Raw genomic sequence first — 53,536 nt, 5'->3', positions numbered from 1 at the left:
GTCGAACTCATCGGCGGCGTGCGATTCCCGGCCATCGGAGAACTCCCCTACTTGCTCACCCTCGCCGGACACGGCTTCTACTGGTTCCGGCTCCGCAAGGACGCCCTCTAGGACCCGGGCGGCGGGGCGGTTTCCCCCGCCCCGCCCTGGGCACGCATCAGTAACACCCCGACTCCGGGGAAAGGACGCGACGCCATGTCGGAAGCCGCAACCCACTCTGCAACGGCCCCCGTCGCACGCCCCGAGCTTCTCGCGTCCCTCGATCCACTGCTGCGGGAGTGGCTGCCGCGGCAGCGCTGGTTCGCGGGCAAGGGGCGTCCGGTGACCGGATTCTCGCTGGTCTCGGCGGTGGACCTGCTGCCGCCCGGGGCGAAGGCGGGCCTGCTCCACCTCCTCTTACGAGCACATCAGCCACTCACTCCGGCGCAGGGTGCCGCTCCGCAGCCGGGCGACTGCTATCAACTGCTCATCGGTGTGCGGGAGGCGCTGCCGCCACGGCTCGCGCCCGCGCTGATCGGGCATCCGGACGAGGGGCCACTGGCCGGGCGCACCGTGTACGAGGCGCTGTACGACCCGCGCCCCGCCGGGCTGCTGCTGGAAGCGCTGCGCAGCCGGGCCCGGGTCGGCGAGCTGCGCTTCGAGCGGGACACACGCCAGGAGATCCGCAGGGACCTGGTGCCGCGCCTGATGACGGCGGAGCAGTCCAACTCGTCGATCGTCTACGGAGATACGTTTATTCTCAAGCTGTTGCGCCGGATCGTGCCGGGCACCAATCCCGATCTGGAACTGCCGCTGGCGCTGTCCCGGGCGGGCTGTGCGCGCGTACCGGCCCCCGCGGCGTGGATGCTCGCGGACCTGGGCGGGCAGACGTCCGTCCTCGGTGTGCTCCAGCCGTTCGTCCAGGGCGCGTCGGACGGTTGGGAGCTGGCGCTGCGCGAACTGGCCAAGGGCGAGGACTTCGCCGGTGAGGCGCGGGCGCTGGGCCGGGCCACCGCCGAGGTGCACACGGCGCTCGCCGGTGCGCTGCCCACGGTGACGCTGGGCCGCGCGCAGATGGAGCTGCTCGTCGACGGCATGACCGAGCGTCTGGCGGCGGCGACGCAGGCGGTGCCCGCCCTGCGTCCTTACGCGCCCGGCCTGCTCACCGCGTTCGAGGCGCTGGCCGATCTGGCCGCCGAGGGACACACCTGGACCGCGCAGCGCATCCACGGCGATCTGCACCTGGGGCAGTGTCTGCGCTCCCCCACCGGACAGTGGTCGCTCATCGACTTCGAGGGCGAGCCGTCGAAGCCGCTCGCCGAGCGCCGGATGCCGCAGCCCGTGGCGCGTGACATCGCGGGCATGCTCCGTTCGTTCGACTACGCCGCCCACTCGGTCCCCGGCGCCCCGGGCGCCGCCGGTGCGCCCGCCCCCCTGATACCCGGCTGGGCCGACGCCTGCCGCGCCGCGTACTGCACCGGCTACGCGGAGGCCGCCGGCCTCGACCCGCGCACCGACCCCGTCCTGCTGCGGGCCTACGAGACGGAGAAGGCGGTCTACGAAGTGCTGTACGAGGCCCGGCACCGGCCCGACTGGCTGCCGGTGCCGATGACGGCGGTGCGCCGGCTGGCCGCGTCGCCCTGAACCCCTCTCCCCTGGTCCCTCCGATTCACCTGCTCCCTCCGATTCACCTGGTCCCGCGATGTCACCCGATCCTGCCGAGGAGGCCCTGCCCGTGACGCCCCGCCCTCCGTCCGACGACAGTCCGAAGAAGACCGGCGCGAAGAAGTCCGGCGCGAAGAAGTCGGCTGCCGCCAAGAAGGCGGCGGCCGGCCCGACGGCGGCCGGGAAGACCCCCAAGGCTTCCGGGACGGCGAAGGGGGCGGCGGGGGCTGCCGAGCCGGCCGCGGCCAAGGACGCGAACGGGAAGACCGCGGCCGGGAAGTCCCCGGCCGGGGCGGCGGCCGGGAAGTCCGCCGCGAGCAAGGCGCCGAAGGCCGCGAAGACGCGGAAGTCCACGAGTTCAGCGAAGGTCCCGAGGCAGCTTCCCTGCCCGGAGGGGACCGCGGACCCGGCACCGGTCCCGGAGCAGGCCCGCATCCCGGAGCAGGCGCCGGGACCCGTCGCCGACCCCGCGCCCTACTTCCCGGGCGTCGGCCCCGGCGACCGGGAACGGCTCCTCGCCGGCACCCACCACGATCCGCACGGCGTGCTCGGAGCCCATCCGGTGCCGGACGGTGTGGCCTTCCGCGTCTTCCGCCCGTACGCGCTCGGGGTCACCGTCGTGACGGACCAGCTGCGCGCCGAACTGCACGACGACGGGGACGGGTTCTTCTCGGGACTGCTGCCGCTGCGTGACGTCCCCGCGTCGTACCGGCTGCTCGTGGCGTACGAGGACGCGGTCCAGGAGACCGAGGACGCGTACCGCTTCCTGCCCGCGCTGGGCGAACTCGACCTGCATCTGATCGGCGAGGGCCGGCACGAGGAACTGTGGCGGGCCCTCGGCGCGCAGCCGATGGTCCACCAGGGCGTGACCGGCACCCGGTTCACCGTGTGGGCGCCCAACGCGCGCGGTGTGCGTCTCGCCGCCGGCTTCAACTTCTGGGACGGCACGGGTCATCCGATGCGGTCGCTCGGCTCCTCCGGGGTGTGGGAGCTGTTCGTGCCCGCGATCGGCGAGGGCGAGCTCTACAAGTTCGAGATCACCCGCCCGGACGGGACGCTCACGCTGCGCGCGGACCCGATGGCCCGGCGCACCGAGACCCCGCCCCGCACCTCGTCGATCGTCCACGCCTCCCACCACGAGTGGCGGGACGCGGAGTGGATGTCGCGCAGGGGGCTGCGGGCGACGCACGAGGCGCCGTTCTCCGTGTACGAGGTGCACCTGCCGTCCTGGCGCCCCGGTCTCACCTACCGCCAGCTCGCCGAGCAGCTCCCCGCCTACGTGTCGGACCTGGGTTTCACGCATGTGGAACTGATGCCGGTGGCGGAGCATCCCTTCGGCGGGTCGTGGGGCTATCAGGTGACCGGTTTCTACGCCCCCACCGCACGACTGGGCACCCCCGACGACTTCAAGTACCTCGTCGACGCCCTGCACCGGGCCGGCATCGGCGTCCTGATGGACTGGGTGCCCGCGCACTTCCCCCGCGACGACTGGGCCCTCGCCGAATTCGACGGACGTCCGCTGTACGAGCACGCCGACCCGCTGCGTGCCGCCCATCCGGACTGGGGCACCCTCGAGTTCGACTACGGACGGCACGAGGTCCGCAACTTCCTCGTCGCCAACGCCGTCTACTGGTGCGAGGAGTTCCACATCGACGGCCTGCGCGTCGACGCGGTCGCCTCCATGCTCTACCTCGACTACTCGCGCGAACCCGGACAGTGGGTCCCCAACGAGCACGGCGGACGCGAGAACCTGGACGCGGTCGCCTTCCTCCAGGAGATGAACGCCACCGTCTACCGCCGCAACCCCGGCGTCGTCACCATCGCCGAGGAGTCCACGGCCTGGGACGGCGTCACCCGCGCCACCCACCACAACGGTCCGGGCGGATTCGGCGGACTGGGCTTCGGGCTGAAGTGGAACATGGGCTGGATGCACGACTCGCTGGGCTATGTGGCCCACGATCCGGTGCACCGCAGGTACCACCACAACGAGATGACCTTCTCGATGGTGTACGCCTACAGCGAGAACTACGTCCTGCCCATCTCCCACGACGAGGTCGTCCACGGCAAGGGCTCACTGGTCTCCAAGATGCCCGGAGACTGGTGGCAGCAGCGTGCCACCGTGCGCGCCTACCTCGGCTTCATGTGGGCCCACCCCGGCAAGCAACTCCTCTTCATGGGGCAGGAGTTCGCCCAGGGCGCCGAATGGTCCGAGGCGCACGGCCCCGACTGGTGGCTCCTCGACCCCGCCTACCCCGCCGAACCCGACCACCGCGGCGTCCGCGACCTCGTGCGCGATCTCAACGCGGTCTATCGCCGCGAGCCCGCGCTGTGGCAGCGCGACACCGAGTCCTCCGGGTTCAGCTGGATCGCCGGTGACGCCGCCGAGGACAATGTGCTCGCCTTCCTGCGGTACGACGCCGACGGCACCCCACTGCTCGCCGTCTCGCACTTCTCCCCCGTCGTGCGGCACGGCTACCGCATCGGCGTCCCCGAGGACGTGCCGGCCTGGCACGAGGTCCTCAACACCGACGCCGGCCGCTACGGCGGCAGCGACGTCCTGAACCCCGACCCGGTCAAACCCGAACCCCACCCGGCGCACGGCCGCCCGGCCGGCATCCGGCTGACCCTGCCCCCGCTCGCCACGATCTGGCTCCGGCCCGCGTAGCCGCATCGAGCGCCGGACGGCCTGATCCAGGGCGTCCGGCGCTCGACGACGCCGCCACTCAGGCCGGTTCGGGTGCGCTCAGGGCCGGGGGCAGCGTCCCGGTGTGGAGCACGCCCAGCGACTGGGTGGCGCGGGTCAGCGCCACGTACAGGTCGCTCGTGCCGTACGACGCCGGGTCGACCACGAGTACGGAGTCGAACTCCAGCCCCTTGGCCTGCCGCGGATCGAGCAGCACCACGTCCTGTGTCAGGTCGGGCTCGGCCCCCGCCGTGACCCCGTCCAGCCGCTCGGCCAGTGCGCCGTGCAACGGGCGCGGCGCGATCACCGCGAGCCGCCCCTCGGCCGGGGTCAGTTCGGCCACCGCCTTGGCGACGGCTCCGGGCAGATCGGCGCCGGCGTCCCGCACCCAGGGCCGTTCCCCGGTCGACCGCACGGACCGCGGCGGCTCGAAGCCGGGCTGCTCGGCCCGGACCACGGCCGCGGCGAGGTCCATGATCTCCGACGGGGTCCGGTAGTTGACGGCGAGCCGCGTGTGCTCCCAGCGGTCCTCGACGTAGGGGGCCAGGATCTCCTCCCAGGAGCCCACCCCGGCCGACTCCGCGGTCTGTGCCGGGTCGCCGACGAGGGTCATCGACCGGGTGGGGCTGCGGCGCATCAGCAACCGCCAGGCCATCGGGCTCAGTTCCTGCGCCTCGTCGACGATGATGTGGCCGAAGGCCCAGGTCCGGTCGGCGGCGGCCCGCTCGGCGGCGCTGCGGAGGTCGTCCTCCTCGTGCCGTTCCGCCATTCGTTCGGCGTCGATGATGTCGTGCGCGGAGAGGATCTCGGAGTCCTCCTCGTCCTTGTCCTCGAACTCGTACGTCCGCGAGGCGTACGACACGTCGAGCACGCCCTGCGCGTAGGCGACCTGGGTCCGGCGCTCCTGGTCGGCGAGGGCGCGGGCGACGCGGTCGTCCTCGCCGAGCAGTTCGGCGGCCTCGTCGAGGAGGGGGACGTCCGCGGTGGTCCATTCCCGGGTGACGGGGCGGCGCACGGCGGCGGCGTCCTGTTCGCCGAGGTGGGTCTCGGGGGCGGCGAGGAAGTCCGCGACGACGCGCTGCGGTGTCAGCCGCGGCCACAGCTGGTCGACCGCGGACCAGACCTCGGGGTTCTCGGCCAGCTCGTCGCGGATCTGCGTGATGTCGCTGGGGTCGAGGAGGTTGGACCCGTCGAACGGGTCCGTGCCGATGCGTTCGGCGAGCATGTCGGTGAGGGTGTTGAGGATGTGGCCCTCGAAGTGCTCGCGCGCCACGTTGTGCGGCAGCCCGGCCTCCCGGGTGCGTTCGCGGGCGACCTGCACGAGGCCGGCGTCGAGCATCAGGACGTCCCTGTCGTGCTCGATCGCGATGACCGGATCGGGCAGCGCCTGACGGTCGCGGACGACCGCGGCGAGGACGTCGGCCATGTCGGCGCGGCCCTTCACCGCGGCGGCCTCGGGGGTGTCGCCGGCCGTGGCGTGCACACCGGGGAACAGTTCGCCGACGGTCGCGAGCAGGACGCCCGTCTCGCCGAGCGAGGGCAGCACCTCGCCGATGTAGCCGAGGAAGGCCGGGTTGGGGCCGACGATGAGGACGGCGCGCTTGGCCAGCAGCTCGCGGTGCTCGTAGAGCAGGTAGGCGGCGCGGTGCAGAGCCACGGCGGTCTTGCCGGTGCCGGGCCCGCCCTCGACGACGAGCACGCCCCGGTGCGGTGCGCGGATGATCCGGTCCTGCTCGGCCTGGATGGTCTGCACGATGTCGCTCATACGGCCGGTACGGGCCGCGTTGAGCGCGGCGAGCAGTACGGCGTCGCCGGTGGGGTCCTCGTGTCCGGTGCGTTCGCGGTCGCCGAGGTCGAGGATCTCGTCGTGCAGACCGGTGACGCGCCGGCCCTCGGTCGTGATGTGCCGGCGGCGGCGCAGGCCCATGGGGGTGTGGCCGGTGGCCAGGTAGAAGGGTCGGGCGACCGGGGCCCGCCAGTCGATGAGGACCGGGGTGTGTTCGGTGTCGTCGGCGCGGATGCCGATGCGGCCGATGTGGTGGCTGACCCCTGACGGGGACTCCCCCTGCCCGGACGAGGAGGGGTCGGGGGCGAGGTCGATGCGGCCGAAGCAGAGCGATCCGTCGACGGCGTTCAGCGCGGCGAGCAGGCCGGAGCGCTCGGCGACCAGCACGTCCCGTTCGAGCCGCGCCTGCATGGGCGTGTTGCCCTGGGCGAGCGCGTCCTCGACGGACGCCTCGGTGACCCCGCGCAGGGCGTCCACGCGCGCGTACAGCCCGTCGATGAATTCCTGCTCTCTCCGCAATTCATCGTCGGGAAATTCTGTGTGTGAGCCCCTGTTTGACAATTCCGCTCCCGCCCGGATATACTGTGGCCAGTGAACTTCTTCGCGACTCAATTCTCTTGAAGTCGCGAACCATCGAATATACGCAAAGAAATCCCCCGAGCGCAATCGCCAGGGGGATTTCTCGTATATCGGCCCGGATGCGGGCTCGTTCGCCGGGTGCGGTCAGAGCACGTCGGCGAGCTCTTCCAGCAGCCGTCGCTTGGGCCGGGCGCCCACCATCGACCTCACCGGCTCCCCACCGCGGAACACCATGAGCGTGGGCGTCGAGAGCACGCCGTACGCGATGGTCGTCTCGGGGTTCCTGTCCACGTCCAGCTGGACGATCTTGATCCGGTCGCCCTCCTCGAAGGCGATGTCGCCGAGCACCGGGGCGAGCTGCCTGCACGGTCCGCACCAGTCGGCCGTGAACTGCACGAGCACGGGCAGGTCCGCCCCGATCACCTCCGTCTCGAAGTCCGCGTCCGTCACCTCGGCCACACCCGCCGCTTTGATCACCACGTCTGCCCTCCCAGTTCGCATACCGGTTCCGGGCCGCCCGGAACCCCCGACTCGGCCGCCAGCTCGTCTCGCGCGTGCTCCGCCCGCACCAGTTGCCCGGCGACCTGCGCGCGCACCGACCGCAGCTCCTCGATCAGCGTGTCGAGCTCACCGAGCTTGCGGCGGTAGACCGCGAGCGACGCGGGACACGAGTCGCCCTCGGGGTGCCCGGCCCGCAGACACTCCACGAAGGGGCGTGTCTCCTCCAGGTCGAACCCGAAGTCCTGCAGTGTCCTGATCTGCCGCAGCAGCCGCAGGTCGTGCTCGTCGTAGGTGCGGTAACCGTTCTCGCCGCGCCGCGCGGGCAGCAGCCCCCGCGACTCGTAGTAGCGCAGGGTCCGGGTGGTCGTCCCGGCGCGTGCCGCCAGCTCGCCGATTCGCATGCCTGCGACGGTAGTCCTTGACGCCGACGTCAAGGCAAACCCTCCGGGCGCCCGACCGGCCCGTCCGGTGCCGGCCCGGCCGCCGCGGGTTCAGGCCGGCGGCAGCAGCGGCTTCCGCTCCACCGGGGAGGACAGCACGATCGACGTCGTCGTACGCCCCAGCGCGGAGGTCTGCTCCAGGATCTCCTCCAGGTGGATGGTGTCCTCGACGGCCACCTTGAGGATCCAGCAGTCCTCGCCGACGACGTGGTGGACCTCCACGACCTCGGGTCGCTCCAGCAGCTCCAGCGTCCTCGGGTGCTTCAGGGTGTAGCCGCCGTGCGGATTGACCCGGATGAAGGCCTGGATGCCGTAGCCGAGGCGAGGCGGCGAGACATGGGCGCCGTAGCCGGTGATGGCGCCTGCCGACTCCAGGCGGCGGACGCGCTCGGCGACGGCCGCCGGGCTCAGCCGGACGCGGCGGCCGAGTTCGCTGAGCTTGATCCGGCCGTCGCTCTGGAGCTCCTCCAGGATCTGCCGGTCGAGCGCGTCGAAGGCCACCGACGTTTCGTTGGCGGCTGCGCGCAGATGCCGTGGTTCCTTCTGTGCCGCGGCCGGATCTCCCATGTCTCCCCCTTCAGACCTCCTGCGTACGACGGGAGAATTATCACCACAAGAACCGGCCCGCCGAAGGCTTCGAAGCACGCCGGGCCACACGGAATGCGAAGCGGATGGGGGGCGTTCGTCATGCGCGAGATATGTGTCATCGGCGGAAACCGGTATTTCGGAAAGCGTCTGATAGCCAGGCTGCTGGCCGCGGGAGACCGGGTCACCGTGATCAACCGGGGGTCGTCGGCACCGCCCGCGGGGGCAATTCATCTCGTCGCGGACCGCAATGACGAGAAGTCCCTGGAGAACGCGCTGGGTTCGCGGACGTTCGACGTCGTGATCGACCAGGTCTGCTACACGCCACGGCAGGCCCGGATCGCGCGGCGCGTCTTCGCGGACCGCACCCGGCGCTATGTGATGACGTCGACCGTGGAGGTGTACGAGTACGAGGACTCGGTGGACCTCGTGGGCGAGGAGGCCGTGGATCCCCGTACCGTCGCCGTCGACCTCACGCTGCCCTGGGACGACCCGGAGTTCCTGGAGACGCACTACGGCGAGGGCAAGCGGCAGGCCGAGGCGGTCCTCGCGGCCGGTCCCGCCTTCCCGTACGTGGCCGTCCGCGTCGCCCATGTGCTGGGCGGCGACGACGACTTCACCGGGCGCCTCGACCACTACGCGGACCGCATCCGCACGGGCGATCCGATCGCGGTGCCCGCCGTGAACCGCCCGGCGACCTACGTCCATGTCGAGGAGATCGCGGACTTCCTCGTCTGGGTGGCGGGCCAGGACTTCACCGGCCCGGTGAACGCCGCCTCCCACGGGGTGCTCACCACCGAGGAGCTGTGCGCGGCGGTGGCGGTCCACGTCCCCGGGGGCAGGACCGTCTTCCGGAGCGTCGAGGTCGGGGAGGTCTCCCCGTTCTCGTTCGCCCGCTTCTACGGCATGGACAACTCCCGGGCCAAGAAGCTCGGTTTCACCTTCGGCGGGACGGACGAGTGGCTGCCGCGCGCGGTCGCCGAGACGCTCGGAAAGGAGAACGGCTGACATGCGCCACCGCACTCTGGGAGAGGTGAACGTCGGCGCGATCGGCCTCGGCGCGATGCCCCTGTCCATCGAGGGCCGCCCGGACGAGGCGCGGGCCCTGGCCACGGTGCACGCCGCTCTGGACGCGGGCGTGACCCTGCTCGACACGGCCGACTCCTACCACCTGCCGGGCGCCGAACCCGGCCACAACGAGCAGTTGGTGGCCCGCGCGCTGGCGACGTACGGCAAAGACACGGGCGACGTTCTGGTGACCACGAAGGGCGGACGCGGCAGACCCGCCGACGGCAGCTGGACGGTGACGGGTTCGCCACGCCATCTGAAGTCGGCCGCGCGGGCCTCGCTCAAGCGCCTCGGGGTGGACGCGATCGGCCTCTACCAGCTGCACAAGCCCGACCCGTCCGTCCCGTTCGAGGAGTCCGTCGGCGCGCTGCGCGAACTCCTCGACGAGGGCACGGTCCGGCTGGCCGGCATCTCCAACACCACCACCGCGCAGATCCGCGCCGCCCGTGCGATCCTCGGCGACCGGCTGGTCTCGGTGCAGAACCAGTACTCGCCCGCGGTCCGGGACAGTGAGGAAGCGCTGCGGCTGTGCGCCGAGCTGGGCATCGCCTTCCTGCCCTGGAGCCCGCTGGGCGGGATCTCGCGCAGCTCCCTGGACGGCCCGCCCACGGCGCGGTCCGCGACGGGCGCCCCACCGGGGACCGGGCCGCGGTCCGGCCCCTTCGGGGCCTTCCACGCGGTGGCCCGCGAACGCGGGGTCAGCCCCCAGCAGGTCTGTCTGGCCTGGCTGCTGGCGCAGTCGCCGACCGTGATCCCGATCCCGGGCGCGAGCCGACCCGAGACCATCCGGGACTCGGCCGCGGCGGCCGACCTGGTCCTGACTCCTCAGGAGCTGGACCGCCTCGACGCGACGACCGGCCGGTAGGGCGCGCCGCCCGGCCGGTCACCCCCGGACGACCTCGACGGTGCTCGCCCAGCTGTCGGCCGCGTGACCGCGGGCGACGGCACGGTCGGCGATCTCCTTGACCGAGCGCAGGGTGCTCACGTCGAGGCCGCGGTGCTCGGCGGCTTCCAGCACATGGCCCGCTCCCGCGGCCATCATGGCGAGGCTCGCGGCGGCGCCGGGATAGCGTCCCGCGTCGATGTCCTCGGCGGTGCCGGCCGCGATGGGCGGCAGGATGGCGGCGATGGTGTCCAGGTAGGGGGCGAGCGAGGCGGCCGGGACGCCGTCCGCCCCGGCCGGCGCGAAGGCGTGCACGAGTCCCGCCATGCTGGAGTAGAAGAAGTCGAGCAGCGCCAGGTCGTACACGGCGGCGAGGCCCGGGTCCTCGCCCAGGTACGCGGGTCGCCCGCCGAGCGCCCTCAGCGCGCTCTCGTGCTTGTCGTACGCCGCCCGCGGCCCGCTGTAGAAGACCAGCGCGTCGGGCCCGCCGATCACCGGGACCGGGACCATGATCGAGCCGTCGAGGTGGTCGATGCCGCGCTCGTCCGCCCAGGCGGCGGCGGCGCGGGCCCGCTCGGGGTGTGCGACGTCAGGTTCACCAGGACGCGTCCCGGCAGCTCGTCCGCGGTGGAGTCGAGGACGGCCCGCACCGCCCCGTGATCGACGACGCAGACGACGACCAGCTCGGCGGCACGGACGGCTTCCTCGGCACTGTCCGCGCGGCGGGCGCCCTGCGCGACGAGGTCGTCGCCCTTGCCGGGCGAGCGGTTCCAGACGGTGGTGCGGTGCCCCGCGCGGAGGAAGGCGGCGGCGAGGGCCTGTCCCATGGCGACCAGACCGAGCACGGCGACAGCGGTGTTCTCCAGGTCGTTCGTCATGCCGGCCATGCTGGTCGGGTGGACAACTTCCCACAAGTACCGACTATTCGGTCAGCTACTGACCAAAAGGTAAGCATGCGGCGGACGCGGAGTCCTGCGGACGGCCCCGTGCCCGCGCAGGGGCTCGGGGCGCACCGCGACGGGACGGGGCCGCTACGCGTGGGCGGGTTCGAGGCCCGCCGACTCCTCCACCTCCAGCAGCGAGGCGCTGTGCCGCTCCGCCTCGAACGCCCGGTGGCCGCCGCGCAGTCCGAACAGCCGCTTGGCCAGGGCGATGTAGAGCACCGCGAGGATGTTGAGGACCAGTGTGGTGATCTTCAACCAGCTGACGTGCTCGGTGAGTTCGTAGATCTCCAGCGGGAGGAAGGCGGCGGTGGCGACGACCGTGAGGTATTCCGCCCAGCGCTTGGCGTACCAGAGGCCGACCGCCTCGACGAGCTCGATCGCGGCGTACACCAGGAGCAGCACGGCCACCAGCACCAGGGTGGAGTGCCGGTAGCCGAAGGTCTTCTGGACGGTGCCGACCACGGGTGAGTGGTCGAGGTCGTAGTGGAAGTGCCGGAAGACCGGGCGGAAGACGTCGAGGTACTCGTCGAAGAGCCGGCGCACCGCGTCCTGGCTGTTGCTGAACTTCCAGACGGCCGCCGCCACCAGCACGATGAACACCCCGCGCACGGCCCGCTCGACGGCGAGGAAGCGCAGGATGAACAGGTCGCGCAGGACCTTGCCGCGCGGTACGAGCGGGGCCTCGTCGGCGGGCCCGGACCCGTGCGGGTCGCCGAGCGCGAAGTCGCCGCAGCGCAGACAGCGCCAGGCCTCGCCGAGACCCGTCTCGGCGCGCAGCCGCTCGCGCAGGGCCCGCTCGTCGGGCGCGTACGTGACGTGACCGCGCCGGGCGCAGGTGCGCCGGTCCCAATCGATCTTCATGCTCCGTGTCCTTTGCCGAACGTGCCGTGCCGTGCCGGTCCGACCGGCACGGCACGGTGATGCATGTCCTACGAGACGGCGGCCCTCAGGGTCACGGTTGCGAACGGATGTTCAAGAAAGGGTCAGCGACGGGCTCCGCTCGCGGGCTCGGGCGCGTCCTTCTCCTCGACCGCGCCGTCGGGCGCCTCCTGCGCGGCGCCGCCCTCGGTCTCGACCTCGGGTCCGACTCCGGCTCCGGCTCCGGCCTCGGCTTCGAGGCCCTCGGCGCCCGTACGCGCCTTCCGGGGCAGGAGGAAGGCGACGAGCACCGTGCCCACAGCCAGGATCACCGCTCCGACGAGGCTCGTGTGTGCCACCGCGTCCGAGAAGGACGAGCCCACCGCGTCCGCCATCCGACGTGCGCCCTCGGCGAGTTGGCCGGCCTGGGCCTTCAGCTGCGCGGCCTGCTCGGGACTGCCCGCGTGGGCGGCCTGTTCGCCGGCCTGGCGGGCCCTGTCCCCGATGCCCTGGGCGACGGCGTATCCGGCGCCGACCGAATCCTGCGCGGTGGACAGGGCGTTCGCCGGGAGCCTGCTGCCCGCCGTCGCGTCCGACAGGTGCGAGGAGTACGCACTCGACAGGACCGAGCCGAGGACGGCGATGCCGAGCGAGCCGCCGAGTTCCAGCGAGGTGTCGTTGACCGCGCCGCCGACGCCCAGCTCGGACTCGGGGAACGCGCCCATGATGGCGTCCGTGCAGGGCGACAGGGCGAGCCCGATCGCGAGTCCCAGGACCACGAGGGGCACGACGAGATCGCCGTACGACGATGCCGCGTCGACCCGGGTGAGCAGGGCGAGCGCCGCGGTGCCGCCGACCATGCCCGCGGTGACCGTGATCTTCATGCCGACGCGCGGGGTGAGGTAACCGGTGAGCGCCGAGCCGACGAAGACGGCTCCGGCGAGCGGCAGCATGCGCACCCCGGTGTCCAGCGCGTCGTAGCCGAGGACGAACTGGAGGTGCTGGGTGAGGTAGTAGAAGGCGCCGAAGACGGCCAGGAAGAAGAGCGCGACGGCGAGGTTCGAGCCCGCGAAGCCGCGATGGGCGAATCGGCGTACGTCGACCACCGGACGCGGGTGGCGCAGTTCCCACACTACGAACAGCGTGAGGCCGACGCCCGCGACGACCGCGGCGGTGACGGCGTTGACGCCCCAGCCGAAGTGCGGACCCTCGATGATCATGTAGACCAGCGAGCCGATCCAGACCACCGACAGCAGGCCGCCCACGTAGTCGATGCGGTGCCGGTGCGCCGCCTTGGACGGCGGTACGAGGACGAGGGCGCCGACGATCGCGACCGCGGCGATCGGCACGTTGATGAGGAACGTGGACGACCAGCCGTGGTGCTCCAGAAGCGCTCCGGCGACCAGCGGGCCCGCCGCGATGGCGAGTCCGGCGGTGGCGGTCCACAGGGTGATCGCCTTGGCCCGCTCCGCGCGGGGGAAGGTCGCGGCGAGCAGGGAGAGGGTCGCCGGCATGATCAGCGCGGCCCCGACACCCATCACGGCGCGGGTCGCGATCACCCCGGTGGAGCCGTCGACGAGCGACCCGGCGACGGCGCCGCCCCCGAAGACGACGAGCCCGAGGACCAGGGCGCCACGACGGCTGTACTTGTCGCCGATCGCGCCGAGCAGCAGCATCAGCGCGGCGTACGGGACGGTGTAGCCGTCGATCACCCATTGCAGATCGGCACTGGACAGGCCCAGGTCCTGGGTCATGTCGGGTGCCGCGACCGTGAGGGCGGTGTTCGCCATCACGATGATCAGCAGGCTCAGGCAGAGCACCAGGAGCGCCCACCAGCGCCGGGCGTAGGGACGCTCCATCCTCTCGACGGGTTCGTTCATGACGAGACGCATGGCTACGGGTCGCCCTTTCCTCGGTCGACGCGCACGGCGGTCGGCCGGCGCGAACGCGTGTACCGCGAGATCCACTTGCACAGCACTGTGCATTTGCACAACGATGTGCAATGTACGTCGCTGCACAGTACTGTGCAAATCGAGGAGGTGGAGGCCTTGTGCCCGAGGACGGGAGGTCGGCGCACGACGGACGGCGGCCGACGAAGGACAGGCAGAATGGGGGTCATGACCACGGGTAACCTCAGCCGCGCGGACGTGAACCGCCGCCGCATCCTCGACGTCGCCCTCGCCGAGCTGCTGCGCGACCCCGACGCGTCCATGGACCAGATCGCACGGGCCGCGGGCGTCGTACGGCGCACGGTGTACGGGCACTTCCAGAACCGTGAGGCCCTGATCAGCGACCTCGTCGACGAGGCGGTGGACTCGGTGGCGGCGGCGCACGCGGCCGGCCGCGAAGGCGTCACCGACCCGGCCGAGTCACTGGTCCGCTCCACGCTCGCCGTCTGGGAGATCGCCGACCGCTACCGGCTGCTCGTCGCCCTCGCCCAGCGCAGCGTCACCATGCAGGGCATCCGGGACCGCCTCACCCCCGTCCGCGAATCCTGCGCGGACATCCTGCAGCGGGGCCTCGACCAGGGCGTCTTCGAGTCGCCGCTGCCCCCGTACGCACTGGCCTACGTCCACGAACAGACACTGTTCGCCCTGATGGAGGCGGTGAACGACGGACTGCTGCCCACGCAGGAGGCGGGCCGCTCCGCCGCGGTCACCATCCTGACCACGGCCGGCGTGCCCGCCTCGCGCGCCACCGAGCTGGTGGCCGAACTGAGCGCCTGACACACCGAACGGCCGGGTCCACGGGGGAAGAACCCGGCCGCTCGGCGACCTCGGGGGGCGTACCCGACCGGGCGGACACCCCCGTCGGCAGGGCGCGCCCCGTTCAGGAAGGCACGCCCTGTTCGCAAAAGTCCTACGCCTTCGCCAGCTCCTTCTCGCCGCCCTGCTCGGGCAGCTCGCTCCGGCCGGCGCTGTCGTCGTCCAGCAACGTCCGCTCGTCGAAGGGCAGTTCACCGGCGAGGACACGGTTGACGCGGTCCTTGTCGACCTCGCCCGTCCAGGTGCCGATGAGCAGCGTCGCCACCGCGTTGCCCGCGAAGTTGGTGACGGCACGCGCCTCGCTCATGAAGCGGTCGATGCCGATGATCAGGCCGACACCGTCCACCAGGGCGGGCTTGTGCGACTGGAGACCGCTGGCCAGGACGGCGATACCGGAGCCCGAGACGCCGGCCGCGCCCTTGGAGGCGACCATCATGAAGAGCAGCAGCCCGATCTGCTGGCCGATGCTCATCGACTGGTCCATCGCGTCGGCGATGAACAGCGAGGCCATCGTCAGGTAGATCATCGTGCCGTCGAGGTTGAAGGAGTAACCCGTCGGCACGGTGATGCCGACGACGGGGCGGCTGACGCCCAGGTGCTCCATCTTCGCGATGAGCCGCGGCAGCGCGGACTCGGACGACGAGGTGGACACGATCAGCAGGAACTCACGGCCCAGGTACTTCAGCAGCTGGAAGAGGCTGACCCTGGCCACCAGCTTCGTCAGCGTGCCCAGCACGATCACGACGAAGAGGAAGCAGGTGATGTAGAAGCCGAACATGATGGTGGCCAGCGCCTTGAGCGCGTCCATGCCGGTCTCGCCGATGACCGCGGCCATCGCGCCGAAGGCGCCGACGGGTGCCGCCCACATGATCATGCCGAGGACGCGGAAGACCAGCTTCTGGATGTGCTCGACGCCCCGCAGCACCGGCTCGCCCTGGCGCCCCATGGCCTGCAGGGCGAAACCGACGAGCAGCGCGACGAGCAGCGTCTGGAGCACCTGGCCCTCGGTGAAGGCCGACACGAACGTGGTCGGAACGATCCCGAGCAGGAAGTCGACCGGCCCCTCGGCGGCGGCCTCGGCCTGGGTGTGCCCCACGCCCTTCACGGCCTCGGTCAGGTGCATCCCGCTGCCCGGGTGGACGATGTTGCCCACGACCAGGCCGATGGCCAGCGCCACGAAGGACATGGCGATGAAGTAGCCGAGCGCGAGCCCGCCGACCTTGCCGACCCTGGCGGCCTTCCGCACCGAGCCGACGCCGAGCACGATCGTGCAGAAGATGATCGGCGAGATCATCATCTTGATCAGGTTGACGAAGCCCGTACCGAGCGGCTTCAGCTCCACGGCGAAGTCCGGCGCGGCGAACCCGACGGCGATGCCGAGGCCCACCGCGGCGATCACGGCGATGTAGAGGTAGTGCGTGCGGTCCCGCTTCACAGCGGGCGCGTCAGGTGCCGTTGGGGATGTACTGGCCACGGCTGCCCTCCTTGACGACGTCGTCGGCATCATCCGGCGTGCGGCTCACGTCCGGCGGAACCCGGCGTGCGGCTCACGTCCGGGGAATCCGGGAGGCGTGGACTCCCGGGCGATGCGGTGACTATCTCCCGGGCTGTGAGGGCGGTCACCCTTCTGTTCATTTAGTTCGCGCTTATCAGGCGAGGCAGACTGACGGCATGCGTTTCCCCCGTGCCCCGCGCCCCCGCAGCCTGGCGGGGCAGCTCTTCGCGATGCAGGCCGTGCTGATCGCGGTGCTCGTCGCCGGGTACGCGCTGTTCACCTATGTCAGCGACCGCAGCCAGGCCGAGGAGTCGGCGGGCCGGCAGGCCATGGGCGTGGCGCGCTCCGTCGCGGACGCGCCCTCGGTGCACGCGGCGATCCGCACCGAGGACCCCTCGAAGGACCTGCAGCCGTACGCGCTGCGGGTGCAGCGGCACACCGGCGTCGACTTCGTGACGATCATGGACCCGCGGGGCATCCGCTGGACCCATCCCGACGAGAACCGGATAGGCCAGCACTTCCTCGGCCACACCGGTCCCGCACTGGCGGGCCGGTCCTTCACCGAGACCTACACCGGTACGCTCGGCCCGTCCGTCCGCGCCGTCACCCCGATCCGGGACGACGGCCGCATCGTGGGGCTCGTCAGTGCCGGCATCAAGGTCGAGGCGATCACCAAGCGGGTGCAGGACCAGGTCACCGCCCTCGTCGGGGTCGCGGCGGGTGCCCTGGCCCTCGGCGGCATCGGCACGTACGTCATCAACGCCCGGCTGCGCCGCTCCACGCACGGCATGAACGCCGCCGAGCTCAGCCGCATGCACGACTACCACCAGGCGGCGCTGCACGCCGTGCGCGAGGGACTGCTGATGCTGGACGGGCAGTTCCGGGTGGCGCTGATGAACGACGGCGGGCGGGAGCTGCTCGGCGTGAGTGACGACGCGGTGGGCCGTTCGGTGGCGGACCTCGGGCTGCCCGCCCCGCTGACCGGCGCGCTGCTGTCCGCGCAGCCGCGCGTCGACGAGGTGCACCTGACCGCGTCCCGTGTGCTGGTCGTCAACACGTCCCCGGTCTCCGGTGGTGAACGCCGTGGCACGGTGGTCACCCTGCGCGACGTGACCGAGCTCCAGGCCCTGACGGGCGAGCTCGACTCGGAGCGCGGCTTCACCCAGGCGCTGCGCTCCCAGGCGCACGAGGCCGCGAACCGCCTGCACACCGTGGTGTCCCTCATCGAGCTGGGCCGTGCCGACGAGGCCGTCGACTTCGCCACGGCGGAGCTGGAACTGGCGCAGGCGCTGACCGACCAGGTGGTGGCGGCGGTCAGTGAGCCGGTCCTCGCGGCGCTGCTGCTCGGCAAGGCGGCGCAGGCGAACGAACGGGGTGTGGAGCTGGTGGTGTCCGACGACAGCGCCATCGACGACGGTCTGCTCCCGGATTCCCTGCCCTCCCGGGACCTGGTCACCGTCCTGGGCAATCTGATCGACAACGCGGTGGACGCGGCGCAGGGGACGACCGGCGCCCGGGTCACGGTGACGGCGTACACCGACGAGTCCGTGCTGGTGATGCGGGTCGCCGACACCGGTGCCGGGGTGGATCCGGCGCACACCGAACAGCTCTTCCAGCGCGGCTGGACCACGAAGCCGGCGGGGCCGGGCGGACGCGGTCTGGGGCTGGCGCTCGTGCGGCAGACCGTGGGGCGTCACGCGGGCAGGCTGACGGTGCGCGAGGCGGCCGGGGGCGGGGCGGAGTTCGAGGTGCGGTTGCCGTTGCCCGCGGTGCCGCCGGCCGAGCGGTCCACGATGTCCACCGTGCCCGGGCCCGCGCGGCCCGAGGCCGTCCAGCCCGCTCTGCCCGGAGGCGACGCATGACCGACCCGATCCGCGTCCTGGTCGTCGAGGACGACCCGGTCGCCGCCGACGCGCACGTCATGTACGTCGGGCGGGTGCCCGGGTTCACCGCGGTCGGCAAGGCCCACACGGGCGCGGAGGCCCGTCGCGCGCTGGACCGGACACCGGTGGACCTGCTGCTCCTCGATCTGCATCTGCCGGACGTGCACGGGCTGCAACTGGCCCGCTCGCTGCGCGCCGCCGGTCACCACGCGGACGTGATAGCGGTGACGTCCGCCAGGGATCTGGCCGTGGTGCGCGAGGGGGTGTCGCTCGGGGTGGTGCAGTACGTGCTGAAGCCGTTCACCTTCGCCACCCTGCGCGACCGGCTGGTCCGTTACGCCGAGTTCCACGCGGCGGCCGGTGAGGCGAGCGGCCAGGACGAGGTGGACCGCGCCCTGGCCACCCTGCGCGCTCCCGGTCCGGCCGCGCTCCCCAAGGGGCTGAGTGCCCCGACCCTGGAACGTGTCTCCGTCGTCCTCCGGGACTGCGCCGACGGTCTGACGGCGGCCGGGGTCGCCGAGGCCGTCGGGATCTCCCGGATCACGGCCCGGCGCTATCTGGAGCACCTGGTCGAGGCCGGGCGGGCGGCACGTGCTCCGCAGTACGGTCAGGTGGGGCGGCCGGAGCTGCAGTACCGCTGGGTCAAGGGCTGACCGGGCGGCGGGTTCAGCCGTTGGGGAGGATGACCGCCCGGCCGTTGATCTTGCCCGCGCACTTGGCGCAGATCCCGAGTGGCACACGCCGGCGGGGCATGACGTCTCCCCCCGGACACGCGAAACGGACCAATGACCGTCAACCCGCAGAAGGTGGACCCACCGGCGCGGCGAAAGGTTGCGCGTACAGCACCACTTGGACTCCCAGACCCGCGACCGCCAGCGCCTCGGCCACCGACAGCGCCACCAGCCCGGCGGAGACCTGACCGCTCGCCCAGTACACGACCAGCCCCGCGAGCGGCACGAGACAGAACGCGAGCAGATCGACCCCGCACTGGATGACCTTGCGCGACGCCCTGCGCGCGTCGCCGCGATGGGCGGTCTCCCACCTGAAGGCGGCCTCGCCTCCGGTGAGTTCGGCGAGTCGCGGCCCCAACTCGCCCCTGACGTACGCCCCGATCGCGGAGATCTTCTCGTCGTTGACCAGGTAGGTCCACCCGAGGACGACACAGACGGGCGGCAGCGCCAGCAGCATGGCCGCCTGCCTGGCCTGCGCGGACGCGGCGACGACGGCGGCCACCACCGCGAGCGTCACGTACAGCAGATTGTCCCGGAACCCGATCCGCGCCCGCTGCTCGTCCTTCACGCTCTGGTACTCGGCGAGCAGCAACTGCCCCCCGTTGACGCCCTGCTCCGACACGTGCGCCTCCCCCTTCTCCTGCGAGCACCAACACGCCCTCTGGGCAGGCGACTTGGCAGTACCTTAAGAGTGTGCCGGAGTCAGAACCCACCGTCGTGGTCCTCACCGCGCTCCCGTCCGAGTACGAGGCCGTGCGCCGACGGCTCTCGGACGCGGAGGAACTGGAACATCCCGCGGGGACGCGGGTGGAACGGGGCCGGCTCGCCGACACCCCTTGGTACGTGGCCGTGGCGGAACTGGGCGAGGGCGCCCTGAACGCGGCCGTGCTCACCGAGCGCATCGTGGCCTGGCTGCGCCCCGAGGCGCTGCTCTTCGTGGGCGTGGCGGGCGGACTCAAGGACGACATCGAGATCGGCGACGTCGTGGTGGGCACGAAGGTGTACGGCATCCACGGCGGCAAACAGACCGACAAGGGCTTCCACGTCCGCCCCGAGGCCTGGCGTTCCTCCCACCGCCTGGAACAGGCCGCCCGGTTCGCCCTGCGCGGCAAGGTGCACCTGAAACCGATCGCCGTCGGCGATATCGTGCTGGCGGACGCGAAGTCGGACGTCGCCGAGCATCTCAGGACCCACTACAACGACGCCGCCGCCATCGAGATGGAGGGCTCGGGAGTCGCCCATGCGGCGCACCTCAGCGATCGGCTGGACGCGCTCGTGATCCGCGGGATCAGCGACTCCGCAGACGTGGGGAAGGCGGCGGCCGACGCGTCGGGCTCCCAGCCGCGCGCCGCCGACGAGGCCGCGGCGGCGATGGTCGCGATCCTGCGCAAGCACCGGCCCCTGCGCGACCGCACGGCCCCTCCGGGCACCCCGGACGACTCCGGCTCCCAGGAGGGCCCCTTTCCCCGTTCCGAGTACGGCGGCGACCATCTCGATTTCCGGGGCAGCACGTTCCACGGGCCGTTCGTGGCGAAGTCGGTGGGAGGGCGAGCACCGATGCCTCCCGCCTCCCGCGAGCCGGGGGTGCCGGATCGCGACGCCGCCTGCCTCGTCGGTGACCCCGCCGAGGAGGCCGCCATCTGAACAGCCTCGGTTATGCCATGCGCATGCTGGGCGATGTCGAGGCCGCGGTCGACGCCCACACCAAGGCCCGCGATCTGTACCGGACGCATCGAAGCGCACCTACTTCGAGAAGGCCGCCGACGTCTTCGCCCGGGCCGACGCCGACGACGAAGCCGCCCAAGCCCGAGCCGCCGCAAGGTCATTGACCTGACATACGCACACCTCCTAAGTTCACCGAGCAGACAACTCAGCTCGCCCGACAACGATGTCGGTCAGTAGGAGGTCGTGCCCGTGCGCCCCACCGCCACCCCACTTCTGCTCGCGACAGTGCTCGCCGCCACCACACTCACCGCATGCGGATCCGGGTCGGGGAGTGACCCCGACACCGTGAAGATCTCCTTCAAACAGTCGACCGACAACTCGGTCCGGGTGATGGACACCTACCTGGCCGACATGAAGAAGCAGTTCGAGAAGGCCAACCCGGGCAAGAAGGTCGAGCTCGTCCCGATCAAGGCCCCGGACTCGGAGTACTACACCAAGCTCCAGCAGATGCTCAGGTCGCCCAAGACGGCCCCCGACCTGGTCTACGAGGACACCTTCCTCATCAACTCCGACATCACGAGCGGGTACTTGAAGCCCCTCGACACCTATCTCGACAAGTGGTCGGACTGGGGCCAGTTCATCGACACCGCGAAGGCGGCGGCGAAGGCGCAGGACGGGAAGACGTACGGCGTCCCGGACGGCACGGACACCCGCGGCCTCTGGTTCGACAAGGGGATATTCAAGAAGGCGGGCCTGCCCGAGGACTGGCAGCCGAAGACGTGGGACGACGTCCTGTCCGCCGCGCGCACCATCAAGAAGAAGGTCCCCGGCGTCACGCCCCTGAACGTCTACACCGGCAAACCCGCCGGTGAGGCCGCCACCATGCAGGGCTTCGAGATGCTGCTGTACGGGACGGGCGACGGACGGTCCGACCCCCTGTACGACTCCGCCTCGAAGAAGTGGATCGCCCCCGGCCAGGCCTTCGAGGACTCCCTCGGCTTCGTGGAGACGGTCTACAAGGAGAAGCTCGGCCTCGACGTCCCCGACGCCCTGGACCCCAACATCCAGACCCGGATCCGCGGCGAGCTGCTGCCCAAGGGCAAGCTCGGCATCAACCTCGACGGCAGCTGGCTCCCGCAGGACTGGCTGAAGGGGGCCGGGCACGAATGGCCCGAGTGGTCCCAGAAGCTCGGCCTCGCCTACATGCCCACCCAGCACGGCCAGGCACCGGGCAAGGTGAGCATGTCGGGCGGCTGGACGTGGTCGATCCCGGCCAAGGCGGCCAACCCCGACCTGGCCTTCAAGTTCATCGAGACGATGCAGACCAAGGCCAACGCCCAGAAGTGGTACATCGCCAACTCCGGTATCGCGGTGCGCAAGGACGTCGCCGCCGACCCCGCCTACGTGCAGGCGCAGCCCGGCATCAAGTTCTTCACCGACCTGGTCGCGAGCACGCACTACCGGCCCGCGTACCCGGCGTACCCGAAGGTCTCGACCGCCATCCAGGAGGCCATGGAGAGCGTCACCACGGGTGACAGTTCGGTCGACAAGGCGGCGAGCGGCTACGACGAGGAACTGAAGGCGGCCACCGACAACCAAGTGATCGAGAAGTGAGCGTCGGTACGCACACGGCGTCCCCGGTCGGCACGGTGGGCAAGACGTCCGCCCCCGTGCGCCGGGGAGGTCTCCTGCGCTCCCTGACCCGTGCCCTGCCGCTCGCCCCGGCCGTCGTCCTGCTGCTGCTCTTCCTCGCCGGCCCGATCGCCTACTGCGCGTACATCGCCTTCACCGACCTCCAGCTCACCGGTCAGGCCCAGTCGTCCTTCGTCGGCCTGGAGAACTTCCGTGCGGCGTTCCGGGACGACGCGTTCCGCAACGCCGTCTGGCTGACGCTGGTGTTCACGGTGGTCTCGTCACTGCTCGGCCAGAACACGCTGGGTCTGGCGCTCGCCTCGCTCATGCAGCGTGCGTCCAAGCCCGTCCGCACCGTGGTCGGCGGGATCGTCGTCACGGCCTGGGTGCTGCCGGAGGTGGTGGCGGGATTCCTGCTGTACGCCTTCTTCCGCCGTGAGGGGACGCTGAACGTCATCCTCGAATGGCTCCATCTCCCCACCCAGAACTGGATGTTCACCCTGCCGATCCTCGCGGTGTCCTTCGCCAACGTGTGGCGCGGGACGGCCTTCTCGATGCTGGTCTACTCGGCTGCCCTGAACGAGATCCCGAAGGAGATCACGGAGGCCGCCGAGGTCGACGGAGCCGGTGGCTGGCGGCGCCTGTGGCACATCACCCTGCCGATGATCCGCCGCTCCATCGGCACGAACCTGATGCTCAACACCCTGCAGACGCTGTCCGTCTTCGGGCTGATCTGGGTGATGACGCGCGGTGGCCCGGGCAACCGCAGCCAGACCCTCCCGCTGTTCATGTACGAGCAGGCCTTCCAGAAGAGCATGATCGGGTACGGGACGGCGGTGGCGCTGCTGCTCCTGGTGGTGGGCTCGCTGTTCTCGCTGGTCTACATGCGCCTGCTGCGGACGGAGGTGTGAGATGGCCGTACTGACCCGCGGGACGACGCTCAAGTCGCGTCCCACCGGGCGGGGTGTGACCCTCAAGTCGCGCCGGACGGGCCGGAGGCTGGCCGCGGACGCCGGGCTCCTCGTCGTGGCGGCGGCGTTCTCGCTGCCGCTGGCCTGGGTGGTCCTGTCCTCGCTGGACGCGCACGCCGATCTGCGGGTGAAGGCGCCGGACGGCCTCACCCTGTCCAACTTCGACGCCGTCCTGAAACCGGACATCACCTTCACCCCCCTGCTCAACAGTCTGATCCTGTGCGGCGGAGGCACCCTGCTCACCGTGGTGTGCGCGGCGCTGGCGGCCTATCCGCTGTCGCGTTTCCGCTCGCGCCTGAACCGCCCGTTCCTCCTGACGATCCTCTTCGCGACGAGCCTGCCGATCACGGCGATCATGGTGCCGGTGTACGCGCTGTTCGTGCAGGTGAATCTGATCGACACCATGCAGGGCACGATCTACTTCTTCGCCGCCTCCCAACTGCCCTTCGCCATCTGGCTGATGAAGAACTTCATGGACGGGGTGCCGAAGGAGCTGGAGGAGGCGGCCTGGACGGACGGGGCGTCCTCCCTCCAGTCCCTGGTGCGCATCGTGCTGCCGCTGATGGGGCCGGGCGTGGCCGTCGTGACGGTCTTCTCCTTCGTCATGATGTGGGGGAACTTCTTCGTCCCCTTCATGCTGCTGCTGACACCGGACCAGATGCCGGCGTCCGTGAGCATCAACGAGTTCTTCGGCAACCGCGGCATGGTGGTGTACGGGCAGCTGGCGGCGTTCTCGATCATCTACTCAACGCCGGTCCTGCTCCTGTACGTACTGGTCGCCCGCCGCCTCGGCGGAGGATTCGCACTGGGGGGTGCGGTCAAGGGCTGAGACGCCCGGAAAGCCGGGGAGCGGCGGACCGGACCCGTGCGGGTATCCCCAGCCGGATTCGGCCGGTGCGGGCGCCGGCACCTCGGCCTCGGCGAGAGCCCGCGCGGCCCGGTCGGGGGCGTCGGCCTCGGTGAAGGCCCGGGCGGCCCGGAGCCAGCAGTCGCGTGCCTGGTGCGGGGCGCCGGCCGCTCCGTGGGCCCGCGCGAGGTTCTCCAGGGCCCGGCCGGTCCGGTACCAGTCCTCGAACTCGTGGTAGATCCCCACGGCTCTGCGGTACGACTCGATCGCCTCCCGCACGCGTCCCGCCTGCATCAGCGCGCTGCCGAGGTTGTTGCAGGCGATGCCCTCGCGGTGGCGGTCCCCGGTCGCCCTGAACAGTCCCTGGCCGCGGGTGTGGGCGTTGATGGCCGCCGCCGCGCGGCCGTCCTGCGCCAGCGCGAGACCGAGGGTGGTCCAGGCGATGGCCTCACGGTGCCGGTCCCCGGCCGTGAGCTGGTACAGCGCGAGAGCGCTGTTGAGCGCGTCGATCGCGTCCGCGGGGCGGTCCTCGTCGCGCAGGGCCGCGCCGAGGCTGCTCAAGGCGATCGCCTCACCGTGCCGGTCGCCGGCCAGCTGATAGCGCTGCCGGGCGTGGGTGAGGGCCTCGATGGCGTCCGCCGCCCGGCCCGCGCCGCCGAGGGCGTTGCCCAGATTGCTCCAGGCGGCGGCCTCGCTGCGATGTTCCCCGGCGTGTTCCGCGGCCTGCTGGGCGGCGCTGCTCACCACGATCAGGTCGTCGAAGTGGCGCCGCCAGTCCAGGTAGACGGCGAGCAGTTCGGCCAGCCGTACGGCCGCGGCGGCGTACCGCTCCTCCTGCGCCCACTGCACGGCCGCCACCAGTCCGGCCCGCTGCTCGTCCAGCCACTCCAGCGCCGCCGCCCGGTCGGCGAACAGCTCGGGCTCCGGCATTCCGTCCAGCCAGCGCAGCCGGGCGTCCGCGTCCCCCGTCCACCGGCAGAAGAACGCGAGCACCCGCGAGCGGGCCGCTTCCCCCTCCTGTGCGAGCGCCGGGTCCCGCTTCACCATGTCGATCCCGAACGCCTTCACGAGGTCGTGCAGCCGCCATCGGCCGCGCCGGGTGCCCTGTTCGACGAGATGGGCGCGAGCCAGTGCCTCCAGGGTCCGCACCGGTGGGCTCTCTGCGCCGATCAGCGCGTTGACGACCTGTGTGGTGACTTCGGGTCCGGGTGCGAGCGCGAGCAGTCCGAGGAGGCGGGTCTGCTCGGGCGACAGCCGGCGGTAGGACAGTTCGAAGGCGGCGCGGACGCTGCGCTCGCCGTCGTCGAGGGCGAGCGGGTCCCGTAGCTCCGTCAGTTCGGCCGTGAGTTCGGCGACCGGCTTCGACCGGTCCAGTGCCAGGCGGGCGGCCGCGATCTGGAGGGCGAGCGGCAGGTGCTTGCAGAGCGAGGCGAGCTCCTCGGCGGCCGCGGCCTCGTGACGGATCCGGTGGTCGTGGGGATCCGCCAGCCTCAGGGCCCGGTCGAGGAGGTCGAACGCGGCCCGGGGGGTCAGCTCGTCCAGCGGCAGGAGTCTGGCCCCGTGCTGGGGCAGACGTTCGCGGGAGGTCACCAGGAGGCGGTGGTTGACGCCGCCGCCGGGAAGGAGGAACCGCACCTGCTCCGACAGGCCGACGTTGTCGGCCAGGATCAGCATCGGTCCCCGTTCGCGGGCCCGCTCGGCCAGCGCCGAGCGGTACAGCGCGGCCCGCTCCTCCGCCCTGCTCGGGATGTGCTGGGACGCGGTGCCGAGGGCCCGCAGCAGAGCCTCCAGGGCCTGTTCGGCGCTGACGGATTCCTCGTTGTAGTCGTATCCGTGCAGGTCGACGAAGAGCACTCCGCCGGGAAACCAGCCCCGCTCGCACGCCTGGTGCGCCGCTTCCACCGCGAGCGCCGTCTTGCCGATGCCGCCGAGCCCCGACACGGCGGTGACGACGACCGTGGCGGGACCGCCGGACTTGGACGGGGCCAGCACGTCCAGCAGCACCCGCAGCTCGCTGTCCCGGCCGGTGAAGCCGCCGACCCGCATGGGCAGCGCGTCCAGCGCGGTGGGCGCCGGCCCGTGCTCGTGGAATTCGGCCTTCGCGGTGAAGGGACCCGTGAAATTCCCGCCCCGGAAGTCGAGATGGTCCCCGTCGTACTCGGTCATCGTGCTGTCCCCCGTGCCGCCTCCGAACCTCGCCCGACATCACAGTACGCCGCACCTGCCGACCCAACACCCGTGCTGGACAGGCGACTTGGCGATACCGTATGGAGCGCGCCACGACGGAACCGCCGCAGCGGCACGGGTGGCCTTCGGCCGTCCCGACGACGGCCGGAACCGTATGTTCCTACAATCCGTGATTGTGGCCGAACAGCCCGTAGTCACCGCTGCACCGCGCCCATACTTTGTGCGCGTGCAGCTACCGCAGGCCCATCAGCCCACCCCGCCCTTCAATGCTCCCGCAGCCCGCAGACTGCGGGCTGCGCTCGGCATGGGGCCCGAGCACGTCGCCTACGGCATGCGGGCCTCGTACGGACTGCCGTACGTCACTCCGGACCTGGTCACGGCCTGGGAGCGCGGGATCGCGGCACCGAGCTCACCCGAACTCACCGCGCTCGCGGGGGTGCTGTGGTGCTCGCCGGGCGAACTCATCGGGGCGCCGCGCACCCTGCGCGAGCACCGGGTCGCACGGGGGCTGGCGCAGGACGACGTGGCCCGCGCGGCCGGTCTGGAACTCCTCGCGTACCAGCGGATGGAGGAGTCCGACGCGTGGCGCGGCAACGAACGCCAGTCGACCGCTCTCGCCGACATCCTCGAACTGTCGCTGCCCGACTTCATCACCGTGACGGGGCGCGACGAGAAGCTCGCGGACCTGCTGCGCAGTGCCATGACGACGCGCTGGCAGGCCTATGTGCGACCGGTCGGGAAGATGGTGCCGCTGGACCGGCACCTCTTGGAGGTCGTCCTGGAGAAGATGCACACGGACTATCAGGGGCAGATGGTCGCCACCCTGAGCTGGGGCGGTGGTTCGGCCGCGGCCGACTCCAGCCAGTCGGGGCGTGACTTCCTCGACCGGATCGTCGATCGTTTCTGGACGATGGTCCAGAGCACCACCGACTGACAGCACCGCCGGTTGCCGCACCTGCCCGCCGCCCCGTGACCGTGCCGGCTCCGGACCCGCCGGAGCCGCGACCGACCGTCAGGGCATCCGGCTCACGGCCCTTCCCTCGGCCGCTGGCTCCCGGCTCAAGGCCACGGCTCCCGGCTCCCGGCTCCCGGCTCCCGGCTCCCGGGACGATCAGAAGACCGACTCGGCCTCGTCCATCCGGTCCTTCGGCACGGTCTTCAGCTCGGTGATCGCCTCGGCGAGCGGCACCATCACGACCTCCGTGCCGCGCAGTGCCGTCATCCTGCCGAAGTCGCCCCGGTGCGCGGCCTCGACGGCGTGCCAGCCGAAGCGGGTGGCGAGGACACGGTCGTACGCGGTCGGCGTGCCACCGCGCTGGATGTGGCCGAGAATGACCGGCTTGGCCTCCTTGCCGAGGCGGCGCTCCAGCTCGCGGGCGAGGGCGGTGCCGATGCCCTGGAAGCGCTCGTGACCGAACTGGTCGATCTCGCCGTGGCCGTAGTCCATGGTGCCCTCGACGGGGTGGGCGCCCTCGGCGACGCAGACGACCGCGAACTTCTTGCCGCGCGAGAAGCGCTCCTCGACCATCGCCACCAGGTGGGCGGGATCGAAGGCGCGCTCGGGCAGGCAGATGCCGTGGGCGCCGGCCGCCATACCGGACTCCAGGGCGATCCAGCCGGCGTGCCGGCCCATGACCTCGACGACCATCACGCGCTGGTGCGACTCGGCGGTCGTCTTGAGCCGGTCCATGGCCTCCGTGGCCACGCCGACGGCGGTGTCGAAACCGAAGGTGCGGTCCGTCGACGAGATGTCGTTGTCGATCGTCTTCGGGACGCCGACGACCGGCAGACCGGCGTCCGCCAGCATGCGGGCGGCGGTCAGCGTGCCCTCTCCGCCGATCGGGATGAGCACGTCGATACCGAATTCGCGAGCCATGTCCTGCGCGTTGTCGCAGGCCTCGCGGAGCCGGTCGCGCTGCAGACGCGAGGAGCCGAGGATGGTGCCGCCGAGAGCGAGGATGCCGCCGACCGCGTCGAGGTCGAGGGTGCGGAAGCGGCCTTCGAGCAGGCCGGCGTACCCGTCCTCGAAGCCGATGACCTCGTCGCCGAAGTTGGTGACCGCTCGGTGCACGACCGACCGGATCACTGCGTTCAGGCCGGGGCAGTCGCCGCCTGCGGTGAGAACTCCGATGCGCATCGTGCTGTGTCTCCTGCTCGCTGTTGATGCCGGTGAGCCGATCCGATTGTTTCATGGCTCCCCGGCAGCGTCGCTTCCGTCCTGTGCATCCCGGTCTGCACCTCGTGACCTCGGGTCCGGCGGGCGCCTTATCCAGCCGCAGGGGTATTGTCAAGAGGGTTCTGCTCACCTCAGCGGGCCATTTTTCCGCGCCGTAAAGCGGGCAGGGTCGCGAAGAGTACGGACCACGAAGACCACGACGCCCCGAAGTGCACGATCGGGATGAAACGGAGAGCACGCGTGACGCGCAGCGTGTACGTGACCGGAATCGACCGCGGCGACGGCCGCCAGGTCGTCGAGCTGGGGGTCATGGAGATCCTGACCCGCCAGGTCGACCGGGTGGGGGTGTTCCGTCCGCTTGTGCACGACGGTCCGGACCGGCTCTTCGAGCTGCTGCGCTCCCGCTACCGGCTGTCCCAGGACCCGGCGACGGTGTACGGCATGGACTACCACGAGGCGTCCGCGCTCCAGGCCGAGCAGGGCACCGACGAACTGGTGTCGACGCTCGTCGACCGTTTCCACGCCGTCGCCCGCGAGTACGACGTCGTCCTCGTCCTCGGCACCGACTTCGCCGCCACCCAGCTCCCCGACGAGCTGGCCCTGAACGCGCGGCTCGCCAACGAGTTCGCCGCGTCCGTGATCCCGGTCGTCGGCGGTCGCGGGCAGAACGCGGAGTCGGTCCGCGCCGAGACGCGCAACGCCTACCGTGCCTACGACGGGCTCGGCTGCGACGTGCTCGCCATGGTCGTGAACCGGGTGGCGCCCGAGGACCGCGCCGAGATCCTCGAACGGCTCGACTCCCGCCTGCCGGTGCCCTGTTACGTGCTGCCCGACGAGCCCGCGCTCGCCGCGCCCACCGTCGCGCAGATCACCCAAGCCCTCGGCGGCAAGGTGCTCCTCGGCGACGACGCCGGGCTGGCCCGCGACGCGCTCGACTTCGTCTTCGGCGGCGCGATGCTGCCGAACTTCCTGCGCGCCCTGACCCCGGGCTGCCTCGTGGTCACCCCGGGCGACCGCGCCGACCTCGTCGTCGGCGCGCTCGCCGCGCACAGCGCCGGCACTCCCCCGATAGCCGGCGTTCTGCTGACCCTGAACGAGCGGCCCAGCGACGACATCCTCACCCTGGCGGCACGTCTCGCCCCCGGCACCCCGGTCGTCTCGGTGGCCGGGACCTCCTTCCCGACCGCGGCGGAGCTCTTCTCCCTGGAGGGGAAGCTGAACGCCGCCACACCCCGCAAGGCGGAGACCGCGCTCGGCCTCTTCGAGCGGTACGTGGACACGAGCGATCTGCTGAAGCGGGTCTCCGCCCCGAGCAGTGACCGGCTCACGCCGATGATGTTCGAGCACAAGCTGCTGGAGCAGGCCCGCTCCGACAAACGGCGCGTCGTCCTCCCCGAGGGCACCGAGGAGCGCGTGCTGCACGCCGCCGAGGTGCTGCTGCGCCGCGGGGTGTGCGACCTGACGCTGCTCGGGCCCGTCGACCAGATCCGCAAGAAGGCCGCCGATCTCGGCATCGACCTCGGCGGATGCCAGATCGTCGATCCGCAGACCTCCGAGCTGCGGGACGTCTTCGCGATGAAGTACGCCCGGCTGCGGGCCCACAAGGGCGTGACCGTGGAGCTGGCGCACGACGTGGTCGCCGACGTGAACTACTTCGGCACGCTGATGGTCGAGGAGGGTCTCGCCGACGGCATGGTCTCCGGCTCGGTGCACTCCACCGCCGCCACCATCCGGCCCGCCTTCGAGATCATCAAGACCAAGGCGGACTCCAAGATCGTGTCGTCGGTCTTCTTCATGTGTCTCGCCGACAAGGTCCTGGTCTACGGGGACTGTGCGGTGAACCCCGACCCGAACGCCGAGCAGCTCAGCGACATCGCCATCCAGTCGGCGGCCACCGCCGAGCAGTTCGGTGTGGAGCCGAGGATCGCGATGCTGTCGTACTCGACGGGCACGTCCGGCTCCGGCGCCGACGTCGACAAGGTGCGCGAGGCGACCGAGCTGGTGCGGCTGCGCCGCGCCGATCTGAGCGTCGAGGGGCCGATCCAGTACGACGCCGCCGTCGAACCGTCGGTCGCCGCGACGAAGCTGCCGGAGTCGGAGGTCGCCGGGCAGGCGTCCGTGCTGATCTTCCCGGACCTCAACACCGGCAACAACACCTACAAGGCCGTGCAGCGCTCGGCCGGCGCGATCGCCGTCGGGCCGGTCCTCCAGGGGCTGCGCAAGCCCGTCAACGACCTCTCCCGCGGCGCGCTCGTCCAGGACATCGTCAACACCGTCGCCATCACGGCGATCCAGGCCCAGACCCCCGACCAGAAGGCTTCCCAGCAGTGAGCTCCCATCCGTCGCCCACGACCGCCGCGTCCGGCGGGCCGCGCCCGGCCACCCGTGCCTCGCGCGTCCTCGTCCTCAACTCCGGCTCCTCGTCGGTGAAGTACCAGCTGCTCGACATGCGCGACGGCTCGCGGCTGGCGGTCGGCCTGGTGGAGCGGATCGGCGAGGAGACCTCCCGGCTCAGGCACACTCCGCTGACCGACGGCCGGACCCGCGAACAGGTCGGCCCGATCGCCGACCACGACGCCGCGCTGAAGGCCGTCGCCACGGAGCTGGCCGCGGACGGGCTCGGTCTGGACTCCGCCGAGCTGGCCGCGATCGGCCACCGGGTGGTGCACGGCGGGCAGCGGTTCACCGAGCCGACGGTCGTCGACGACGCCGTGCTCGCGGAGATCGAGCGGCTCATCCCGGTCGCGCCGCTGCACAATCCGGCGAACCTCACCGGCATCCGCACCGCCATGGCACTGCGCCCGGACCTGCCTCAGGTCGCCGTCTTCGACACCGCGTTCCACACGACGATGCCGGAGTCGGCGGCGCGCTACGCGATCGACGTGCGAACCGCCGACGAGCACCGCATCCGCCGTTACGGCTTCCACGGGACCTCGCACGCCTACGTGTCCCGCGAGACCGCGAGGCTGCTCGGCAAGGCGCCCGAGGACGTGAACGTCATCGTGCTGCACCTGGGCAACGGCGCCTCCGCGTCGGCCGTGCGCGGCGGCAGGTGTGTCGACACCTCCATGGGGCTCACGCCGCTGGAGGGGCTCGTGATGGGTACGCGCTCCGGTGACGTGGATCCGGCCGTCATCTTCCATTTGCAGCGTGTTGGCGGGATGTCCACGGACGAGATCGACACTCTCCTCAACAAGAGGAGCGGTCTGATCGGTCTGTGCGGCGACAACGACATGCGGGAGATACGCCGCCGCGTCGACGAGGGCGACGAGCAGGCCCGCCTCGCCTTCGACATCTACATCCACCGCCTGAAGAAGTACATCGGCGCCTACTACGCGGTCCTCGGCCGGGTGGACGCCGTCGCCTTCACCGCCGGGGTCGGCGAGAACGCCGCGCCGGTGCGCGAGGCGGCCGTCGCCGGGCTGGAGCAGCTGGGCCTCGCGGTCGACGGCGACCTGAACGCGGTCCGCAGCGGTGAGCCGCGGCTCATCTCGCCGCGGGCCGCGCGGGTCGCCGTCGCCGTGGTGCCGACGGACGAGGAACTGGAGATCGCCACGCAGACGTATGCGCTGGTCGGAGAGAGCGGTGGGAGCGGCGCCGGACTCGCAGAGAGCAACGCCTGAGCGGCCGTCCGCCCATTTGTATCTTCCGCCAGACGGAATATTCCGTAGCGAAACAAACCGATAGGATCGCCCCATGCGCCGTTCGAAAATCGTCTGTACTCTCGGCCCCGCGGTCGACTCCCAAGAGAAGCTGGTCGCGCTGATCGAAGCCGGCATGAATGTGGCCCGCTTCAACTTCAGCCACGGCACGCACGAGGAGCACCAGGGGCGGTACGACCGCGTCCGGGCCGCCTCGGCCGAGACCGGCAAGGCCATCGGGGTCCTCGCCGACCTCCAGGGCCCGAAGATCCGGCTGGAGACCTTCGCCGAGGGTCCCGTCGAGCTGGAGCGTGGTGACGAGTTCACCATCACCGTCGAGGACGTGCCCGGCGACAAGCACATCTGCGGCACGACCTACAAGGGGCTGCCCGGCGACGTGGCCAAGGGCGACCAGGTCCTCATCAACGACGGCAACGTCGAGCTCCGGGTCGTCGAGGTCGACGGCACCCGGGTCAAGACGGTCGTCATCGAGGGCGGCGTGATCTCGGACCACAAGGGCATCAACCTGCCCGGCGCGGCCGTGAACGTGCCGGCGCTGTCCGAGAAGGACGTCGAGGACCTGCGCTTCGCGCTGCGGATGGGCTGCGACATGGTGGCCCTGTCCTTCGTGCGCGACGCCAACGACGTCAACGACGTCCACAAGGTGATGGACGAGGAGGGCCGCCGGGTCCCCGTCATCGCCAAGGTGGAGAAGCCGCAGGCGGTCGAGAACATGGAGGGCGTCGTCGCCGCGTTCGACGCGGTGATGGTGGCCCGTGGCGACCTGGCGGTGGAGTACCCGCTGGAGAAGGTCCCGATGGTGCAGAAGCGCCTCGTGGAGATGTGCCGCCGCAACGCCAAGCCGGTGATCGTCGCGACCCAGATGATGGAGTCGATGATCACCAACTCGCGTCCGACGCGCGCCGAGGCCTCCGACGTGGCCAACGCGATCCTGGACGGCGCGGACGCGGTCATGCTGTCGGCGGAGTCGAGCGTGGGCGCGTACCCGATCGAGACCGTGAAGACGATGTCGAAGATCGTCGTCGCGGCCGAGCAGGAGCTCCTGTCCAAGGGCCTCCAGCCGCTCGTGCCGGGCAAGAAGCCGCGCACGCAGGGTGGTTCGGTCGCCCGTGCCGCGTGCGAGATCGCGGACTTCCTCGGCGGCAAGGGCCTGGTGGCCTTCACCAAGTCCGGTGACACGGCCCGCCGGCTGTCCCGCTACCGCGCGACCCAGCCCATCCTCGCCTTCACCACGGACGAGGGCACCCGCAACCAGCTCACGCTGAGCTGGGGCGTCGAGTCGCACATCGTGCCGTTCGTGCAGAGCACCGACGAGATGGTCGACCTCGTGGACCAGCAGCTGCAGCAGCTCAAGCGGTTCAACGACGGCGACATCGTCGTGATGACCGCCGGCTCGCCGCCCGGCGTCCCCGGCACCACCAACATGGTCCGGGTGCACCACCTGGGCGAGGGCGGCCACCACGGCTGACCGCCGGGCCCCGTACGCCGCTGAGGGCGCCCCCTGTGACAGGGGGCGCCCTCAGCGTCTTCTGCGGCTCCCGGAAGGGTTCTCGGCGGCGCTCAGTCGGTCGTGAACTGGTGCAGCCCCGGCACGGTCAGCGTGCCGCCGAACTGGCCCGCCTGCACGACCTTCACCTTGGTGAAGTAGATGAGCGGGATGTTCAGCGGCGGCGGGTTGTCCGGGTCGAACGTGATCGGGATCAGACCGAGCAGGTTCCCGGAGATGCTCTCCGTGTACATGATCGTCTTGCCGTCGCGGATGGTGGACGTCGAGCCCTTGGCGGCCTGCACGTGGTAGGTCTTGCCGGACTGCTTGTCGTTCACCGTCTGGTGCAGGTCCCCGATGTCCGTGCCGTCGGAGATGACGTACTTGAGGACCTTCTTGGTGCTGCCGTTGGCCGTCTTCACCTTGACGATGCCCTTGTAGTCGGCACCCTTGAGCAGCAGCGAACTGGCGTTCAGGTACCAGGGGTCGTCCGGCAGGGCCACCGGGTTGTCGACACCGCCCTCGTCGTCGGTCGCGACCGGGCAGTCCGAGGCGTCGGCGCTCTCGCTCGCGGACGGGCTGGGCGAGGCGGTCGCCGCGTCGGCGACCTCCTTGACCGTGTCCGTGGCGTCCGAAGCCGCCTTGGAGGCCGCGTCGGTGGTGTCCTTCACGGTGTCGTCGACCGTCTTGGTGACCTTGTCGGTCGTGTCCTTGACGGTGTCCGAGAGGCTCTTGTCGTCCGACGCGGAGGAGTCCTTGCTCTCGCTCGCCGACGCGGACGGTGTGGGGCTCGCCGTGTCGTCGGGCGTGAGGAGGTCCTCGAGAGCGTCGCCGACACCCAGCGGGTCGAGCGGGTTCTTGCTGCTCTCGGACGCGGACGGAGCCGGCGTGGACGCGGCGCCGTCCGAGGAGTTCTGCGAGGTGCTCGCGGAGGACGAGGAGGCGGACGGCGTCGGCTCGGCCTTGTCGTCGGAACCTGAATCCGACGAAGAGGTCTTGTCCGAGGAGTCCGAACTCGACGAGGGTTCCGGTGTCGCCTTGTCCGCGGACTCGCTCGCGCTCGGCGAGGAGGAGGCGGAGGGCGACGCCGTGTCCTTGCCGTCCTCGGATCCCGTCACCGCCTCGACGCACTTCTGGTACTCGTCCGCCGTCAGGCTCTTCGCCGTCGGGTGGTCCTCGGCCTGGGCCAGCGTGGGGGTGAGGCCCATTCCCATGAGGACCGCCGTGGGCATGGCCGCCAGGGCGATCGCCTTGCCGGCCGGCATGTGGAACCTGGTGAACAGCGGCTTCCTCGGGGCCGCGTGGCGCGGCCCGGTTCTCACACGGGACTCGTCCACCTCAGTCCCGTGGGTCACCTCGTCAGCCGGCACTGTGCCTCCCGTTCGCCCCGTTGGTCGGGCTCGTTCCTGACAGATCGTTCGGCTCACCCACACCGTTCGCGGTGATCGCGGGCTCGGCGTCCACGCCCTCCGGGCTGTTCCCCTTGGAGAGGAAGGCCGACGCGGGCCGCTCCTCGGCGGGAGGTGCGGCCGGGGCCCAGGAGACCGCCATCGCGCCGCCGATCATGGCGAGCAGGAAGCCGATCAGGAAGCCGCCCAGGTTGGCCACCGGGATGGACACCAGGGCCAGCAGGATCGCCGCCACACCAGCGAAGGTGCGGACGTGCTTCTGGAACCAGAGGCTGATGCCCAGCACGACGAGCAGAACGCCGATGATCAGGGAGCCCGCGCCGGCGGTGGTCGCCATCGCGAGCGTCAGGTGACCGATCTGGAGGTTCGCGTACGGGAAGTAGGCGATCGGGAAACCGCCGAGCAGGACGAACAGGCCGGCCCAGAAGGGACGGTCGCCCCTCCAGGTACGGAAGTTCCGCCGGAAGACCCGGAGGTAGTGCTCGTTGTGTCCGGGCGCGGCAGGGGTCTCGGCGCTCATGGAAAACAGCTCCCTGGAACAGCTTTGCTGTGAGAAGTACGCGTGAGTGGTCCGCGTACGGCGGTGCGGAGCGGGGCGGGCGAGGCTGCCGGAGCTTCCTCACCCGCCCCAGGGAGTGCCTAGTAGCACTCCTTGACGCCCTTGGACAGCGACATCTTCAGGCCGCTGAGCTTGAACGTGCCGGCGGTGGTCGCCCACGCCGTCTGCTTGACGTCGGTCAGCGTGGCCGAGTCGGCCTGCTGAGCGAAGCCGTAGGGGTTCGCCGTGTCGCCCTTGGCGATGCCCGGACCCTTGCTGGCGTCCTTGGCCGCAACACCGATGTCGATGCCGCGGAAGGTCGCGTTGGCCTCAAGGTCCTCGACGTCGATGTACAGGTTCTCGGCCTCGACCGGGGTGTCGCCACCGCCGGCCTTGAGCACGAGGCTGACGGACCCGAGCAGCGGGATGTCCGGGGTGACCACGGACTGGCACATGCCCTTGATCGTCGCGGACTTGAACGCCGAGACGGCGACGGGGTGAGCCGTCTTCTTGCCGTCCAGGGTGTAGCCCGAGTCGATGGCTCCGTACTGCGAGAAGCCCGTACCGTCGAGTCGGTCCGCCGTCACCTTGAACGACTGACCGGAAACGCTGAACGACGCGGCGAGAGCACCCTGCGCGAGGGCGACACCTATCGCTGCCGTGGCGGCCACGCTGGGCACCATCACGACCGCGAACCGCTTCCATCTGGTCCCGCCACGCACCTGGGACTCCATATTTCCTCCTTCTCGGACGTACATCTCCTGGCCCTGACTGCCCCGAAGTCGGCGGCTCAGCCGGGCAGGGATGGGAGAAGTGCTACGTCCTCGGGAAGGAGAGCGCCCGTACTCGGAGGTGCGTACCGCACCCGAATCACCGGCGATCACCCCCGAGCGACAACCACTGGTCGCGCCTGACACACATCACGCACAACCTGCTGGACAGGCTCCGCCGAACGGCAGAGACCCCCCTGTCCAAGAGCCGGCGCCACTGCCGTCGGCTCTACTCGGTGGGGACCCAGAAAATCCGTTGACCCGATTGGTTGTCGGGGTACGGGAATGGACCGAGCGTCGCCGATCGTGGTGCATTCTCGCCGCCCGCACAAGGGGGTTCGTTACTCGCTAGTAACGGCCGGATAACCGAACAACGACCCGTCGGTATCGGGTGGCAACGCAGGGTGGCATCAGGTGGGGTGACACAACGGTTGATTAGTGGACGGAATCCGACAGATCAACGGCCCTGACTTACTCCAAGTAACAGCGGCCGCGTTTACCAAGATTTGGTAAAGCGCGGCCACGTGTCGACCTGTCGGCCAATCTTTCACCTGGGCATCACAAGCCCCGGCGTTTAGAGACTGGTCAGAACAGAGCCCTGGCCAACGCCCGGCGCGCCGCCACGACCCGCGGATCGTCGGCCCCGACCACCTCGAACAGTTCGAGCAGCCGCAGGCGTACGGCGTCACGGTCGTCACCCGCCGTGCGCTGCACCGTGTCGATCAGCCGCCCGAAGGCGTCCTCCACATGCCCGCCCACCAGGTCCAGGTCGGCGGCGGCGATCTGCGCCTGCACGTCGCCGGGCTTGTCGGCGGCGTCCTTGCGCACCTGCTGCGGGTCGACGCTCTGCACCCGCTGGAGCAATTCGGCCTGGGCGAGCCCCAGTTTGGCCTCCATGTTGGCCGGGTCGTCGCCCAGCACGTTCTTGTACGCCTGGACGGCACCCGCCAAGTCGCCCGCATCCAGGGCCTGCACGGCGGCCTCGAGGAGCGCGTCGTACGGGCCGACAGGCACCTCGGGCGCGGCCTGGGCCTCGCCGGGCGCGGCGTCCGGGTCGACCGTCAGGCCGGTGAGCCCGAAGCGCTGCTCGGCGACCTGGACGAGCTGGTCGAGGGTCCCCCGGATCTGCGCCTCGCCGGCGGCCCCCTGGAAGAGCGGCAGGGCCTGTCCCGCGACCACCGCGAAGACGGCCGGGATCCCCTGGACCCCGAACTGCTGCATCAGCATCTGGTTGGCGTCGACGTCGATCTTGGCCAGGACGAAGCGTCCGGCGTATTCGAGGGCCAGGCGTTCGAGCACCGGGCTCAGTTGCTTGCACGGCTCGCACCACTCGGCCCAGAAGTCGATGACGACGGGAACCTCGGTGGACCGCTGCAGGACATCGCGCTCGAAGCCCGCCTCGTCGACGTCGATGACGAGGCCGGCGGGGGACACGGCCCCTGTTCCGCCGCCCTGCCTGGCCGCTTCCGCGCGCGCCTGCTCCGCCTTCGTCTTGGCCTCCTGGGCCGCCTTCACCGCGGCGAGGTCGACGACTCCGCTCATGGACATGTTCCGTGGCTGCATGAGTACATCCTCCCCCTTCCGCGCGCACGTGTGAAAAGCGTGGTGAAAGCCAGACCTGTTACGTCTTGATCGGGTCCGCTCGGCGCCGGGTCCCCACCTGGCGCCAGTGGCGTGCTGGTGTGTCACTGTGGTTGTCGCTCGTGCGTGATCATGCCGCACACGCTTTCGCTACGAGTCGTAGCGTAACTGTCCCGCGGCACCGCTGTGCACCCTCCCCCGGTGATCTCCCTCACGGCTTCACACAACCGCCGGATTCGGCCATCGAGATTGCCGGATATGGTCACTGACATGCAGAGTCGCACTTCAGCCACTCGTACGGGGCGCCCGCGCAGCGCCGCCGCGGACGCCGCGATCCTGGAGGCGACGCGTGCGGCCCTGGTCGAACTGGGCTGGTCCAAGATGACGTTGGGGGACGTGGCGACGCGCGCGGGGGTCGCCAAGACGACGCTCTACCGCCGCTGGGCGGGCAAGAACGAGCTCGTCGTCGACGCGGTGGCGGTCCTCTTCGACGAGCTGGAACTCCCCGACCGAGGCAGTCTCGCCGCCGACATCGAGGGTGTGGTGCTCCAGTTCGCGGCGATCCTGGACCGCCCGGAGACGAAGACCGCGCTGATGGCGGTGGTGGCCGAGTCCACCCGCGACGAGCCCCTGCGCGAGCGCATCCGTACCTCGATCGTGGACCGTCAGAAGCGGCTGGTTCTGGAGGGGCGCGCCCGCGCCACCGCGCGCGGGGAACTACCCCCGGAGACCGACGCGGCCACCGCCGCCCGCACGGCCGACCTGATCTTCGACGTGGTCGCGGGTGCCGTGGTGCACCGCACCCTCGTCAGCGCGGAGCCCGCGGACGAGGAGTGGGTGCACAGCTTCACCCGGGTGCTGCTGCTGGGCCTCGCCGGCGCCTCGGCCCAGCCCTGAGGACTTCCCCGGAAACGGGACAGGGGTGGCCGGGGCCGAGCGAACGGCCCCGACCACCCCGGGGAAGGGAACCCCCGGCCGGGCCGAGGAGCGAAAACCGGGTCAGAAGCCCGCCGGCTCCGTGTAGATGCCCCACTCGTCCCGCAGGACGTCGCAGATCTCGCCCAGCGTGGCCTCCGCCCGGACGGCCTCCAGCATGGGGGCGATCATGTTCGACCCGTCGCGCGCGGCCACGAGCATCGCGTCCAGCGCCCCGCGCACGGCCGCCTCGTCGCGTGCGGCCTTGCGCCCGCCGAGCACGCGCACCTGCTCCCGCTCCACCTCGTGGCTGACCCGGAGGATCTCCAGGTCGCCCGTGACGGAGCCGTGGTGGACGTTGACGCCGACGACGCGCTTGTCGCCCTTCTCCACGGCCCGCTGGTACTGGAAGGCGGACTCGGCGATCTCGCCGGTGAACCAGCCGTCCTCGATGCCCCGCAGGATTCCGGAGGTGATCGGTCCGATCGGGTGCTGCCCGTCGGGGTGCGCCCGCAGGCCACGCTCCTTGATCTGCTCGAAGATCTTCTCGGCGTCGGCCTCGATCCGGTCGGTGAGCTGCTCGATGTACCAGGAACCGCCCAGCGGGTCGGCCACGTTGGCGACGCCGGTCTCCTCCATCAGCACCTGCTGCGTGCGCAGGGCGATCTCGGCGGCCTGCTCGGACGGCAGGGCGAGGGTCTCGTCGAGGGCGTTGGTGTGCAGCGAGTTGGTCCCGCCGAGCACCGCCGCGAGCGCCTCCACGGCCGTGCGCACCACGTTGTTGTACGGCTGCTGGGCGGTCAGCGAGACTCCGGCCGTCTGCGTGTGGAAACGCAGCCACTGCGCCTTCTCCGACTTCGCGCCGTACACGTCGCGCATCCAGCGGGCCCAGATCCGCCGGGCCGCACGGAACTTGGCGATCTCCTCGAAGAAGTCGACGTGCGCGTCGAAGAAGAAGCTGAGGCCCGGGGCGAAGACGTCCACGTCGAGACCGCGGGACAGGCCCAGCTCGACGTACCCGAAGCCGTCGGCCAGCGTGTAGGCCAGCTCCTGCGCGGCCGTGGCCCCCGCCTCCCGGATGTGGTACCCGGAGACGGAGAGGGGCTTGTACGCGGGGATCGAGGAGGCGCAGTGCTCCATGAGGTCCCCGATGAGGCGCAGATGCGGCTCGGGCTGGAAGAGCCACTCCTTCTGCGCGATGTACTCCTTGAAGATGTCGGTCTGCAGGGTGCCGTTCAGGACGGCCGGGTCGATGCCCTGCCGCTCGGCCGCGACCAGGTACATGCAGAAGACCGGGACGGCCGGTCCACTGATGGTCATCGACGTCGTGACGTCGCCCAGCGGGATGTCCTTGAACAGGACCTCCATGTCGGCGGCCGAGTCGATCGCGACACCGCAGTGCCCGACCTCGCCGAGCGAGCGCGGGTCGTCGGAGTCGCGGCCCATGAGCGTGGGCATGTCGAAGGCCACGGACAGGCCTCCGCCGCCGTTGGCCAGGATCATCTTGTAGCGCTCGTTGGTCTGCTCGGCGTTGCCGAACCCGGCGAACTGCCGGATGGTCCACGTACGCCCTCGGTAGCCGGTCGGATAGAGACCGCGGGTGAAGGGATACTCACCGGGCCATCCGATCCGCTCGAAGCCCTCATATGTGTCCCCGGGCCGGGGACCGTACACCGGCTCCACGGGGTCGCCGGAGAGCGTGGTGAAGTCGGCCTCGCGCTTGCGCGAGGCGTCGTAGCGGGCCTGCCAGCGGCGGCGGCCTTCCTCGATGGCGTCAGCGTCCATACCCTTGAATTTACTAGGACGTCCTAGTAAATGTCGATGGGGAACCGCCGTACGGTGTCGTACGGCGGTGTGAACTACGCCTTGGCGACCGCGGGAGCGTCGTCCGCGACCCGCGACTCCAGCTCGCGCGAGATCCGGCGCTCCACGAAGAAGGCGGCCGTCGGGATCGTCCCCGCCAGCAGCACCCACAGTTGCTTGCCGACCGGCCACTTCGCCTTGGAGCCGAGATCGAAGGCGAAGACCAGGTAGACGACGTAGAGCCAGCCGTGGGCGATACCGACGACGCGCGTGAAGTCCGCGGCACCGTCCATGTCGAGCACGTACTTGGCGATCACACCGAGGGTCAGCAGGACCAGCAGCACACCGGTGACATAGGCCATCACGCGGTACCTGGTCAGCACGCTCTTCTTCATGGGTACGAGCGTAGCCACCCCATTTGCGCGATCTTCGCGCGCCCCCGCCCCCGTCCACCGGACGTGTGCCCCGCCGCGCGCCCGCGGTGCGGTGCGCGCCGGCACGGTCCCGGTCGCCGCCGGTGCCCCGCGCTTCGACGCGGTCCCGCTCGTCCCTGGTGCCGTGCGCGCCAGGCGCGGTCCTACTCGTCCGCGAAGTCGTGCGCCGCCACCCGCAGCGGCCGCAGCATCGCGAAGATCTCCGCGCACTCCTCCGCGTCGTACACGCCGAGTCCGAAGTCCATCGCCATCAGGTCGCGGGTCGCCGCGTCGCAGACCTCACGGCCCTTCGCGGTGATGGAGGCGAGCGTGCCACGCCCGTCGTTGGGGTTGGGCCGCTTGTCGACGAGCCCGGACCGCACCAGCCGGTCCACGGTGTTCGTGACGGACGTCGGGTGCACCATCAGCCGCTCCCCGATCTTGGACATCGGCAGCTCGCCCGCCTTGGAGAAGGTGAGCAGCACCAGCGCCTCGTACCGCGCGAACGTCAGTTCGTACGGCTTGACGACGGCGTCCACCTCGGCGAGCAGGATCTGGTGCGCGCGCATGATCGACGTGATCGCGGCCATGGACGGAACCGATCCCCAGCGCTGCTTCCAGTGTTCGTCGGCGCGGGCGATCGGATCGAAGGCGAGACTGAGGGGCTTCGGCACGCCAAAGACCTTACCGGCCGGTCACATCGTGGTCAGCCCCGTCTCGCCTTTCGGTCGCCGGCCCCGGTCCTACGGGGATTCCGGCCTCTCCGGCACGGGCCGCCACCCCCTCGTCCGTGCTCCGCGCGATCCCCCGGTCCGCGCCCCGCACCCGCGCCGATTCCGCCCGTCGCGCCTCCACCACCAGCACGACGCAGCAGACGGTGCCCAGCACACCCGCGCCCGCGACCGCCGCCCGCACGCCGGCGAACTCCGCGGCCACCCCCGCCAGTGCCATCCCGAGCCCCTGGACGGTCATCAGCCCCGCCGTGTTCAGGGTCATGGCCCGCCCCCGCAGCTCCTCCGGGACGGCCCGCACGAACCACTGGTCGAGGCCGAGCGTGTACGCCGACCCGGCACCCGCGAGCAGCAGCAGGACCAGCGACCAGCCGAGTCCGGGCCGCAGGGCGTAGCCCACGTAGGGAAGCAGGGTGACGCAGACGAGAGGGAGGGCGAGCCGGGTGCGGGTGGCAGGCCGCAGCCTCGCTCCGGTGTACAGCTCCCCCGCGATCGCGCCGACCGGCAGCGCGCACATCAGCAGACCGAGCCCGGCCGGACCTGCGCCCAGCCCGTCGGCGTACGGAGCGGCCAGCGCCTCGGGCGCCACGGCGAACATCGGCGGCACCCAGAACAGCAGGAGCAGCGCGCGCACACGCCGGTCGGCGAGCACGAGCCGGGTGCCGCGCAGCGAGTCCCGCACCAGGGCCCCCGACCGCCGGACCCGCGCCGGGCGCCGCCGGGTGCCCAGACGCAGCAGTGCGGCGGACGCCAGGAACGTGCACACGGTGACGCCGAGGGCGTGCCGCGGCGTGACGACGGTCAGCAGCAGGCCGCCGGCCGCGAAACCGGAGAGCAGCGCGCTCTGCGAGACGATCCGCAGCAGGGAACGGCCGAGCACGAACAGGTCCCCGTCGCCGAGCACGTCGGCGAGGGTCGCCGTCCGTGTCCCCTGGAAGACCGGCGAGACCACGGCGAGCGCGCACCGCATCGCGAGCAGCACGGCCGTGGGCGCGCCCGGCGTCACCATCACGGCCACGCACCCCGCGCACAGCAGGTCGCACACCACCAGCACCCGCCGGGCCGGGAAACGGTCGGCGACGCCCGCGAGGAGGGTTCCGCCGACGAGATACGGCAGGAAGCCGAGCGCGAAGGTGAGGGAGCTCAGCAACGGGGAGCCCGTCAGGTCGTAGACCAGGACCGACAGGGCGATCTCGCTGACCACGAGCCCGAGCAGCGACAGGGCGTGCGCGGCGAAGACGGCCCTGAACTCCCGTACCGCGAAGACACGGCCGTAGCCCGTGACGTCGGAGTCGGCGTCCGCGGCGGACGGCACCGGGGTGCCCGCCGGTCCCGTCGGCCCCGTTCCCCCGGCGTCCTGCGCTTCCGTGTCCGGTGCCTCTGTGTCCTGCGCTTCCGTGTCCGGTGCCTCTGTGTCCGATGCTTCCCGCATGGGCAGCAGCGTGCCCGCGCGTCGGCGGGACCCGTAGAGTTTCGGCGTCAGCCGAATCTTCGAGACCCCGCGCGGGAGGCGCCGTGCCGTCCCTGCTGCACTTCGGGGAGGACGACCTCCTCAACTGCCGCTTCGCGGTGTCCCCGCTCTGGGAGACCCTGGAGGCGGTGCGGACCCTGAACCGTCCCGCACGTCAGGGCTACCACGCGCACTGGCTGCGCAGGATCCGTGCCGCGGCGGCGGGACTCGACCTCGCGCCCCTGTGGATGCTCATGCCGCACCGCGGCTACACGCCCGACTGGCTCGGCCGGCCGCCGATCGGCCCGGCCGCCGGATTCGAGGAGGAGATCGCCGCGGTCCGCGCGGCCGGCCCCGAGGCGGCCCGCCAGGAGACCGCACGGTCGCTCGCGGACACCCCCGGCGCCCTCGCGTCCGCCCGCGGACGGGCCCTGCTGGAGGACCCGGTCCGCATGGTCGGGGAACTGGCCGACCTGGTGGAGGAGGCCTGGCACACCCTTCTCGAACCGGACTGGCCGCGGCTGCGGGCCCTGCTGGAGGCGGACGTCTCGTTCCACTCACGGCGGCTCGCGGAGGTCGGACTCGGCGGGCTGCTGCCGGAGATCGATCCGCGGTTCGGCTGGCGCGCCCGGACGCTGGCCGTCGAGTGGAAGGGGCTCCACGAACGGGACCTGGCGGGGCAGGGGCTCGTCCTGATGCCCAGCGTCTTCATCTGGCCCGACGTGGTCAGCTCCTACGACCCGCCCTGGCAGCCCACGCTCGTCTATCCGGCGCGGGGCATCGGCGGTCTGTGGGCCGAGCCGTCGGACCGCGCGCCCGACCCGCTCGTACGGCTGCTGGGGCGAGGGCGTGCCGCCGTCCTCGCCGCACTGGCCGAACCCGCCACCACGACGGACCTGGCGCGGCGTCTCGGGCTCGCGCCGTCCTCCGTGTCGGCCCACCTCGCGACGCTCCGCGACGCGGGCCTGCTCACCTCCCGCCGCTACGGCCACCAGGTCCTCTACGAGCACACGCCCCTGGGTCTGGCTCTGGCGTCCGGAGCGGGGTGACCCCAGGGGCTCCGCGCCCACGTCGCCGGCCGGAGCTCGCCGGCCTGCGCGGGCCACCGGACATGAAGAAACCCCGGCCCGGGGGCCGGGGCTCGGCAAGGGACCCGGTACGGAAGGTCCAGGGGCGCGGGGCCTACGCGGACAGGTGCCGCTCCACCGTCTCCACCTTGGAGGTCAGACCGTCCGTGACACCGGGGCGGATGTCCGCCTTGAGGACGACCGAGACACGCGGCGCGCGTTCCTCGACCACGGCGACGGCGCGCTTGACGACGTCCATCACCTCGTCCCACTCGCCCTCGATGGAGGTGAACATCGCGTCGGTGCGGTTCGGCAGACCCGACTCGCGGACGACCCGGACGGCGTCGGCGACGTACTCCCCCACGTCCTCGCCGACGCCCAGCGGCGTCACGGAGAAGGCGACGATCATGCGTTCACGATCCCTTCCTTGCGGGCGCGGGACGCGATCACCGCGTCCTCGGCCTCGCGCTTGAGCTTGCGCTCGGCGAAGAAGCCGCCGGTCGGCAGGACGGAGAGGACGAAGTAGAGAATGCCGGTTCCCGCGCTCCACCTGGCGCGGTTCCAGGCGTCCGCCCAGAAGATCACGTACAGGATGAACAGGACACCGTGGAGAGCGCCCATGACGGGCACCGCGTTGAAGTCCGTGGTCCGCTTGAGCACCGAGCAGACGAGCAGCAGCAGGAAGGAGACGGCCTCCGGGGCCGAGACCAGGCGGAGGCGACGGAGGGCGGAGGCGGTCTTTATGTCCACGGTTCACCTTCGGTGAGAGATTCGCTGTCGACGTGATCGTCGCGTGGTGGTCGTACGGGCGGCGCCGGGGCTTCGCTTTGTGAACGCGAGCACAAGCGTCGGTCCATTGTGGCACCCGGACTCCGGCCGCCCCGGCAGGGGGGTGTCGGGGTGTCCTCGGGGTCGGGATCCTCCCCGAGGACCTGTCGGCCGCCCCCACCCTGCGGCTACCTTCACAGCGTGGCGATGTTCCGACTTCAAGGCAGCAAGGTGCTGGCCGTCGACATGACCGGGGACGCCGTGAAGGCGAAGAACGGCTCGATGGTCGCGTACGACGGCCAGATGGCGTTCAAGAAGCTGAGCGGGGGTGGTGAGGGGGTACGGGGGATGGTGACCCGGCGCCTCACCGGTGAGCAGATGACGGTGATGGAGGTGAAGGGGCACGGGACCTGCTGGTTCGCGGACCGGGCCTCCGAGATCAACCTCGTGGATCTCCAGGGGGACAAGCTGTACGTGGAGTCGAGCAATCTGCTCGCGACCGACGCGGGGCTGCGGACCGGCACGACCTTCACCGGACTGCGCGGCGCCTCGCAGGGCAACGGGCTGTTCACGACCACGGTCGAGGGACACGGGCAGGCGGCGATCACGTCGGACGGCCCGGCGGTGGTGCTGCGGGTGAGCTCCCAGTACCCGCTGACGGTCGACCCGGGCGCGTACATCGCGCACCAGGGCAATGTGCGGCAGTCGTTCCAGTCCGGCGTGACGTTCCGCACACTGCTCGGCGAGGGCGGCGGCGAGGCGTTCCAGATCCGCTTCGAGGGCGACGGTCTGGTCTATGTGCAGCCCAGTGAGCGCAACACGATCGCGGGGGACGTGTGAGATGCCGTTCCGTGAGGTGAACTCGAAGATGGTCGAGGCCACGGTGCTGCCGGGCCAACGGATGTTCAGTCAGCGCGGCGCGATGCTCGCCTACCGCGGCGAGGTCTCCTTCACCCCCAACGTCCAGGGCGGTCAGGGTGGTGTGATGTCGATGATCGGCCGCCGTCTGGCCAACGAGGCGACCCCGCTCATGACCGTGGAGGGCTCGGGCACCGTGCTCTTCGGGCACGGCGGCCACCACGTCCAGGTGATCGAGCTCACCGGGGACACCCTGTACGTGGAGGCGGACCGGCTGCTCGCCTTCGACGGCACGCTCCAGCAGGGGACGATGTTCCTCGGTTCGCAGGGCGGCGTCATGGGCATGGTGCGCGGCCAGGTCACCGGCCAGGGCCTGTTCACGACGACGCTCAAGGGGCACGGCGCGGTCGCCGTCATGGCGCACGGCGGCGTCTTCGAGGTGCCGATCACCCCGCAGCGCCCGGTGCACGTGGACCCGCAGGCGTACGTGGCGCACCACGGGGACGTGCGCAACAAGCTGTCGACGGCGCTGGGCTGGCGCGACATGGTCGGACGCGGCTCGGGCGAGGCCTTCCAGCTGGAGCTGAGCGGCAACGGCGCGGTGTACGTCCAGGCCTCGGAGGAGAAGCTGTGAGCGCGTACGGGACCCCGGGCGGCCCGGTCGTCCACGACCCGATGACCCTGCCGGTCGACGACAACGTGAACAACTACACCTTCTGCGTGGAGCTCAAGGGGAGCCAGTGGTTCCTGCAGAAGGGGAAGATGATCGCCTACTACGGCTCGATGGAGTTCAACGGCGTCGGGCACGGCCGACTGGACCGTCTGGTGCGAACGTCCTTCCATTCGCCTCTGCACGCGAGCGACTGGGTCGTGGCGGAGGGGTCGGGCAAGATGCTCCTCGCCGACCGGGCCTTCGACGTGAATTCGTACGACCTCGACGAGGGCAACCTGACCATTCGCTCGGGCAACCTGCTCGCTTTTCAGCCAAGTCTTGCCCTCAAGCAGTCGATCGTGCCGGGCTTTCTGACCCTGATCGGAACCGGAAAGTTCGTGGCCGCATCCAACGGTCCGGTGGTGTTCATGGAACCCCCGATCAGGGTGGACCCGCAGGCCCTGGTCGGCTGGGCCGACTGCCCGTCCCCCTGTCACCATTACGACCACGGGTACATGACAGGTGTAATGGGCGGTCTACGTGCGATGACGGGCCTCGGCGGGGCCTCCGGGGAGGAGCACCAGTTCGAGTTCGTCGGGGCCGGCACGGTGCTGCTCCAGTCCACCGAAACCCTCATGGCCGAGCAGGCCACGGGGGCGGTTCCGCAGCAGGCCGGAGTGCCGGGCGCGGGTGGGGTGCCGGGTCAGCACGGGGCGCAAGCCGGCACACCGCGTCTTCCCGGACAGCTGGGGGACCTCCAGCGTCGCTTCGGGCTGTGAGCGGTAGTCTGCGGAGTGTGACATCGAACGCGTGCGCACCGTCACACCACCCTCACTAGTTCGCCTTTCAACATTTTAGGTAGACTTCATTCATGGAGACCGAGACGGCCACGCGCTGGCTGACCGATGCGGAGCAGTGCGCCTGGCGCACCCACCTGGAGGTCAACAGGCTGTTGACGTACCAGCTCGAGAGGGACCTCCAGCCGTTCGGGCTGACGATGAACGACTACGAGATCCTGGTGAACCTCTCCGAGTCGGAGGGCGTACGGATGCGGATGAGCGACCTCGCGTCCGCCACCCTCCAGTCCAAGAGCCGGCTCTCGCACCAGATCACCCGTATGGAGAACGCGGACCTGGTGCGCCGCGAGAACTGCGAGTCCGACCGCCGGGGACTGTATGCCGTCCTGACCCCGCACGGCATGGAGACGATGAAGAAGGTCGCGCCCCATCACGTGGCGTCCGTGCGCAAGCACTTCATCGACCTGCTGTCCCCCGAGGCGCTGGAAGACCTCCACAAGTCGCTGCGGCCGATCGCCGAGCACCTGCGCGGACAGCGCGGAAAACCCTGACGGAACGGGCGGGCGGCGGGAACACCGTCCCGCCGCCCGCCGCTTCTCATCGGGACGAGGACCCTGCCGAGCCGCCCTCCACGGAAGACGGCGCCGGCCCCTCCGCGGCCGACGGCGCACCGGACGGCACGGTGGGCCGAGAGCGCCGGCCGCGGCCCGGCTCCGCCTCCGCGTCCCCCTGGCTCTCCGGGCCCATGACGGGCCCCGCCCCCTCCGCCGAGGCCCGGCCGCCCCAGCCGGAGACCAGCGCGGCCAGCAGTGCCACGGCTCCCGAGACCGCGAAGCACACACTCAGCGGCAGCCGCCCGACCAGCAGGCCGATCGCCGCCGTACCTCCCGAACTGCCCGCGTTCACTGCCGTGTTGACCCAGGCGCCCGCCTGGGTCCGGGAACCCTCCGGAGCCGACTCGTCCGCCAGCAGATACGCCGTGGTGAGCGCCGGAGCCACGAAGAAGCCCGCGCAGGCCACCGCGGCCGCCAGCGTGCCGAGGCCGGGGGCTAGTCCGGCGGCGGCCAGGGCCAGACCCAGTCCGACGGCCAGCAGCGGCAGTCGGACACGGGCGCTGGTCCGCCAGTCGACGGCGCCGTTCAGCAGACCGCCGACCGCGCTGCCGGCCGACAGCGCCGCGAGCACCCAGGCGACCACGTCGTCGCCGTGGTGCCGCTGCCCGACGAAGGCCAGGACCAGCAGGTCGACCGCGCCGAGGGACAGCCCGACCCCGGCGGCGACGACGACGGGCCGCACCAGCGCCCGCGCCGCGCTCGGCCGGGCGGCGCCCCGCCCCGGCTTCCGCACACCGGACGGCCGTACGTCGCGGACGGCCGGCGACGCGACGAACGCGAGCGTCCCGGCGCCCACCAGCAGCCCGCTGAGCGCGACGCCGGCCGCCGGGGGCGCTGTCTGCACCAGCGCACCGACCAGCAGCGGGCCGGAGACGAACAGCACTTCCTCGGCGACACCGTCCAGGCTGTAGGCGCGCTGCAACAGCGGCCGGTCGCCGACGAGTTCACCCCAGACCGCGCGCATCGTGGGGCCGAGCGGAGGTGTGCAGGAACCCGCCGCGACCGCGACGGTGCCGAGCACCACCGGGGGCGCGCCGGGCCGCCAGCTCGCCGCCGCGAGCACGCCGAGGAGCGCGGCGTAGAGCAGGGCCATGGGGAGCAGCGCGGCACGCGGACCGTGCCGGTCGACCAGGGCGGCGCGCGCCGGGGACAGGAAGACGCTGGTGGCGCCGAACAGCGCCATCACCGTGCCGGCGACGGTGTACGACCCGGTGGCCCGGGTCACGGCCAGCATCACGGAGAGGGAGACGATCCCGTACGACAGGCGGCCCAGCAGGGCGGCGCCGAAGGTACGGCGAGCGTACGGGATGCGCAGCACGGCGGCGTACGAGGGCCGCCCGGTGGAAGGCGTGGACATGCTCGTGATTCCTCTGTCGAGGCGAAAAGGGGGCACCGAGGGACCGCGACGGCGCAGCCTGCGTACTGCCGACCGATCGCGGGCCTGGGCGGGCCCTACGCACAGAGGAGGAACATGCGCCCTAACTTAACAGCGCGCACAACGAGTTGACCACCAGTCCGGCGCCCCTGAGAACGGGGGCGCGCCTCAGCCCGTCCGGCGCTTGAGGACGAGGCCGTCCAAGCCGACCGGGGGTCTGGGGGCGGAGCCCCCGGGAACAAGGGACGGGCAGGGGCGGAGGGGGCGAAACACGTCGGCCCCGGATGCCGCTGGACAGCGGCATCCGGGGCCGGACAGGAACAGAACAGGAAGGGTCACCCCTCGGTCAGCCGTCCCACGCAGGAGGGCTCACCCCGCGGGCGGCCCTTCCGCACAGGAAGAGCTCAGCCCTCGGTGAGCCCCTCCACCAGCGTGTCCGCGGCCCGGTACGGGTCGAGCTCCCCCGCCACGATCCGCTCCGCGAGCGCCCCGAGCCGCCGATCCCCGTGCAGGTCACCGATCCGCTGCCGCAACGCCGTGACGGCGATCGTCTCGACCTCCTGCGCGGCCCGCGCCCGGCGCCGCTCGGCGAGCACCCCGTGCTCCTCCATCCACGCCCGGTGCTTCTCCAGCGCCTCGACGACCTCGTCGACCCCCTCGCCACGGGCGGCGACCGTCTTCACGATCGGGGGACGCCAGTCCCCCGGCGCCCGCGACTCCCCGAGCCCCAGCATGTGATTGAGCTCGCGGGCGGTGGCGTCGGCGCCGTCCCGGTCGGCCTTGTTGACGACATAGACGTCGCCGATCTCCAGGATTCCGGCCTTCGCGGCCTGGATGCCGTCACCCATCCCGGGCGCCAGCAGGACCACCGAGGTGTCCGCCTGGGAGGCGATCTCGACCTCGGACTGCCCGACTCCGACCGTCTCGACGAGGATCACGTCGCAGCCCGCCGCGTCCAGCACCCGGATCGCCTGGGGGGCTGCCCAGGCGAGTCCGCCGAGGTGGCCGCGGGTCGCCATCGAGCGGATGTACACACCGGGGTCCGAGGCGTGCTCGGACATGCGTACGCGGTCGCCGAGCAGCGCCCCGCCGCTGAACGGGGAGGACGGGTCGACGGCCAGCACTCCGACCCGCCTGCCCTGCTTCCGGTACGCCGTGACCAGCGCCGACGTGGACGTCGACTTGCCGACGCCCGGCGAGCCGGTCAGCCCGACCACGTAGGCGTTGCCGGTGAGCGGCGCGAGCGCCGCCATGACCTCGCGGAGCTGCGGTGCCGCCCCCTCCACCAGGGAGATCAGCCGGGCCACGGCCCGCGGCCGGCCTTCCCTGGCCTGGGCCACCAGCGAGGAGACGTCCTGCATCACAGCTCCGTTCACGAGGGTTCTACGAGGAAAACGCGTGTCAGGCCTTGGGTACCCGCACGATGAGCGCGTCACCCTGACCGCCACCGCCGCACAGCGCGGCCGCGCCGACACCGCCACCACGCCGCTTCAGCTCCAGCGCGAGGTGCAGCACGAGCCGCGCGCCGGACATCCCGATCGGGTGACCGAGGGCGATGGCACCGCCGTTGACGTTCACCTTTTCCGTGGACACGCCGAGGTCCTTCATTGACTGGACGGCGACCGCGGCGAAGGCCTCGTTGATCTCGATGAGGTCGAGGTCCTCGACCTCCAGGCCCTCCTTCTTCAGCGCGTGCAGGATGGCGTTGGAGGGCTGCGACTGGAGAGAGTTGTCCGGGCCGGCCACGTTCCCGTGGGCGCCGATCTCCGCGATCCACTCCAGGCCCAGCTCCTGCGCCTTGGCCTTGCTCATCACGACCACGGCGGCGGCGCCGTCGGAGATCTGCGACGCGGTGCCCGCGGTGATCGTGCCGTCGCGGGTGAAGGCGGGGCGCAGCTTGCCGAGGGACTCGGCGGTGGTCTCGCCGCGGATGCCCTCGTCCTTGCTGAAGACGACGGGCTCGCCCTTGCGCTGCGGGATCTCGACCGGCGTGATCTCCGCCTCGAAGATGCCGTTCTTCTGGGCGGCGGCGGCGCGCTGGTGCGAAAGAGCCGCGATCTCGTCCTGCTCCGGACGGGCGATGCCGAGGCGTCCGTTGTGCTTCTCGGTGGACTCGCCCATGGCGATGCCCTCGAAAGCGTCGGTGAGTCCGTCGTGCGCCATGGCGTCGAGCATCGCGATCGCGCCGTACTTGTAGCCCTCACGGGACTTCGGCAGCAGGTGCGGCGCGTTCGTCATCGACTCCTGGCCGCCCGCGACCACCACGTCGAACTCACCCGCGCGGATCAGCTGGTCGGCGAGTGCGATGGCGTCGAGGCCGGACAGACACACCTTGTTGATGGTGAGCGCCGGGACGCCCATCGGGATGCCCGCCTTGACGGCCGCCTGGCGGGCCGGGATCTGGCCTGCCCCGGCCTGGAGCACCTGGCCCATGATCACGTACTGCACCTGGTCGCCACCGATCCCCGCACGGTCGAGGGCGGCCTTGATCGCGAAGCCTCCGAGCTCGGCTCCGGAGAAGGACTTCAGGGAGCCAAGCAACCGTCCCATCGGGGTGCGGGCACCCGCGACGATCACGGAGGTCGTGCTGTTCGTTCCAGACATGAGGTGCGATCCCCTTCCAGCTTGCACAGCTGAGGAGTGAACGAGGGTTTACTCGAATGTACTGAGCGGTAAGCCACCGCGTCATCCGGCCCGCGGTGTGATCGCGCGCACGTTGCGTAACCACTCGCGGAGCGCTGCACTGACTCCATGCTGACGCGAATCGACCACATTGGGATCGCCTGTTTCGACCTCGACAAGACTGTCGAGTTCTACCGGGCCACGTACGGCTTCGAAGTCTTCCACTCCGAGGTCAACGAGGAGCAGGGCGTACGCGAGGCCATGCTCAAGATCAACGAGACGTCCGACGGCGGCGCCTCCTACCTCCAGCTGCTCGAACCCACCCGCGAGGACTCCGCCGTCGGGAAGTGGCTGGCCAAGAACGGCGAGGGCGTGCACCACATCGCCTTCGGCACGGCGGACGTGGACGGCGACGCCGCCGACATCCGCGGCAAGGGCGTACGGGTGCTCTACGACGAGCCGCGGATCGGGTCCATGGGGTCCCGGATCACCTTCCTGCACCCGAAGGATTGCCACGGCGTCCTGACAGAACTGGTCACTTCGGCGGCTGTTGAGTCACCTGAGCACTGACCTCCGTATATCTGGGCCGGTAGGGTTGGGGGCGGCCGTCGCCTCAGTGCGGTGACGGCCGAGGTCCTGCCGCATTCCAGCGAGCAGGACCGAGGGCCGGGGTCCAGGTTTCGGGGGACGAGCGTCGGGGCAGCAGCCCATGCTCCGCCGTTGATCTGACACCATTCCCCGGGGGCCCCGTTCGGAGGATGGACGGAGCTCGTTCGGAAAGACTTGCGACCAGGGGACGGATGGGACCGCGCAGTGCGGGGCTACGAACGCCAGGAGCGAGAGCCGGCGGCTGACGTCGACCACCTCTCTCGGTTCGAGGCCGAGATGGAGCGGCTGAAGACCGAGCGGGAGAAGGCGGTCCAGCACGCCGAGGACCTCGGCTATCAGGTCGAGGTGCTGCGCGCCAAGCTGCATGAGGCGCGGCGCAGTCTGGCGACCCGTCCTGCCTACGACGGCGCCGACATCGGCTATCAGGCCGAGCAGCTGCTCCGTAATGCGCAGGTCCAGGCCGACCAGCTGCGCTCGGACGCCGAGCGCGAACTCAGCCAGGCCCGCGCGCAGACCCAGCGCATCCTTCAGGAGCACGCCGAGCAGGCCGCCCGGCTCCAGGCCGAGCTGCACCAGGAGGCGGTCAGCCGTCGCCAGCAGCTCGACCAGGAGCTGGCCGAGCGCCGTCAGACCGTCGAGTCGCACGTCAACGAGAACGTGGCGTGGGCGGAGCAGCTGCGCGCCCGCAGCGAGTCGCAGGCCCGCCGTCTCCTCGACGAGTCGCGCGCCGAGGCGGAGCAGGCGCTGGCCACCGCCCGCGCCGAGGCCGAGCGGATCGCCGCCGAGGCCCGCCAGCGGCTCACCAACGACGCCGAGTCGGCCCGTGCGGAGGCCGAAGCGCTGCTGCGCCGGGCCCGCACCGACGCCGAGCGGCTGCTGAACGCCGCGTCCACGCAGGCCCAGGAGGCCACCGACCACGCCGAGCAGCTGCGCAGCTCCACGGCGACCGAGTCGGACACCGCCCGCCGCCAGGCCTCGGAGCTGAGCCGGGCCGCCGAGCAGCGCATGTCCGAGGCCGAGACGGCGCTGCGCGAGGCGCGCGCGGAGGCGGACAAGGTCGTCGCCGAGGCGAAGGAGGCCGCGACCAAGGCCC

At 71.0% G+C, this 53,536-nt stretch carries 47 protein-coding genes and 1 pseudogene (1 of these 48 running past the window's edge); 24 read left to right on the top strand and 24 right to left on the bottom strand.

Features of this window, described 5'->3' with window-relative positions; translation table 11 throughout:
• From ACZ4IF_RS37970 to glgB, 3 genes are all read left to right on the top strand, one after another.
• Positions 1-111: alpha-glucosidase C-terminal domain-containing protein (locus tag ACZ4IF_RS37970; RefSeq protein WP_190188581.1), on the top strand; the 111-nt coding region annotated here is incomplete at its 5' end.
• Between the two features lie 84 nt (positions 112-195).
• Positions 196-1,623, top strand: coding sequence for a maltokinase N-terminal cap-like domain-containing protein (locus ACZ4IF_RS37965; RefSeq protein ID WP_467571642.1), 1,428 nt, complete (start codon positions 196-198; stop codon positions 1,621-1,623).
• Between the two features lie 91 nt (positions 1,624-1,714).
• A complete protein-coding gene (gene glgB / locus ACZ4IF_RS37960; protein WP_467571639.1) occupies positions 1,715-4,309 on the top strand; it encodes a 1,4-alpha-glucan branching enzyme in 2,595 nt (864 codons plus the stop codon).
• Between the two features lie 58 nt (positions 4,310-4,367).
• On the opposite strand, the gene ACZ4IF_RS37955 is transcribed toward glgB, so the two are convergent.
• From ACZ4IF_RS37955 to ACZ4IF_RS37940, 4 genes are all read right to left on the bottom strand, one after another.
• On the bottom strand, positions 4,368-6,692 hold the full coding sequence (locus tag ACZ4IF_RS37955; RefSeq protein ID WP_467571656.1) for a HelD family protein: 2,325 nt from the start codon (positions 6,690-6,692) through the stop codon (positions 4,368-4,370).
• Between the two features lie 144 nt (positions 6,693-6,836).
• Positions 6,837-7,169 carry a thioredoxin gene (gene trxA / locus ACZ4IF_RS37950; protein ID WP_359501724.1) on the bottom strand — a complete coding sequence of 111 codons (333 nt, stop codon included), beginning with the start codon at positions 7,167-7,169 and terminating at the stop codon, positions 6,837-6,839.
• Positions 7,166-7,594, bottom strand: coding sequence for a MerR family transcriptional regulator (locus ACZ4IF_RS37945; RefSeq protein ID WP_467571637.1), 429 nt, complete (start codon positions 7,592-7,594; stop codon positions 7,166-7,168). The genes trxA and ACZ4IF_RS37945 overlap by 4 nt, the downstream gene beginning before the upstream one ends.
• Positions 7,595-7,684: 90 nt before the next feature.
• Complete coding sequence (locus ACZ4IF_RS37940; RefSeq protein WP_359501707.1) at positions 7,685-8,200, bottom strand: Lrp/AsnC family transcriptional regulator; 516 nt, start codon at positions 8,198-8,200, stop codon at positions 7,685-7,687.
• A gap of 120 nt (positions 8,201-8,320) precedes the next feature.
• Between ACZ4IF_RS37940 and ACZ4IF_RS37935 the strand changes: the two genes are divergently transcribed.
• Together ACZ4IF_RS37935 and ACZ4IF_RS37930 are read left to right on the top strand one after the other, a co-directional pair.
• On the top strand, positions 8,321-9,226 hold the full coding sequence (locus ACZ4IF_RS37935; RefSeq protein WP_467571633.1) for an NAD-dependent epimerase/dehydratase family protein: 906 nt from the start codon (positions 8,321-8,323) through the stop codon (positions 9,224-9,226).
• A gap of 1 nt (position 9,227) precedes the next feature.
• The gene (locus ACZ4IF_RS37930) at positions 9,228-10,151 is read left to right on the top strand and encodes an aldo/keto reductase (RefSeq protein WP_467571630.1); all 924 of its coding nucleotides are present in this window, start codon (positions 9,228-9,230) and stop codon (positions 10,149-10,151) included.
• A gap of 18 nt (positions 10,152-10,169) precedes the next feature.
• On the opposite strand, the pseudogene ACZ4IF_RS37925 reads toward ACZ4IF_RS37930, so the two are convergent.
• The 3 genes and pseudogenes from ACZ4IF_RS37925 to ACZ4IF_RS37915 form a co-directional block, all read right to left on the bottom strand.
• A pseudogene (locus tag ACZ4IF_RS37925) lies at positions 10,170-11,056 on the bottom strand (NAD(P)-dependent oxidoreductase).
• A 144-nt stretch (positions 11,057-11,200) separates the two neighbouring features.
• A complete protein-coding gene (locus tag ACZ4IF_RS37920; RefSeq protein WP_467571628.1) occupies positions 11,201-11,974 on the bottom strand; it encodes a DUF2127 domain-containing protein in 774 nt (257 codons plus the stop codon).
• Between the two features lie 122 nt (positions 11,975-12,096).
• Positions 12,097-13,863, bottom strand: coding sequence for an MFS transporter (locus ACZ4IF_RS37915; RefSeq protein ID WP_467571625.1), 1,767 nt, complete (start codon positions 13,861-13,863; stop codon positions 12,097-12,099).
• Between the two features lie 216 nt (positions 13,864-14,079).
• On the opposite strand from ACZ4IF_RS37915, the gene ACZ4IF_RS37910 reads away from it, so the two are divergent.
• Positions 14,080-14,697, top strand: a complete 618-nt coding sequence (locus ACZ4IF_RS37910) for a TetR/AcrR family transcriptional regulator (RefSeq protein ID WP_467571622.1) — start codon at positions 14,080-14,082, stop codon at positions 14,695-14,697.
• Positions 14,698-14,830: 133 nt separating this feature from the next.
• On the opposite strand, the gene ACZ4IF_RS37905 is transcribed toward ACZ4IF_RS37910, so the two are convergent.
• Positions 14,831-16,243, bottom strand: a complete 1,413-nt coding sequence (locus ACZ4IF_RS37905; protein WP_467571620.1) for a cation:dicarboxylate symporter family transporter — start codon at positions 16,241-16,243, stop codon at positions 14,831-14,833.
• A gap of 164 nt (positions 16,244-16,407) precedes the next feature.
• Here ACZ4IF_RS37905 and ACZ4IF_RS37900 point away from each other — a divergent pair, with 164 nt between their 5' ends.
• Positions 16,408-18,093, top strand: coding sequence for an ATP-binding protein (locus tag ACZ4IF_RS37900; RefSeq protein ID WP_467571617.1), 1,686 nt, complete (start codon positions 16,408-16,410; stop codon positions 18,091-18,093).
• A complete protein-coding gene (locus tag ACZ4IF_RS37895; RefSeq protein WP_359501689.1) occupies positions 18,090-18,767 on the top strand; it encodes a response regulator in 678 nt (225 codons plus the stop codon). The genes ACZ4IF_RS37900 and ACZ4IF_RS37895 overlap by 4 nt, the downstream gene beginning before the upstream one ends.
• A 139-nt stretch (positions 18,768-18,906) precedes the next feature.
• On the opposite strand, the gene ACZ4IF_RS37890 is transcribed toward ACZ4IF_RS37895, so the two are convergent.
• Positions 18,907-19,467, bottom strand: a complete 561-nt coding sequence (locus ACZ4IF_RS37890) for a hypothetical protein (RefSeq protein WP_467571614.1) — start codon at positions 19,465-19,467, stop codon at positions 18,907-18,909.
• 71 nt (positions 19,468-19,538) lie between these two features.
• On the opposite strand from ACZ4IF_RS37890, the gene ACZ4IF_RS37885 reads away from it, so the two are divergent.
• The 4 genes from ACZ4IF_RS37885 to ACZ4IF_RS37870 all read left to right on the top strand — a co-directional run bounded on the left by ACZ4IF_RS37885 (position 19,539) and on the right by ACZ4IF_RS37870 (position 23,942).
• Positions 19,539-20,489, top strand: a complete 951-nt coding sequence (locus tag ACZ4IF_RS37885; protein ID WP_467571611.1) for a 5'-methylthioadenosine/S-adenosylhomocysteine nucleosidase — start codon at positions 19,539-19,541, stop codon at positions 20,487-20,489.
• Positions 20,490-20,759: 270 nt separating this feature from the next.
• A complete protein-coding gene (locus ACZ4IF_RS37880) occupies positions 20,760-22,124 on the top strand; it encodes an extracellular solute-binding protein (RefSeq protein WP_467571608.1) in 1,365 nt (454 codons plus the stop codon).
• A gap of 35 nt (positions 22,125-22,159) precedes the next feature.
• Positions 22,160-23,053 (top strand): carbohydrate ABC transporter permease, encoded by an 894-nt coding sequence (locus ACZ4IF_RS37875; protein WP_467571652.1) that lies wholly within the window; start codon positions 22,160-22,162, stop codon positions 23,051-23,053.
• A 1-nt stretch (position 23,054) separates the two neighbouring features.
• Entirely contained in the window at positions 23,055-23,942 is an 888-nt protein-coding gene (locus tag ACZ4IF_RS37870) for a carbohydrate ABC transporter permease (protein ID WP_234021344.1), read from the top strand.
• On the opposite strand, the gene ACZ4IF_RS37865 is transcribed toward ACZ4IF_RS37870, so the two are convergent.
• Positions 23,859-26,126, bottom strand: coding sequence for a tetratricopeptide repeat protein (locus ACZ4IF_RS37865; protein WP_467571605.1), 2,268 nt, complete (start codon positions 26,124-26,126; stop codon positions 23,859-23,861). The two genes, ACZ4IF_RS37870 and ACZ4IF_RS37865, sit on opposite strands and share 84 nt — an antisense overlap.
• A gap of 325 nt (positions 26,127-26,451) precedes the next feature.
• On the opposite strand from ACZ4IF_RS37865, the gene ACZ4IF_RS37860 reads away from it, so the two are divergent.
• The gene (locus ACZ4IF_RS37860; RefSeq protein WP_467571650.1) at positions 26,452-27,081 is read left to right on the top strand and encodes an XRE family transcriptional regulator; all 630 of its coding nucleotides are present in this window, start codon (positions 26,452-26,454) and stop codon (positions 27,079-27,081) included.
• Positions 27,082-27,258: 177 nt separating this feature from the next.
• Here ACZ4IF_RS37860 and ACZ4IF_RS37855 read toward each other — a convergent pair whose 3' ends face one another.
• On the bottom strand, positions 27,259-28,284 hold the full coding sequence (locus tag ACZ4IF_RS37855; protein ID WP_028804276.1) for an ATP-dependent 6-phosphofructokinase: 1,026 nt from the start codon (positions 28,282-28,284) through the stop codon (positions 27,259-27,261).
• Between the two features lie 279 nt (positions 28,285-28,563).
• On the opposite strand from ACZ4IF_RS37855, the gene pta reads away from it, so the two are divergent.
• The 3 genes from pta to pyk all read left to right on the top strand — a co-directional run bounded on the left by pta (position 28,564) and on the right by pyk (position 33,453).
• Positions 28,564-30,654, top strand: coding sequence for a phosphate acetyltransferase (pta, locus tag ACZ4IF_RS37850; RefSeq protein ID WP_467571603.1), 2,091 nt, complete (start codon positions 28,564-28,566; stop codon positions 30,652-30,654).
• Positions 30,651-31,946: an acetate kinase gene (locus ACZ4IF_RS37845; RefSeq protein WP_467571600.1), complete on the top strand. Its 1,296-nt coding sequence runs from the start codon at positions 30,651-30,653 to the stop codon at positions 31,944-31,946. The genes pta and ACZ4IF_RS37845 overlap by 4 nt, the downstream gene beginning before the upstream one ends.
• 73 nt (positions 31,947-32,019) lie before the next feature.
• Entirely contained in the window at positions 32,020-33,453 is a 1,434-nt protein-coding gene (gene pyk / locus ACZ4IF_RS37840; protein ID WP_359501666.1) for a pyruvate kinase, read from the top strand.
• Between the two features lie 92 nt (positions 33,454-33,545).
• On the opposite strand, the gene ACZ4IF_RS37835 is transcribed toward pyk, so the two are convergent.
• The 4 genes from ACZ4IF_RS37835 to ACZ4IF_RS37820 all read right to left on the bottom strand — a co-directional run bounded on the left by ACZ4IF_RS37835 (position 33,546) and on the right by ACZ4IF_RS37820 (position 37,751).
• A complete protein-coding gene (locus ACZ4IF_RS37835; RefSeq protein WP_467571597.1) occupies positions 33,546-34,841 on the bottom strand; it encodes a hypothetical protein in 1,296 nt (431 codons plus the stop codon).
• Entirely contained in the window at positions 34,831-35,400 is a 570-nt protein-coding gene (locus ACZ4IF_RS37830; protein WP_467571594.1) for a DUF6114 domain-containing protein, read from the bottom strand. Before ACZ4IF_RS37830 ends, ACZ4IF_RS37835 begins: the two co-directional genes overlap by 11 nt.
• 119 nt (positions 35,401-35,519) lie before the next feature.
• Positions 35,520-36,152, bottom strand: coding sequence for a DUF6230 family protein (locus ACZ4IF_RS37825; protein ID WP_028804271.1), 633 nt, complete (start codon positions 36,150-36,152; stop codon positions 35,520-35,522).
• Between the two features lie 621 nt (positions 36,153-36,773).
• Positions 36,774-37,751 (bottom strand): tetratricopeptide repeat protein, encoded by a 978-nt coding sequence (locus ACZ4IF_RS37820; RefSeq protein ID WP_467571592.1) that lies wholly within the window; start codon positions 37,749-37,751, stop codon positions 36,774-36,776.
• Between the two features lie 288 nt (positions 37,752-38,039).
• On the opposite strand from ACZ4IF_RS37820, the gene ACZ4IF_RS37815 reads away from it, so the two are divergent.
• Positions 38,040-38,666 (top strand): TetR/AcrR family transcriptional regulator, encoded by a 627-nt coding sequence (locus ACZ4IF_RS37815; RefSeq protein WP_345650088.1) that lies wholly within the window; start codon positions 38,040-38,042, stop codon positions 38,664-38,666.
• A 102-nt stretch (positions 38,667-38,768) separates the two neighbouring features.
• On the opposite strand, the gene ACZ4IF_RS37810 is transcribed toward ACZ4IF_RS37815, so the two are convergent.
• The 4 genes from ACZ4IF_RS37810 to ACZ4IF_RS37795 all read right to left on the bottom strand — a co-directional run bounded on the left by ACZ4IF_RS37810 (position 38,769) and on the right by ACZ4IF_RS37795 (position 43,063).
• Entirely contained in the window at positions 38,769-40,469 is a 1,701-nt protein-coding gene (locus ACZ4IF_RS37810) for an acyl-CoA mutase large subunit family protein (protein WP_467571589.1), read from the bottom strand.
• A 74-nt stretch (positions 40,470-40,543) separates the two neighbouring features.
• A complete protein-coding gene (locus ACZ4IF_RS37805) occupies positions 40,544-40,882 on the bottom strand; it encodes a DUF3817 domain-containing protein (protein ID WP_467571586.1) in 339 nt (112 codons plus the stop codon).
• A gap of 182 nt (positions 40,883-41,064) precedes the next feature.
• Positions 41,065-41,574, bottom strand: a complete 510-nt coding sequence (locus tag ACZ4IF_RS37800; RefSeq protein WP_028804266.1) for a MarR family winged helix-turn-helix transcriptional regulator — start codon at positions 41,572-41,574, stop codon at positions 41,065-41,067.
• Between the two features lie 10 nt (positions 41,575-41,584).
• Positions 41,585-43,063 (bottom strand): MFS transporter, encoded by a 1,479-nt coding sequence (locus tag ACZ4IF_RS37795; protein WP_467571582.1) that lies wholly within the window; start codon positions 43,061-43,063, stop codon positions 41,585-41,587.
• Positions 43,064-43,146: 83 nt separating this feature from the next.
• Here ACZ4IF_RS37795 and ACZ4IF_RS37790 point away from each other — a divergent pair, with 83 nt between their 5' ends.
• Positions 43,147-44,130 (top strand): ArsR/SmtB family transcription factor, encoded by a 984-nt coding sequence (locus tag ACZ4IF_RS37790; protein ID WP_467571579.1) that lies wholly within the window; start codon positions 43,147-43,149, stop codon positions 44,128-44,130.
• Positions 44,131-44,263: 133 nt separating this feature from the next.
• Here the strand turns inward: ACZ4IF_RS37790 and ACZ4IF_RS37785 are convergent, their stop codons facing one another.
• Together ACZ4IF_RS37785 and ACZ4IF_RS37780 are read right to left on the bottom strand one after the other, a co-directional pair.
• Positions 44,264-44,557 carry an MTH1187 family thiamine-binding protein gene (locus ACZ4IF_RS37785; protein WP_327431800.1) on the bottom strand — a complete coding sequence of 98 codons (294 nt, stop codon included), beginning with the start codon at positions 44,555-44,557 and terminating at the stop codon, positions 44,264-44,266.
• On the bottom strand, positions 44,554-44,898 hold the full coding sequence (locus ACZ4IF_RS37780) for a DUF3817 domain-containing protein (protein WP_467571575.1): 345 nt from the start codon (positions 44,896-44,898) through the stop codon (positions 44,554-44,556). Before ACZ4IF_RS37780 ends, ACZ4IF_RS37785 begins: the two co-directional genes overlap by 4 nt.
• Positions 44,899-45,123: 225 nt before the next feature.
• Here ACZ4IF_RS37780 and ACZ4IF_RS37775 point away from each other — a divergent pair, with 225 nt between their 5' ends.
• From ACZ4IF_RS37775 to ACZ4IF_RS37760, 4 genes are all read left to right on the top strand, one after another.
• The gene (locus tag ACZ4IF_RS37775) at positions 45,124-45,756 is read left to right on the top strand and encodes an AIM24 family protein (protein ID WP_467571647.1); all 633 of its coding nucleotides are present in this window, start codon (positions 45,124-45,126) and stop codon (positions 45,754-45,756) included.
• 1 nt (position 45,757) lies between these two features.
• Positions 45,758-46,408: an AIM24 family protein gene (locus ACZ4IF_RS37770; protein ID WP_028804261.1), complete on the top strand. Its 651-nt coding sequence runs from the start codon at positions 45,758-45,760 to the stop codon at positions 46,406-46,408.
• A complete protein-coding gene (locus ACZ4IF_RS37765) occupies positions 46,405-47,205 on the top strand; it encodes an AIM24 family protein (RefSeq protein ID WP_467571573.1) in 801 nt (266 codons plus the stop codon). The genes ACZ4IF_RS37770 and ACZ4IF_RS37765 overlap by 4 nt, the downstream gene beginning before the upstream one ends.
• Positions 47,206-47,297: 92 nt before the next feature.
• Positions 47,298-47,774: a MarR family winged helix-turn-helix transcriptional regulator gene (locus ACZ4IF_RS37760; protein ID WP_028804259.1), complete on the top strand. Its 477-nt coding sequence runs from the start codon at positions 47,298-47,300 to the stop codon at positions 47,772-47,774.
• A 46-nt stretch (positions 47,775-47,820) separates the two neighbouring features.
• Here ACZ4IF_RS37760 and ACZ4IF_RS37755 read toward each other — a convergent pair whose 3' ends face one another.
• From ACZ4IF_RS37755 to ACZ4IF_RS37745, 3 genes are all read right to left on the bottom strand, one after another.
• Positions 47,821-49,194, bottom strand: coding sequence for an MFS transporter (locus tag ACZ4IF_RS37755; protein ID WP_467571570.1), 1,374 nt, complete (start codon positions 49,192-49,194; stop codon positions 47,821-47,823).
• A gap of 422 nt (positions 49,195-49,616) precedes the next feature.
• A complete protein-coding gene (gene meaB, locus ACZ4IF_RS37750) occupies positions 49,617-50,573 on the bottom strand; it encodes a methylmalonyl Co-A mutase-associated GTPase MeaB (protein ID WP_345650122.1) in 957 nt (318 codons plus the stop codon).
• Positions 50,574-50,613: 40 nt separating this feature from the next.
• Positions 50,614-51,816: an acetyl-CoA C-acetyltransferase gene (locus ACZ4IF_RS37745; protein ID WP_095936706.1), complete on the bottom strand. Its 1,203-nt coding sequence runs from the start codon at positions 51,814-51,816 to the stop codon at positions 50,614-50,616.
• Positions 51,817-51,963: 147 nt separating this feature from the next.
• Between ACZ4IF_RS37745 and mce the strand changes: the two genes are divergently transcribed.
• Both mce and scy read left to right on the top strand, forming a co-directional pair.
• On the top strand, positions 51,964-52,404 hold the full coding sequence (mce, locus tag ACZ4IF_RS37740; RefSeq protein WP_095936705.1) for a methylmalonyl-CoA epimerase: 441 nt from the start codon (positions 51,964-51,966) through the stop codon (positions 52,402-52,404).
• A 243-nt stretch (positions 52,405-52,647) separates the two neighbouring features.
• Positions 52,648-53,536 carry the beginning of a polarized growth protein Scy gene (gene scy, locus ACZ4IF_RS37735; protein ID WP_467571566.1) on the top strand. It continues 2,960 nt past the right edge of the window, so 889 of the gene's 3,849 nt are visible here — the first part of the coding sequence; the start codon lies at positions 52,648-52,650; the stop codon falls past the right edge of the window.

This window comes from Streptomyces sp. NPDC025784 (genome assembly GCF_055558435.1).
This window is presented reverse-complemented; position numbering and strand designations above follow the sequence as displayed.

Bases quoted from the DNA above. Each gene is read 5' to 3' on its own strand.
- ACZ4IF_RS37965 (WP_467571642.1), top strand. From the start codon at position 196: ATGTCGGAAGCCGCAACCCACTCTGCAACGGCCCCCGTCGCACGCCCC.
- ACZ4IF_RS37945 (WP_467571637.1), bottom strand. From the start codon at position 7,594: ATGCGAATCGGCGAGCTGGCGGCACGCGCCGGGACGACCACCCGGACC.
- ACZ4IF_RS37940 (WP_359501707.1), bottom strand. From the start codon at position 8,200: ATGGGAGATCCGGCCGCGGCACAGAAGGAACCACGGCATCTGCGCGCA.
- ACZ4IF_RS37935 (WP_467571633.1), top strand. From the start codon at position 8,321: ATGCGCGAGATATGTGTCATCGGCGGAAACCGGTATTTCGGAAAGCGT.
- ACZ4IF_RS37930 (WP_467571630.1), top strand. From the start codon at position 9,228: ATGCGCCACCGCACTCTGGGAGAGGTGAACGTCGGCGCGATCGGCCTC.
- ACZ4IF_RS37920 (WP_467571628.1), bottom strand. From the start codon at position 11,974: ATGAAGATCGATTGGGACCGGCGCACCTGCGCCCGGCGCGGTCACGTC.
- ACZ4IF_RS37915 (WP_467571625.1), bottom strand. From the start codon at position 13,863: ATGCGTCTCGTCATGAACGAACCCGTCGAGAGGATGGAGCGTCCCTAC.
- ACZ4IF_RS37910 (WP_467571622.1), top strand. From the start codon at position 14,080: ATGGGGGTCATGACCACGGGTAACCTCAGCCGCGCGGACGTGAACCGC.
- ACZ4IF_RS37905 (WP_467571620.1), bottom strand. From the start codon at position 16,243: ATGATGCCGACGACGTCGTCAAGGAGGGCAGCCGTGGCCAGTACATCC.
- ACZ4IF_RS37900 (WP_467571617.1), top strand. From the start codon at position 16,408: ATGCGTTTCCCCCGTGCCCCGCGCCCCCGCAGCCTGGCGGGGCAGCTC.
- ACZ4IF_RS37895 (WP_359501689.1), top strand. From the start codon at position 18,090: ATGACCGACCCGATCCGCGTCCTGGTCGTCGAGGACGACCCGGTCGCC.
- ACZ4IF_RS37870 (WP_234021344.1), top strand. From the start codon at position 23,055: ATGGCCGTACTGACCCGCGGGACGACGCTCAAGTCGCGTCCCACCGGG.
- ACZ4IF_RS37865 (WP_467571605.1), bottom strand. From the start codon at position 26,126: ATGACCGAGTACGACGGGGACCATCTCGACTTCCGGGGCGGGAATTTC.
- ACZ4IF_RS37860 (WP_467571650.1), top strand. From the start codon at position 26,452: ATGGGGCCCGAGCACGTCGCCTACGGCATGCGGGCCTCGTACGGACTG.
- ACZ4IF_RS37855 (WP_028804276.1), bottom strand. From the start codon at position 28,284: ATGCGCATCGGAGTTCTCACCGCAGGCGGCGACTGCCCCGGCCTGAAC.
- pyk (WP_359501666.1), top strand. From the start codon at position 32,020: ATGCGCCGTTCGAAAATCGTCTGTACTCTCGGCCCCGCGGTCGACTCC.
- ACZ4IF_RS37830 (WP_467571594.1), bottom strand. From the start codon at position 35,400: ATGAGCGCCGAGACCCCTGCCGCGCCCGGACACAACGAGCACTACCTC.
- ACZ4IF_RS37825 (WP_028804271.1), bottom strand. From the start codon at position 36,152: ATGGAGTCCCAGGTGCGTGGCGGGACCAGATGGAAGCGGTTCGCGGTC.
- ACZ4IF_RS37820 (WP_467571592.1), bottom strand. From the start codon at position 37,751: ATGCAGCCACGGAACATGTCCATGAGCGGAGTCGTCGACCTCGCCGCG.
- ACZ4IF_RS37815 (WP_345650088.1), top strand. From the start codon at position 38,040: ATGCAGAGTCGCACTTCAGCCACTCGTACGGGGCGCCCGCGCAGCGCC.
- ACZ4IF_RS37810 (WP_467571589.1), bottom strand. From the start codon at position 40,469: ATGGACGCTGACGCCATCGAGGAAGGCCGCCGCCGCTGGCAGGCCCGC.
- ACZ4IF_RS37805 (WP_467571586.1), bottom strand. From the start codon at position 40,882: ATGAAGAAGAGCGTGCTGACCAGGTACCGCGTGATGGCCTATGTCACC.
- ACZ4IF_RS37795 (WP_467571582.1), bottom strand. From the start codon at position 43,063: ATGCGGGAAGCATCGGACACAGAGGCACCGGACACGGAAGCGCAGGAC.
- ACZ4IF_RS37785 (WP_327431800.1), bottom strand. From the start codon at position 44,557: ATGATCGTCGCCTTCTCCGTGACGCCGCTGGGCGTCGGCGAGGACGTG.
- ACZ4IF_RS37775 (WP_467571647.1), top strand. From the start codon at position 45,124: ATGTTCCGACTTCAAGGCAGCAAGGTGCTGGCCGTCGACATGACCGGG.
- ACZ4IF_RS37770 (WP_028804261.1), top strand. From the start codon at position 45,758: ATGCCGTTCCGTGAGGTGAACTCGAAGATGGTCGAGGCCACGGTGCTG.
- ACZ4IF_RS37760 (WP_028804259.1), top strand. From the start codon at position 47,298: ATGGAGACCGAGACGGCCACGCGCTGGCTGACCGATGCGGAGCAGTGC.
- ACZ4IF_RS37755 (WP_467571570.1), bottom strand. From the start codon at position 49,194: ATGTCCACGCCTTCCACCGGGCGGCCCTCGTACGCCGCCGTGCTGCGC.
- meaB (WP_345650122.1), bottom strand. From the start codon at position 50,573: ATGCAGGACGTCTCCTCGCTGGTGGCCCAGGCCAGGGAAGGCCGGCCG.
- ACZ4IF_RS37745 (WP_095936706.1), bottom strand. From the start codon at position 51,816: ATGTCTGGAACGAACAGCACGACCTCCGTGATCGTCGCGGGTGCCCGC.
- mce (WP_095936705.1), top strand. From the start codon at position 51,964: ATGCTGACGCGAATCGACCACATTGGGATCGCCTGTTTCGACCTCGAC.